Annotated in this window: 57 protein-coding genes and 1 tRNA gene (1 of these 58 running past the window's edge); 28 read left to right on the forward strand and 30 right to left on the reverse strand. The window is 59.3% G+C overall.

The window, feature by feature from the left end; translation table 11 throughout:
- From ACIY1O_RS04785 to ACIY1O_RS04810, 6 genes are all read right to left on the reverse strand, one after another.
- Positions 1 to 302: CobW family GTP-binding protein (locus ACIY1O_RS04785; RefSeq protein ID WP_397473946.1), on the reverse strand; the 302-nt coding region annotated here is incomplete at its 3' end.
- A gap of 86 nt (positions 303 to 388) precedes the next feature.
- Complete coding sequence (locus ACIY1O_RS04790) at positions 389 to 1,201, reverse strand: hypothetical protein (protein WP_397473947.1); 813 nt, start codon at positions 1,199 to 1,201, stop codon at positions 389 to 391.
- 27 nt (positions 1,202 to 1,228) lie between these two features.
- A complete protein-coding gene (locus ACIY1O_RS04795) occupies positions 1,229 to 3,283 on the reverse strand; it encodes a hydantoinase B/oxoprolinase family protein (RefSeq protein ID WP_397473948.1) in 2,055 nt (684 codons plus the stop codon).
- A 21-nt stretch (positions 3,284 to 3,304) separates the two neighbouring features.
- Positions 3,305 to 5,500: a hydantoinase/oxoprolinase family protein gene (locus ACIY1O_RS04800; RefSeq protein WP_397473949.1), complete on the reverse strand. Its 2,196-nt coding sequence runs from the start codon at positions 5,498 to 5,500 to the stop codon at positions 3,305 to 3,307.
- Entirely contained in the window at positions 5,497 to 5,901 is a 405-nt protein-coding gene (locus ACIY1O_RS04805) for an acetone carboxylase subunit gamma (protein ID WP_397473950.1), read from the reverse strand. The genes ACIY1O_RS04800 and ACIY1O_RS04805 overlap by 4 nt, the downstream gene beginning before the upstream one ends.
- Positions 5,902 to 5,928: 27 nt before the next feature.
- Positions 5,929 to 7,902: a hydantoinase/oxoprolinase family protein gene (locus tag ACIY1O_RS04810; protein WP_397473951.1), complete on the reverse strand. Its 1,974-nt coding sequence runs from the start codon at positions 7,900 to 7,902 to the stop codon at positions 5,929 to 5,931.
- 194 nt (positions 7,903 to 8,096) lie between these two features.
- Between ACIY1O_RS04810 and ACIY1O_RS04815 the strand changes: the two genes are divergently transcribed.
- A complete protein-coding gene (locus ACIY1O_RS04815) occupies positions 8,097 to 9,779 on the forward strand; it encodes a PAS domain-containing sensor histidine kinase (RefSeq protein ID WP_397473952.1) in 1,683 nt (560 codons plus the stop codon).
- Positions 9,780 to 9,793: 14 nt separating this feature from the next.
- Positions 9,794 to 10,447 carry a response regulator transcription factor gene (locus ACIY1O_RS04820; RefSeq protein WP_397473953.1) on the forward strand — a complete coding sequence of 218 codons (654 nt, stop codon included), beginning with the start codon at positions 9,794 to 9,796 and terminating at the stop codon, positions 10,445 to 10,447.
- 21 nt (positions 10,448 to 10,468) lie between these two features.
- On the opposite strand, the gene ACIY1O_RS04825 is transcribed toward ACIY1O_RS04820, so the two are convergent.
- Both ACIY1O_RS04825 and ACIY1O_RS04830 read right to left on the reverse strand, forming a co-directional pair.
- The gene (locus ACIY1O_RS04825) at positions 10,469 to 10,879 is read right to left on the reverse strand and encodes a VOC family protein (protein ID WP_397473954.1); all 411 of its coding nucleotides are present in this window, start codon (positions 10,877 to 10,879) and stop codon (positions 10,469 to 10,471) included.
- A gap of 50 nt (positions 10,880 to 10,929) precedes the next feature.
- Positions 10,930 to 11,544: a glutathione S-transferase family protein gene (locus tag ACIY1O_RS04830; RefSeq protein ID WP_397473955.1), complete on the reverse strand. Its 615-nt coding sequence runs from the start codon at positions 11,542 to 11,544 to the stop codon at positions 10,930 to 10,932.
- A gap of 120 nt (positions 11,545 to 11,664) precedes the next feature.
- On the opposite strand from ACIY1O_RS04830, the gene ACIY1O_RS04835 reads away from it, so the two are divergent.
- Together ACIY1O_RS04835 and ACIY1O_RS04840 are read left to right on the forward strand one after the other, a co-directional pair.
- Entirely contained in the window at positions 11,665 to 12,552 is an 888-nt protein-coding gene (locus ACIY1O_RS04835; protein WP_397473956.1) for a LysR family transcriptional regulator, read from the forward strand.
- 216 nt (positions 12,553 to 12,768) lie between these two features.
- Positions 12,769 to 13,401, forward strand: a complete 633-nt coding sequence (locus ACIY1O_RS04840; RefSeq protein ID WP_397473957.1) for a hypothetical protein — start codon at positions 12,769 to 12,771, stop codon at positions 13,399 to 13,401.
- A 41-nt stretch (positions 13,402 to 13,442) separates the two neighbouring features.
- Here ACIY1O_RS04840 and ACIY1O_RS04845 read toward each other — a convergent pair whose 3' ends face one another.
- The gene (locus ACIY1O_RS04845; RefSeq protein WP_397473958.1) at positions 13,443 to 14,054 is read right to left on the reverse strand and encodes an ABC transporter ATP-binding protein; all 612 of its coding nucleotides are present in this window, start codon (positions 14,052 to 14,054) and stop codon (positions 13,443 to 13,445) included.
- Between the two features lie 138 nt (positions 14,055 to 14,192).
- Between ACIY1O_RS04845 and ACIY1O_RS04850 the strand changes: the two genes are divergently transcribed.
- From ACIY1O_RS04850 to ACIY1O_RS04860, 3 genes are all read left to right on the forward strand, one after another.
- The gene (locus tag ACIY1O_RS04850) at positions 14,193 to 16,094 is read left to right on the forward strand and encodes an FAD-binding monooxygenase (RefSeq protein WP_397473959.1); all 1,902 of its coding nucleotides are present in this window, start codon (positions 14,193 to 14,195) and stop codon (positions 16,092 to 16,094) included.
- Positions 16,091 to 16,513: a MarR family winged helix-turn-helix transcriptional regulator gene (locus tag ACIY1O_RS04855; protein ID WP_397473960.1), complete on the forward strand. Its 423-nt coding sequence runs from the start codon at positions 16,091 to 16,093 to the stop codon at positions 16,511 to 16,513. Before ACIY1O_RS04850 ends, ACIY1O_RS04855 begins: the two co-directional genes overlap by 4 nt.
- Positions 16,514 to 16,620: 107 nt before the next feature.
- Complete coding sequence (locus ACIY1O_RS04860) at positions 16,621 to 17,289, forward strand: 7-cyano-7-deazaguanine/7-aminomethyl-7-deazaguanine transporter (protein ID WP_397473961.1); 669 nt, start codon at positions 16,621 to 16,623, stop codon at positions 17,287 to 17,289.
- Positions 17,290 to 17,300: 11 nt separating this feature from the next.
- Here ACIY1O_RS04860 and ACIY1O_RS04865 read toward each other — a convergent pair whose 3' ends face one another.
- Positions 17,301 to 17,789 carry an NADAR family protein gene (locus ACIY1O_RS04865; RefSeq protein WP_397473962.1) on the reverse strand — a complete coding sequence of 163 codons (489 nt, stop codon included), beginning with the start codon at positions 17,787 to 17,789 and terminating at the stop codon, positions 17,301 to 17,303.
- Positions 17,790 to 17,912: 123 nt separating this feature from the next.
- Here ACIY1O_RS04865 and ACIY1O_RS04870 point away from each other — a divergent pair.
- Positions 17,913 to 17,986 (forward strand) — tRNA-Cys (locus ACIY1O_RS04870).
- Between the two features lie 109 nt (positions 17,987 to 18,095).
- Positions 18,096 to 18,593, forward strand: a complete 498-nt coding sequence (locus tag ACIY1O_RS04875) for a DUF4188 domain-containing protein (protein ID WP_397473963.1) — start codon at positions 18,096 to 18,098, stop codon at positions 18,591 to 18,593.
- 227 nt (positions 18,594 to 18,820) lie between these two features.
- Here ACIY1O_RS04875 and ACIY1O_RS04880 read toward each other — a convergent pair whose 3' ends face one another.
- The gene (locus ACIY1O_RS04880; RefSeq protein WP_397473964.1) at positions 18,821 to 18,967 is read right to left on the reverse strand and encodes a lmo0937 family membrane protein; all 147 of its coding nucleotides are present in this window, start codon (positions 18,965 to 18,967) and stop codon (positions 18,821 to 18,823) included.
- A gap of 338 nt (positions 18,968 to 19,305) precedes the next feature.
- Here ACIY1O_RS04880 and ACIY1O_RS04885 point away from each other — a divergent pair, with 338 nt between their 5' ends.
- Entirely contained in the window at positions 19,306 to 19,962 is a 657-nt protein-coding gene (locus ACIY1O_RS04885; protein ID WP_397473965.1) for a PRC-barrel domain-containing protein, read from the forward strand.
- Positions 19,963 to 20,090: 128 nt separating this feature from the next.
- Entirely contained in the window at positions 20,091 to 20,297 is a 207-nt protein-coding gene (locus ACIY1O_RS04890; RefSeq protein WP_397473966.1) for a hypothetical protein, read from the forward strand.
- Between the two features lie 64 nt (positions 20,298 to 20,361).
- Here the strand turns inward: ACIY1O_RS04890 and ACIY1O_RS04895 are convergent, their stop codons facing one another.
- A complete protein-coding gene (locus ACIY1O_RS04895) occupies positions 20,362 to 20,505 on the reverse strand; it encodes a hypothetical protein (protein ID WP_397473967.1) in 144 nt (47 codons plus the stop codon).
- A 159-nt stretch (positions 20,506 to 20,664) separates the two neighbouring features.
- On the opposite strand from ACIY1O_RS04895, the gene ACIY1O_RS04900 reads away from it, so the two are divergent.
- The 5 genes from ACIY1O_RS04900 to ACIY1O_RS04920 are packed head-to-tail and all read left to right on the forward strand — an operon-like array spanning position 20,665 to position 24,531.
- On the forward strand, positions 20,665 to 21,351 hold the full coding sequence (locus tag ACIY1O_RS04900; RefSeq protein ID WP_397473968.1) for a DUF2946 family protein: 687 nt from the start codon (positions 20,665 to 20,667) through the stop codon (positions 21,349 to 21,351).
- A 32-nt stretch (positions 21,352 to 21,383) separates the two neighbouring features.
- Positions 21,384 to 21,971, forward strand: a complete 588-nt coding sequence (locus ACIY1O_RS04905) for an NUDIX hydrolase (protein ID WP_397473969.1) — start codon at positions 21,384 to 21,386, stop codon at positions 21,969 to 21,971.
- 11 nt (positions 21,972 to 21,982) lie between these two features.
- On the forward strand, positions 21,983 to 22,735 hold the full coding sequence (gene aat / locus ACIY1O_RS04910) for a leucyl/phenylalanyl-tRNA--protein transferase (RefSeq protein WP_397473970.1): 753 nt from the start codon (positions 21,983 to 21,985) through the stop codon (positions 22,733 to 22,735).
- 28 nt (positions 22,736 to 22,763) lie between these two features.
- The gene (locus tag ACIY1O_RS04915) at positions 22,764 to 23,483 is read left to right on the forward strand and encodes an arginyltransferase (protein WP_397473971.1); all 720 of its coding nucleotides are present in this window, start codon (positions 22,764 to 22,766) and stop codon (positions 23,481 to 23,483) included.
- A 4-nt stretch (positions 23,484 to 23,487) separates the two neighbouring features.
- Positions 23,488 to 24,531, forward strand: a complete 1,044-nt coding sequence (locus ACIY1O_RS04920) for a quinone-dependent dihydroorotate dehydrogenase (protein WP_397473972.1) — start codon at positions 23,488 to 23,490, stop codon at positions 24,529 to 24,531.
- 171 nt (positions 24,532 to 24,702) lie between these two features.
- Here the strand turns inward: ACIY1O_RS04920 and phaP are convergent, their stop codons facing one another.
- The 4 genes from phaP to ACIY1O_RS04940 form a co-directional block, all read right to left on the reverse strand.
- Positions 24,703 to 25,293 (reverse strand): TIGR01841 family phasin, encoded by a 591-nt coding sequence (gene phaP / locus ACIY1O_RS04925; protein WP_397473973.1) that lies wholly within the window; start codon positions 25,291 to 25,293, stop codon positions 24,703 to 24,705.
- Positions 25,294 to 25,463: 170 nt separating this feature from the next.
- Positions 25,464 to 26,285, reverse strand: a complete 822-nt coding sequence (locus ACIY1O_RS04930) for an IclR family transcriptional regulator (RefSeq protein WP_397474070.1) — start codon at positions 26,283 to 26,285, stop codon at positions 25,464 to 25,466.
- Between the two features lie 86 nt (positions 26,286 to 26,371).
- Complete coding sequence (locus tag ACIY1O_RS04935) at positions 26,372 to 27,181, reverse strand: competence/damage-inducible protein A (RefSeq protein WP_397473974.1); 810 nt, start codon at positions 27,179 to 27,181, stop codon at positions 26,372 to 26,374.
- Positions 27,178 to 27,987, reverse strand: coding sequence for an EI24 domain-containing protein (locus ACIY1O_RS04940; protein WP_397473975.1), 810 nt, complete (start codon positions 27,985 to 27,987; stop codon positions 27,178 to 27,180). Before ACIY1O_RS04940 ends, ACIY1O_RS04935 begins: the two co-directional genes overlap by 4 nt.
- Positions 27,988 to 28,047: 60 nt before the next feature.
- Here ACIY1O_RS04940 and ACIY1O_RS04945 point away from each other — a divergent pair, with 60 nt between their 5' ends.
- Positions 28,048 to 28,434 carry a thioredoxin family protein gene (locus ACIY1O_RS04945; protein ID WP_397473976.1) on the forward strand — a complete coding sequence of 129 codons (387 nt, stop codon included), beginning with the start codon at positions 28,048 to 28,050 and terminating at the stop codon, positions 28,432 to 28,434.
- Between the two features lie 63 nt (positions 28,435 to 28,497).
- Here ACIY1O_RS04945 and ACIY1O_RS04950 read toward each other — a convergent pair whose 3' ends face one another.
- On the reverse strand, positions 28,498 to 29,856 hold the full coding sequence (locus ACIY1O_RS04950) for a DEAD/DEAH box helicase (protein ID WP_397473977.1): 1,359 nt from the start codon (positions 29,854 to 29,856) through the stop codon (positions 28,498 to 28,500).
- Positions 29,857 to 30,071: 215 nt separating this feature from the next.
- On the opposite strand from ACIY1O_RS04950, the gene ACIY1O_RS04955 reads away from it, so the two are divergent.
- From ACIY1O_RS04955 to ACIY1O_RS04965, 3 genes are all read left to right on the forward strand, one after another.
- Positions 30,072 to 30,992, forward strand: coding sequence for a branched-chain amino acid transaminase (locus tag ACIY1O_RS04955; RefSeq protein ID WP_397473978.1), 921 nt, complete (start codon positions 30,072 to 30,074; stop codon positions 30,990 to 30,992).
- Positions 30,993 to 31,055: 63 nt separating this feature from the next.
- Positions 31,056 to 31,250 (forward strand): zinc-finger domain-containing protein, encoded by a 195-nt coding sequence (locus tag ACIY1O_RS04960; RefSeq protein WP_397473979.1) that lies wholly within the window; start codon positions 31,056 to 31,058, stop codon positions 31,248 to 31,250.
- A gap of 24 nt (positions 31,251 to 31,274) precedes the next feature.
- On the forward strand, positions 31,275 to 32,366 hold the full coding sequence (locus tag ACIY1O_RS04965) for a YheT family hydrolase (protein WP_397473980.1): 1,092 nt from the start codon (positions 31,275 to 31,277) through the stop codon (positions 32,364 to 32,366).
- A 139-nt stretch (positions 32,367 to 32,505) separates the two neighbouring features.
- Here ACIY1O_RS04965 and ACIY1O_RS04970 read toward each other — a convergent pair whose 3' ends face one another.
- The 4 genes from ACIY1O_RS04970 to ACIY1O_RS04985 form a co-directional block, all read right to left on the reverse strand.
- Complete coding sequence (locus ACIY1O_RS04970; RefSeq protein WP_397473981.1) at positions 32,506 to 34,008, reverse strand: M48 family metalloprotease; 1,503 nt, start codon at positions 34,006 to 34,008, stop codon at positions 32,506 to 32,508.
- On the reverse strand, positions 34,005 to 34,868 hold the full coding sequence (locus ACIY1O_RS04975) for a cytochrome c oxidase assembly protein (protein WP_397473982.1): 864 nt from the start codon (positions 34,866 to 34,868) through the stop codon (positions 34,005 to 34,007). Before ACIY1O_RS04975 ends, ACIY1O_RS04970 begins: the two co-directional genes overlap by 4 nt.
- A 139-nt stretch (positions 34,869 to 35,007) precedes the next feature.
- Positions 35,008 to 35,343, reverse strand: a complete 336-nt coding sequence (locus ACIY1O_RS04980; protein ID WP_397473983.1) for a hypothetical protein — start codon at positions 35,341 to 35,343, stop codon at positions 35,008 to 35,010.
- Between the two features lie 505 nt (positions 35,344 to 35,848).
- Entirely contained in the window at positions 35,849 to 36,301 is a 453-nt protein-coding gene (locus ACIY1O_RS04985) for an NINE protein (protein WP_397473984.1), read from the reverse strand.
- Positions 36,302 to 36,379: 78 nt separating this feature from the next.
- Between ACIY1O_RS04985 and ACIY1O_RS04990 the strand changes: the two genes are divergently transcribed.
- From ACIY1O_RS04990 to ruvB, 7 genes are all read left to right on the forward strand, one after another.
- Positions 36,380 to 37,531: an FAD-dependent monooxygenase gene (locus tag ACIY1O_RS04990; protein WP_397474071.1), complete on the forward strand. Its 1,152-nt coding sequence runs from the start codon at positions 36,380 to 36,382 to the stop codon at positions 37,529 to 37,531.
- Between the two features lie 42 nt (positions 37,532 to 37,573).
- Positions 37,574 to 38,590, forward strand: coding sequence for a tRNA dihydrouridine synthase DusB (gene dusB / locus ACIY1O_RS04995; RefSeq protein ID WP_397473985.1), 1,017 nt, complete (start codon positions 37,574 to 37,576; stop codon positions 38,588 to 38,590).
- A 29-nt stretch (positions 38,591 to 38,619) separates the two neighbouring features.
- Positions 38,620 to 38,859 carry a helix-turn-helix domain-containing protein gene (locus tag ACIY1O_RS05000; RefSeq protein ID WP_397473986.1) on the forward strand — a complete coding sequence of 80 codons (240 nt, stop codon included), beginning with the start codon at positions 38,620 to 38,622 and terminating at the stop codon, positions 38,857 to 38,859.
- Between the two features lie 27 nt (positions 38,860 to 38,886).
- Positions 38,887 to 40,482 (forward strand): bifunctional phosphoribosylaminoimidazolecarboxamide formyltransferase/IMP cyclohydrolase, encoded by a 1,596-nt coding sequence (gene purH, locus ACIY1O_RS05005; RefSeq protein WP_397473987.1) that lies wholly within the window; start codon positions 38,887 to 38,889, stop codon positions 40,480 to 40,482.
- A 13-nt stretch (positions 40,483 to 40,495) separates the two neighbouring features.
- Positions 40,496 to 41,041: a crossover junction endodeoxyribonuclease RuvC gene (ruvC, locus tag ACIY1O_RS05010; RefSeq protein ID WP_397473988.1), complete on the forward strand. Its 546-nt coding sequence runs from the start codon at positions 40,496 to 40,498 to the stop codon at positions 41,039 to 41,041.
- A gap of 49 nt (positions 41,042 to 41,090) precedes the next feature.
- Positions 41,091 to 41,663: a Holliday junction branch migration protein RuvA gene (ruvA, locus tag ACIY1O_RS05015; RefSeq protein ID WP_397473989.1), complete on the forward strand. Its 573-nt coding sequence runs from the start codon at positions 41,091 to 41,093 to the stop codon at positions 41,661 to 41,663.
- 108 nt (positions 41,664 to 41,771) lie between these two features.
- A complete protein-coding gene (gene ruvB, locus ACIY1O_RS05020; RefSeq protein ID WP_397473990.1) occupies positions 41,772 to 42,839 on the forward strand; it encodes a Holliday junction branch migration DNA helicase RuvB in 1,068 nt (355 codons plus the stop codon).
- Positions 42,840 to 42,891: 52 nt separating this feature from the next.
- On the opposite strand, the gene ACIY1O_RS05025 is transcribed toward ruvB, so the two are convergent.
- The 9 genes from ACIY1O_RS05025 to ACIY1O_RS05065 form a co-directional block, all read right to left on the reverse strand.
- Positions 42,892 to 44,064: an ABC transporter substrate-binding protein gene (locus tag ACIY1O_RS05025; protein WP_397474072.1), complete on the reverse strand. Its 1,173-nt coding sequence runs from the start codon at positions 44,062 to 44,064 to the stop codon at positions 42,892 to 42,894.
- A 117-nt stretch (positions 44,065 to 44,181) separates the two neighbouring features.
- The gene (locus tag ACIY1O_RS05030) at positions 44,182 to 45,672 is read right to left on the reverse strand and encodes an aldehyde dehydrogenase family protein (protein ID WP_397473991.1); all 1,491 of its coding nucleotides are present in this window, start codon (positions 45,670 to 45,672) and stop codon (positions 44,182 to 44,184) included.
- Positions 45,673 to 45,682: 10 nt separating this feature from the next.
- Positions 45,683 to 46,666, reverse strand: a complete 984-nt coding sequence (locus ACIY1O_RS05035; protein WP_397473992.1) for a substrate-binding domain-containing protein — start codon at positions 46,664 to 46,666, stop codon at positions 45,683 to 45,685.
- A gap of 7 nt (positions 46,667 to 46,673) precedes the next feature.
- Complete coding sequence (locus ACIY1O_RS05040; protein ID WP_397473993.1) at positions 46,674 to 47,444, reverse strand: SDR family NAD(P)-dependent oxidoreductase; 771 nt, start codon at positions 47,442 to 47,444, stop codon at positions 46,674 to 46,676.
- 2 nt (positions 47,445 to 47,446) lie between these two features.
- Positions 47,447 to 49,048 (reverse strand): phytoene desaturase family protein, encoded by a 1,602-nt coding sequence (locus ACIY1O_RS05045; protein ID WP_397473994.1) that lies wholly within the window; start codon positions 49,046 to 49,048, stop codon positions 47,447 to 47,449.
- 104 nt (positions 49,049 to 49,152) lie between these two features.
- Positions 49,153 to 50,079 (reverse strand): LysR family transcriptional regulator, encoded by a 927-nt coding sequence (locus ACIY1O_RS05050; RefSeq protein ID WP_397473995.1) that lies wholly within the window; start codon positions 50,077 to 50,079, stop codon positions 49,153 to 49,155.
- 93 nt (positions 50,080 to 50,172) lie between these two features.
- Entirely contained in the window at positions 50,173 to 52,014 is a 1,842-nt protein-coding gene (recQ, locus tag ACIY1O_RS05055) for a DNA helicase RecQ (RefSeq protein ID WP_397473996.1), read from the reverse strand.
- 116 nt (positions 52,015 to 52,130) lie between these two features.
- Positions 52,131 to 53,255 carry a fimbria/pilus outer membrane usher protein gene (locus tag ACIY1O_RS05060; RefSeq protein WP_397473997.1) on the reverse strand — a complete coding sequence of 375 codons (1,125 nt, stop codon included), beginning with the start codon at positions 53,253 to 53,255 and terminating at the stop codon, positions 52,131 to 52,133.
- Between the two features lie 108 nt (positions 53,256 to 53,363).
- Positions 53,364 to 55,145: a ClcB-like voltage-gated chloride channel protein gene (locus ACIY1O_RS05065; protein ID WP_397473998.1), complete on the reverse strand. Its 1,782-nt coding sequence runs from the start codon at positions 55,143 to 55,145 to the stop codon at positions 53,364 to 53,366.
- A 94-nt stretch (positions 55,146 to 55,239) separates the two neighbouring features.
- Here ACIY1O_RS05065 and ACIY1O_RS05070 point away from each other — a divergent pair, with 94 nt between their 5' ends.
- Positions 55,240 to 55,529, forward strand: partial view of a response regulator gene (locus ACIY1O_RS05070; RefSeq protein ID WP_397474073.1) — the 5' end (the start) only. The gene runs 412 nt beyond the window's last position; only the first 290 of its 702 coding nucleotides appear in the window; it begins with the start codon at positions 55,240 to 55,242; the stop codon falls past the right edge of the window.

The following is a 55,529-nucleotide window of genomic DNA, read 5'->3' on the forward strand; positions in this document are numbered from 1 at the left end:
AGACCGGTTGTTTCGATCAATACTCGATCAAACGCCAGGTTGCGCTGCGTTGCCTGCACAACCAGGTCGTGCAAAGCCTTTGCCAGATCGCCGCGGACGGTACAGCACAAACAACCATTCTCGAGCTGGATAATGGTTTCTTCACCGGTTCGGGATAAAAATTCAGCATCAACGCCCACGGCGCCATATTCGTTTTCGATGATGGCGACCCGTTCGCTGACAGCCTCCTGCAAAATACGGTTGATCAAAGTGGTTTTTCCGCTGCCCAGAAACCCGGTCAAGATCGTAACCGGCGTTGTCATGCGTACGCCCATTATCGCTGCCTCCTGTACTTCCGGCTATTCAGTGTCCGTCAATGGAAAAGTAGCCTGAGATTATCAACCCTTGGTCACAAGCGGCTGCCGGCACTGAGCAGGCTGTCGATACTTGTGTCGGCGGCAACTTCCGCTTTTGTAGTAATCAAGCGCGAAGATGCATGAGCCTCGGACAGCCTCCCCCATTGCTCTGGGTCGACGGGCCACGCCTGCCCGCACGGGCGTGGCGAAGCAGCCGGCATCTGGGCCGAGTCGGGACATGCAATGGCTTGTGCAGGCCAGGCCGGAACACTTGGGTTATCGAGTATAAGCAAGGGCGCCACGCGATGAAAACGCGCGATATTCCCCATGGTTCCCAAGGCGCCCTTCCATTCTTGAATATCCGCCTCTGTGTCAGGCATGGTGTCGTACCATTGCAATACATGAACCCCCGCCTCGGCGAAATGACGCACCAGGGCAGCCAGATTGGCACCGATATGTTCGTACCACGATGCGGTATCGTTTGGCGCCCCCTGCTGCTCGCTGACACTTAGAAGATGGCGGTGCGGACCAAAAAAAGCCGCCACGATGACCGGCTCGGAACTGTCGGCCTGCCATTGCCTGACCGCATCCAGCGATGCCTCGAAACGCGGCTGGCTTAGAAAGCTGCCATGGTCATCGCCTCCGAACGGGCTTAGCCCCGCGAATGTTTCAACACTTGGAGCGCAACTGAATACCGTATTGCCGCCCAAAGCGCCTCTGAGCTCTCCCACATTCTTGCGGATGCGGGTTCCATCAAGCGCCATTTCATCCGGCGATATTGATTCTATCTGTGCCGCAACCCCAAACAGCAGTGGCGCAAACAGCGGCTCATGCGGCTTGCCCATGCCCCGAGAAAAATCTTGCATTCGTTTGCGCCACATACCGGTACCCTCCTAGGCCCTTAACAAGGGGGTGATTTCACGCGCGTCGGGCCACGTTCCGTAGTAAGTGAGGATTTCGTCCCGGGGCTTTTGTTTCAGCCATTCCGGCTCAAACTCGTCATAGGGCTTTCCTCGCGCCTTGCGTGCGGCGCGTTCTTCGTTGCGCAAGGCTTCGGTGGCATGAACATCGATGCGGCGGCTGTCCTCGGACCAAACCGCCTTGTAAACGCGCTTCGCTATTTCAGGCGACAAGATATCCTTCAAGATATCGTATTCGATCGAGCCCGCATCACGATCAATGGGGTCACCGTACCCCGTGCCGCCACAACTGAACGCAAACGTGACCACATCACCTTCGTTGTATGGCCGCACCGAACGTCCCTGGAACTCGATCTCGTAATCGCCCTGGATGCTGCGCTCGGTCAGAACCTTGTGCAGATCCATATCAAGAACATCGCTGCCCTCTTCCATCAATTGAGTGATGTTGGCATTGCGAATTCCGATGCCTGGAACAGTGCAAGGCGCATACCCGCCGAACAAAGGCTGCGGCGTCTGTAGTTTCGAGTTGTCAGCAATGGCCATCATGTAGACCGCCGGTACATGATGAGCAACCCACATCTGCGCCGTTCCCGCTCCGCCGCGATACTTCCCGTGCCCGCACGAGTCTTTCCAGTGGTTTGAAAGCGGCACCAGCAGCGGGAACTCGTTCTCGACCTGCTCGGTGTTGGGAGCGCGGCCAAACACGCACCATGGAAAGCCGAATGCGTCCATGCCGTCCGCCGTCGGCCTGGCGCCCTGGCCTTCTGTGTTGATTGAGTACGCCAGCATGTCGGCGAAAGGCGCCCCCCACTGGGTTGCTCCCGCCAAGACAAGCGCATTCCCGCCATTGCCCATCGAGGCGCCGCTTTGCTCCCAGAGCACCGTCGAGAACATGGCTTTGGCGCAGGCATTGTGAACAGCGCTCATCACGCCGGAAGAAATCATGACCGAGCACGAAGTGGCCGCTCGATCACTCGGCGACAGGCAGGTGCGCTCTCCAAATTTGAAGTCGATGGGGGCAAACGTGCCGTTTGAAATGGGCAAGGCGTGGAACAGGTATTCGTAGATGTAATTGGAGAAATGGGCAATAGCGGCTTGCGCATGGGCGTTGTACGGAGAGGGCGTTTCAGGCCCTGTTTCAGACAGATCGACCAACATCCGCTCACCCTGCTTTTCGAGCGTCATGAAGCAACTGCGCACCAGCCCCTGCTTCAGCCCCACCGCATCACTGAACGTCACGCACCGGTACTTGCCATCCGGCCATTGATCGATCAAGCGACGCGCGCCGGCTTCGGCCTCTTGCAACATCTTGCGAAACAGGCCGACCAGGTAGTCGGGCCCTTCCCGATCGCACAATTCGAGCAAACGCACGCGGACGCGGTCGGCGGTTGTGCAACGCGCTTTCAGGTCAACCGCAATTGCGGCCGGGGCGCGGATTCCGAAAGCAACGAACATTGACACCACATCTTCATCGAGCTTGAAATCACGCCCGATTCTCATGGGTGGCACGTTCATGCCTTCTTCGAAGCGAGAGGTGGCCGACACCGGCATGCCGCCGGGCTCGATGGCGCCGGTTTCGGTCGTATGCACAAGCGCCGCCGTCCAGGCGATTAAATGCCCTTCATAAAACACCGGCATGCAAACCATTTGATCGGGATTATGCACACCGCCATATACCGCATCATTGGCAAACCATAAGTCGCCGTCCCGAATCTGGTCAGGATAGCGGTCAAGAATATACTTGATGATGAGGGGCGGGATAACCGCATGAAGATACGTGCCGCACGAACCATTGACGAGATCTCCGTCGGCGGTCATGATCGCCACCAGCGAATCGCCGGCAACGCCCATGGCGCTACGGCACGAACGCACAAACACGTCCATGCCCTCATCGAGAATATCATTGGTTCGCTGAAAACCGATCTCGTAGGTCGCCGCGTCAATTTGCTCGGCCAGGGCCAGTTCTTTCTCGGATGCGGGAGAAGGCTTAAGCCAGTCCAGCTTTTGTTCCAGCGTTGGGATAGTCATTTCTTGTCTCCTGCTTAACTGTTATGCCTCGGCAACAATCAAATTGGAACCAATTCGTCTGCGCGCAGGCGGAGGCGTAATAGGCTCCAGAATGCCGAGGCCATGGCGGTCGATTGACAGCTTTTCGCCAGGCGGCACCGGAATCGTTGTGAACTCGGCCTCTATGACCGCCGGGCCCACAACGACATTGCCGGGAAGCAGTTGTTCCCACTGATACGTCGGGGCATTTTTCCATTCTTTGATGTTTGGCCAGTAGGTCTGCCGCGACCCGGTCTGCGCCGCGGACGGGTCTGCTCCGGTAAGCTCGAACACCTCGAGAGGCGGCTTCCATGTCGGAACACTTGCCTTAAGCACAAAGTTATCCAGATAGACACCACCCGGCTTATTGATTACCAGGGGTGAAAAAGCCTGCGCAAATTCTGCTTCGAAGGCATCGTAAATAGTTAGCGCATCCGCATCTGATTCGATACGCAAAAGCGGGGATGCCGCCCGTTTCAAATTGACTTGCCCGCCATACATCATGTCAAGCTCAAGCTCAAAACGCGCGTCTTCAACATCAAGGCCCTCGCTGGCCAGCTCCAGGCAGGCTCTGTCGATCAACTCGTCGACAATCTCGTTGAAAGCCTTTTTATCAACGACCAGTTTTTGAGTAAGCGGCTCCATGAAAATCATTCGGCGCGATTGCTCGTACATATGCATCACGTCCATGATGGAGGCGCCCAAGGCACAAAATACGGGTGCAGCCGGAAACACCACGACCTTGGTCATATCGCCGCGAAACCCGGACATATGGGTGGGGCCGGCGCCACCGAAGGCGAACATGACGAAGTCTTCAGGGTGATAGCCGCGCATATGGACCTCGCGCTTGATGGCTCCGGCCGAGTTTTCATCCATGACCTGCTTGATCAGGGTGGCGGCTTCTATGACGTCAATGCCCAGCGGGTCGGCGATTTTTTCGCGAATGGCTCGCTCGGCCTTGCCTTTGTTCAAGGGCATGCGACCGCCGTAATACGCATCGGGGTTGATATAGCCCAGGACAACGTCGGCGTCGGTCACGGTGGGCTCGGTGCCCCCAAGGTCATAACATACCGGACCGGGAATCGAACCGGCGCTACGCGGCCCGACGGTCAGCCTGCCCTGCTCGACCGTTGCGATGGAACCACCGCCCGCACCTATGGAAAGCGTCTCCATCATCGTGACGTTCACCATCCATTTATCGATGATGGGCCGGAAGTTATAGTTGCGAACGTTGCTTTCCACCACCAGGGCCACATCAAAGCTGGTGCCGCCCGCATCAGCGGAAACCACATTCTTGAACCCCAACTGCTCTGCGTAGTAGGCCGAGCCCATCAAGCCCGCCACGGGGCCGCCATTGAAGGTGCGGCTGGCCGGAGTCTTGAAAATGTCGGCGGAGCCGCCTGAGTTGTGGATCATCAGGAAGGCGCCCTGATAACCCCGGTCTCGCAGTTTGTCCCATGTGGCGCCAATATCGTTTTGCATGGAGCGCTGCAAATAGGCGTCAAGAACAGCGGTCATGGTTCGCTCATACTCACCTATTTTGCTTACGACACTGGATGACAGGACGACCGGGACGAACCCGATGTGATATTCCTTGTATTCCTCGCGGATGATTTCCTTGATACGCTGCTCGTGGGTCGGATTCATGAAGCTCCACAGCAGCGACACGACGATGGCCCGAGCGCCCTGGTCTATCAGCAGGCGAAGCTTATGACGCAAGTCTTCTTCGTCAAGAGGCCTGATGATGCGGCCTGTCGAGTCGACTCTTTCCCGTACCCCCAGGATCATGTTGCGTTCGATCAATGGGTGAGGCTTGTTTTGCACCGCGATGTTTCGGCGTTCGGAAACCCGTTTCCCGTCTGTCCATTGCGCGCCCCGGCCAATTAAAATGGCGTCCTCATGGCCTTCGGTTGTCAGCAAACCGATGCGCGGCCCCTGCCGCTGCAACAGCCGGTTAAGCGCAACCGTAGTGCTATAGCGGATCATGTCGATCTTGGGCAAGAGCTCTTCGATCGTCAGCCCCAGCTTGTCGCCGCCGGCCTCTATCGCGTCGAGAAAACCAACGGACAAGTCGTGCGGAGTGGTGGCACACTTTGCTATGACCCGCTCCCCGTCAAGCGTAAGCACCAGGTCGGTGAATGTTCCGCCCACGTCGATGTCGATGGAATTTATTCCACCCGAGCTAGGCATCGTACTCATGGCTGAGCTCCTTCATGATGTGTTTCCCGGATCACGCGCCGCAGTTTCCCGGAATGGATGACAAAGTCGCCAAGCTCCAGCCTGCGCTTGAGGCTTTCCACATCCAGCTCGATATCGTGCGTGATGGGATGCCCGGGCGGCAGATACTCGGTTTCAATTTGCCGAGCGCACGAGGGGCAATAAAACTCCAAGATGCGAACCCAGTCTTTGTCGGGCGCGAATGTGTATTCGCCATCGATGATCGGATCGTGGATTTCTTCGGGCATGCGCTCGGCCACCAGGCAGCCCTTCTTGTAGTTTTCATGGGCGCTGATCAGTTGTGTGTTGCAATCGTGGCAGTACCAGTGCTCGTCGTTCAGATCAAGATCAAGATACTCGGTAAAACGGATGCGTTCGTACATGGATGTGTCTCCTGTCAGTTCTTATATTCATGCCCGCTGCAAAGCGGCATTGCCATACGTATCGACCCTGAACACCCAATCGGGAGGAACGGGGCAGGTGAATGTGGCGCCATTGACAATTGCCGAACCCTTGATTTCATCGTCGACATTAAGAGACTCCCACCGATAGGCATCCGCATCCACCGCCTGGCCGGCGGCATAACGCACGGCGCGCTTGACGGGTGGCTCGGGAGCCGCTTTTTCGGTGCGGGGCGAAGCGCCGTAAGACCCCACGACAAAGCGTGTGGATAAGCGCAAAGACAAGACAGGCTGCGTGCGCAGACCGGCTTGCTCGATTTGCTCACCGATGGCCGCAGCGACGGCCTTTTCATCCGAGTCGTCAAGGCGCACCCTGATTTCAGTAATGCTGTCCTCGTGGGTTCCGAGGCCCAGCTCCCAGGTGTAGTGCGCGGTGTGCGGATCGAAGCCCTCGCCGCGCAGGTCTCGCTCGGCCTGCCGCCTCATTTCGCGCAGAGCGGCGTGGAACTCATGGCTGTTTTCAGCGCTCCAGTGCAGCTCCATTCCACGCTCATATGTGTGAACCACATCCGAAATCGCCGATCCAAACGTACTGAACACCGGACTTAAATGAAACACGTGAGCCGAAGGCATGCCCAGCCGAGCGGCGACAAATGCGGCGAACATGGGGCCATTCCCGCCAAACGCGAACAAGGGCACATCGGCGGGCTGCAAACCGGCTTCCAGCAGAATGCTTTCGATCAGATCAGTCATCAGGGTGACGGCTTCATCACGTATGGCCAGCGCGGCGGCTTCCACTGACAGGGAAAGCGGCTGCGCCACATGACGCTCAATAGCCTGCCTGGACAGCTCGACGTTCAATTCGCGCCGACCGCCCATGAAATTCTTGGAATCGAGATAACCCAGTATGAATAAAGCGTCGGTCAGGGTTGCCTCCCGGCCTCCGAGCCCATAGCAAGCCGGCCCGGGCACCGCCCCCATGCTCTCGGGGCCAAGCACGAGCGCCCCGTCTTTTACCCGCGCGATCGAACCGCCGCCCACCACCGCGGATCGCAGCAGGGCAAAAGAAGTCTTGACGGGCACGCCCATCAGGTTTCCGCCACGCTGCAAAACAGGCTCTCCGTCTCTGACAATGGAGGCTTTCGTCGTGGTGCCGCCGACATCAAAACACACGGCATTTGAAAAGCCGTATAGCCCGGCCATATGGGCGCCGCCGAACGTGCCAAACGCCGGACCGGACTCGATCGTATCAACCGCTTTGGTTTTCCCGATTCGGGCGACCCCTCCGCTGGTATTGCCAATTAAAAGCGGGCCATCCCAACCCTGTTCTTCACGCAGCAAGTCTTCAGCCTTGAATAGAGAGTTGGCCAGCTGAGAATGCGTATACGCGTTCATGACGGAATAGTGAGCGCGTGTTTGGTCATGCCTTAAAGGCGCCATCTCGCTACCCAGCAGCACAGGCACCGAGCCGATGATGTGATCGGGATACTGGCTCTCGATGATGTTTTTTACTCTGCGCTCAGCCAGGCCGTCGGGGAAGGAATCGGCAAGGCATACACAAATGCGCCTTACCCCCTGTTCGAGCAACTGCTTGACGCCCGCCAGCACATCAGTTGGCGAAGGCTCAAGAGGAAGCCCGATAACCGCGCTTTCGTCCACCAGCTCGCCAAGAATGGCCGAGCGCGTACTACCGTAGAGCTTGCCTTCGTGCCCTTGCGACACCAGCACACCCACCTTGGAGCCCCGGCGTTCGGCAAGCACGTTTGTCGTGATCGTCGACGACCAGCGAATCAGCGCGACGTTGCGCAAGAACGCGGGAACATCCGGGTAATCAAGTGCTTGGGCTGCTTCTTTCAGACAGTTCAAAAACGACACCGTGTAGTCGTGCGGCGTGGTGTCAACCTTGAAGGTGTGGCGTTGTGACCCATCTGACACCAACGCGTCGGTCATCGTGCCGCCAGTGTCTATATCGACCGTAAACATGCTGTCTCCTTCTTGTCTTGTAAGCCAGGAGGCCAACTCCCAGTCATGACAGAATAGTTAACTGTCAGCGAAGCGGCTATTGGGATTGATTCCTTAGTAACTAAGGCAATTCCGTAGTGCGGCGCAACACAGGGAAATCCCTGATGACAACGGGCTGATACTTTGCAAACCTGATACGTGATACTGGACCGACAATGCATCAGCCCTGCCCCAATCTTGCATCTCTACCCGAGCTTCCTGACCCAAGTCACCCAGGCCTTTCGGGTGAGGCTTCACCTTGGCTGGTGCTCGAAAACACCATCGTCGGCATCGCCTACATGCGTCACCGCCGGTTCATCTGGGCCAACGCCCGCATGGCTGAAATCTTCGGGTACGAACCCGACGAGCTCCGAGGGCAAGCGGTACGACGCCTTTACGCACGGCAAGAGGACTACAACGAAGTGGGCCGGCTCATGCAAGGCCCCCTCACAGACGGTTTCCATACCCACGAACGGGCACTGGCAAAAAAAGACGGCTCATTGATCTGGTGCAAGGTGTCCGGTCGCCCCCTGGCGCCCGAAGATCCGCTTTCGCCCTCTATTTGGGTAGTGCAGGATCACAGCGAAAAGAAACAGGCCGAGGATGCGCTCCGAAGACTCAACCAGCAGCTTGAGCACGCAATACAAATGCGAACTCTCAATTTGCAGCGCATCAACCGCACCCTGACCACCGAAATCGAACGCCGCCGCGAACTCCAGGCGCTGGCGGTTGACACCCGCGAAAAATACCGCGCTCTGTTCCGGCATTTACCGTTGGGCGCCTTGGTCGCCAATGAAGACGGCGCCATCTCCGAAGTCAACCGGACGTTGCAAATCACTTTGGGCGCGCCGACGCCCCGCTTGATAAAGACACTGACCGAAGACAGAACGCGCGTGCTTCTGCCTTCCGGGCAACACACCTCCCTTGTCGAGCTGATCAAGTATCAAGCATTGCAGACAGGGCAAATGGTCAATCGTTTTTCTTTTGCATGGAACCATCCCCGAGAAGATCAACGCGAGCTGACCGCCATCGCCGCCCGCTTGGCCCACAACAAGAAGGGGGTGGTGTTTACCATCTCGGACGTCACAGACCTGAAACGGCAACAGCGGCGCGAGCACGAGCAGCAAACCACGATGGCCCACGCCGCGCGGCTATCGTTGATAGGACAAATGGCATCCTCTCTGGCTCACGAGCTCGGCCAGCCCCTGAATGCCTGCCAAAGCTATTTGGGTGGAATCCGCAACTATCTGGAACAGCATCAAGCGCTTGACCCGAAGATCCAGGCCGAACTGTTCCAGGCTCTGGATAAAACCCGGCTGCACCTGGAACAAGCCGATGAAATCGTCCGCAGCACACGCAACTTCATATCCCGCCAACAACCCGAGTTCAGTCCGGTTGCCATCGACGACCTGCTGGACCAGACGTTGCGGCTGCTTGAGCTTCAGATACATTCGGCGCAAGTCAAAATCGACGTGAAAATCGACACCAAAGAAAACCTGCAGCTTCCCCCGGCATACTGCCATCCGGTTGAAATCCAGCAGGTCATTGTCAATTTGATCATCAACGCCATCGAAGCCATGTCGGACACCGAGCCGAATGACAAAATCATTCATATCCGGGTGTTCTCGCAAAATTATAATAATCTGACAATTGACGTCATTGATCATGGCCCCGGTGTCGCCGCCTCTTTGATTCCTTCCCTGTTCGACCCCTACGTCACAACCAAAGCAACGGGCCTGGGAATGGGTTTGATGATCAGCCGGAACATCATAGAATGGCATGGGGGTACATTGCGTTTACAGTCCAATCCCGGCGGCACGTGTTTCAGGTTCACACTACCCGCCTACCGTGGGCCCTGACCAAGGAGCAACCCATGAACTCCGTAATGGTTTACTTGATAGACGATGAGCCCAGTGTCACTGACGCCATCTCGTGGCTCCTGGCTTCCGTCAAAATCAGCTCTGCCGCATTTTCGTCGGCCACAAGCTTTCTTTCCGCCATTGAGCAAGAATCAAGGCCTGCCTGTGCTGTCGTCGACCTACGCATGCCAGAAATGAGCGGGCTCGAGCTGCAACAGCAACTAAGCGGCTCCAGTCACCACCACATGCCCATCATATTCCTGACGGCGCACGGTGATGTGCCCGCCGCTGTCAGTGCATTGCAAGCAGGCGCGATCGACTTCATGCAGAAGCCGTTCAATCCCGATGTGTTTTTAGCCGGCGTCAGACGGGCCATGCGTTTGGCGAAAGAAACCCACGACAACAATTTAAGGCAGCAAGCCCTGAAAGGACGTCTCGAGGTGCTTTCCCCCCGAGAAACCCATGTGCTGAAAAAACTGCTGTGTGGCCTGACCAGCAAAGAAATAGCACGGCAACTCGAAATCAGCCCGAAAACCGTCGACGTGCATAGGGCCAATGTCATTCGTAAAATGGGCGTTACCACCAGCACGGAATTGGTGCGGCTGCTTAGCAAGCATTTTTACGACACAAACTCTGACAACGAACCCGTCGGTTTACACCTACGTTAGTGTGCTTAAGCGCGCAGGTCGCTAACCAGCCAGAATCTCGTTGAATTCCAATACATTCAGATCGGGGTCGCGAATGAAGCAGACGCTGCGGCGGCCTTGGCCCATTACTACCGGCCCCTCACTGATGCGGATGTTTTCGCGCCCCAGCCAGCTTACCAGGTCGTCCATGCTGTCAATAATAAAGGCGGCGTGCGTGTAGCCGGGACGCTTGACCGGCGCATCCAAAAGAACGTTCCCTTCGGAATCGGCTTCGCCGTTGTAGATCAGATGAATCCGCAGGCCAGCCGGGTGCACAAGGCCGCAAGCCTTGTCCTTCTCGGAGAACTCGTCGGGGTCGCGCATGAAACCCAGCTTGGCATAAAAAGCTTCGGCTGCGGAAAGATCGGTGACGCGGATTCCCACGTGATCCAGACGCAGTGTGTCAAATTGCATGGTGCTTGCTCCTGATTGAATAAGATAAATAGCGGCTGTCAAAAACCGGCTCAGGCTTCAAGCCCGACAGGGGTACGCTGAAAAGGAAGGAAGCCCGGCAGTTGCTCGACCTGGCTCAACCAGGCTTGAACCTTCGGATAAGCGCCCAGGTCTACGTTTCCTTCGGGGGCCCTGGCAACGTAGCTATAAAGAGCCACATCAGCGATGCTTGCCTCTTCAGTGCCCGCGATCCATCGTTTGCCTTCCAAGCTGCGCTCCATGACACCAAGCGTGGCATGGGCGCGGCCGATCACCTCTTCCGCGTCGAAAGGGGCGCCAAATATTGTGACAAGCCTGGCGGCGCACGCCCCGTACGCGATCTTGCCGGCGGCAACCGAAAGCCATCGCTGTATCTGCGCTTCCACCACCGGGTCGATGGGCAGCCAGTGGGACGGGCCCACTTTTCTGGCGACATAGACAAGGATGGCGAGTGAGTCCGGGATGATGATGCCGCCATCGTCCAGCACCGGCACCTCACCGAAGGCGTTCAAGGCCAGATACTCGGGTTGCCGATGGGCGCCGGCCGCCATATCGACTTCAATCAGTTCATAGGGAACACCAGCCAGTGAAAGAAAAAGCGCGGCGCGATGGGCATGGCCGGACAATGGGTGATAGTAAAGCTTCATGGTGAGCCTCCTCTTTTGAACCAGGCATTCATTATGTCTGGCATCGAATAATGAGAGAATCCATAGAAATCGCACTTCATTGTTGCGAGTTCTGCTCATAATCAAATAAAGGCGACGACCATGGACAAGCTGCGGACGCTAAAAACCTTTATCAGCGTGGCCGAACATGCAAGCTTTGCGGAAGCAGGAAGACGCCTGCACATGTCGCCAACCACAGTGTCGCGCGCCATTGCGGCGCTGGAGGCAGATCTGGGCGTTCAGTTATTGATGCGCACCACTCGCAGCGTGCGCCTTACCGACGAAGGAGCCGACTTCCTGGCCAGATGCCGGGCGGGCATCGCCGAAATTGAAGGGGCATTTGATACTGTCCGCAGCGGCCGCACGCTGCCCAGCGGCACACTGACAGTTACCGCGCCCGTCATTTTTGGACGTCAATACGTGTTGCCCATCGTGGTGGAGCTACTGCAGCGCTATCCCGACCTTCAAGTAAAGCTGCGCTTACTGGACCGGGTTGTCAGCCTGGTCGACGAGGGAATCGACGTCGCCGTCCGTATTGCAAACTTGCCGGACAGTTCGCTCCACATGCTGCGACTGGGTGAGGTTCGCCCTGTATTTAGCGCAAGCCCCGCCTATTTGAACGCGCGCGGCCGACCAATGTCGATGGCCGACCTTCGTGATCATGACTTGATCTGGCTTGAAGACGAGAGCGGACCGCATCGCGGCTGGGGCCAAGACGCATTCAGGCGCTCAACGCACCCCGCACGTTTATCTGTCAACAACATGGATTCGGCGGTTTCCGCAGCGGTCGCCGGGCTGGGGGTGGTTCGAACACTTTCGTATCAGATCACGGACGAAGTCGCGGCGGGACGACTCGAGCGCATCCTGGCCGACGATGCAGCACCGGCCTTGCCGATTTCTGTGTTGTTTCAAAGCGGGCGTAAAGATCATCCCAACGTTCGCGCCTTCGTGAATGTCGCGAAACGCCATTTACGAGGCGAGTCGTTATAGTGCGGCAACCGCTGTGGGAGTAATCTGGCTGTATGGCTACGACTTCAAGATCAAGGTGATTGCGAAGCTGCCCTAAGCCGCACACCCTGCCGACCAGTCTGCCGCGAAAACCAAAGCCCTATGTGGCCTGCCCGATACAAAGCAGGCTCATCTTGTATGATGGCGACACCCTTCTGCTGGATGCCCATCCGCTGGAAACTCTGGCTCTGATAATAAATGGATACGACAGTAATTCTCTTGACGGTTTTCGTGGCGTGGCTGATGCTTCGCACGCGCTACCAGCGCGCGCGCATTGCCTTGCTGGGAGGCCATCTTTCCAACCTGCAGCTCGAGCGCCATATGGAAACGCTGACACAAGGCTACACCCGCGCCATACGGGAAGAAAGCGAAACACGCCAGCTTCAGGTATTGGATAACTTCGCCCAAACCGAGCGAGCAGTGGCGGCACAAGCGCAATCGCTGGCTGAGGCCATGCAAAAAGAAGATAGGCAGGCGGCAAGCATTGGTGCTCTGTCGTTTTGCGTGCCGTATATCGAGCGCTTCCTTCCCGCAATGACCCGGGATTTCAGGAAACTGCTGCACATTCATGCGGACGGTTTGCGGCATCTTGTCGATAACGCAGACGAGCTCGACTCGAAAACCAGGGCCTACCATCTGTCTGCAGAGCTTTATTTGCTGCAACATAGCTGCCACTGGTTTTGCAAGTCTCGCGCCGTGGCCGATGCACGGCTGGTTCTGCGGCATCAGGTTGACCACAAAAAGGTCTTGAGCTCTGTTTCAACTGCGACTCGAACCGCCTATCTGAAATGGCTTGAAAACGCGCAGGCCACGAGTCGCAGCGAACAATAACGCCAAGTCGCCGCCTTATTGCCGGCAGCCGGCCTTTTGATTCAAGGCGCGGCGATATTGATTGTCCGTGCCTGGCAAGCCTGCACGAACTCAGCATCGTGACTGGCGAAGAGCACGACCCTGTCATGGGACCACGCCCTGAACTGTTCCGCCAAGGCCGTGCAGGCGCGCGAATCAACTCCATTGGTGGGGCCGTCCGCAATGACCACAGCCGGCTTTCCCAGAGCGGCCGCAGCCAGATAGACCTTGCGACGCGTGCCGGTGGACATCTGTTCGAAGCGCTTGTCCAAGTGCGGCTCCAGCTCGAGCTTGCCGGCAAGTTCAAATACTGCGTCGTCGAGCGATGCGTTCTTTTCAGCAGCTGTCTGCTCCAGCAGTTCGCGTCCCGTCAAAGCAGGAAATTGCAAGCAATTGTCGGGCACATAGGCGATACGCGGCTTGACCTGTTGCGGGCACTCCAGCAACGAGCGGCCTTCAATCCAGACTTCGCCCTCGCTGGGCGTGACAAGCCCGGCGATAATCGCCAGCAAGGTGGATTTGCCGGTGCTTTCCTCTTCGCATAGCGCCACGCATCCGGGCTGGAACGTATGTGTCAGCCCTTGGAATACGAGATGGTCGCCATGGCGCTTGCCGAGATTGTGTATGCGTAGCATGCCGCAAGTGTACCGATTTTAAAAAAACAAGGGTAAACCCCAGTATAAATTCGTTGGTACACGGAGTAAATTGGTTGGGGTACGTACTAACCTCGCAATGCTCCCCCTTTATCCACACTACTCTCCGGAGACCAGCCCATGCAGTTTTACCTCAACGGCTACCGATTCGGCGATCCCGAATTTCATGATCCAGCGCCGGGTTTCGAACAACCGTCCGAAAGCCTGCCTGACACCGTCGATGTTCTGATCGTCGGCTCGGGCCCGGCCGGAGCGGTGCTGGCTGCTCAGCTATCCTCCTTCCCCGACTTCACAACGCGCATCGTCGAGCGCCGCAACGGCCCGCTCGAACTTGGCCACGCCGACGGCGTGTCCAGCCGCACTGTCGAAATGCTCGATGCCTTCGGCTTGTCTTCACGTCTGGTGCGCGAGGCCTGCTGGATCAGCGAAACGGTCTTCTGGCGCCCTGATGATCAAAATCGCTCACACATCAAGCGCACCGGCCGGGTCGACGATGCCGCCACCGAACTATCTGAAATGCCGCATGTCATCGTCAATCAGGCCCGCTTGCAACAGTACCTGCTTGAATACATGAAGAACTCGCCAACGCGGCTCACCCCCGACTACGGCCTGGAAGCCGTGAAGGTGGTGGTGGCAGATTCCGGCGACTATCCAGTCACGGTAACTTTACGGCCAACCGAAGGCGGCGCCGAGCGTACTGTCCGCGCCAAGTACGTCGTTGGCACCGACGGCGCGCGAAGCGCTGTACGCACTTCAATCGGCCGCGAGCTGCACGGAGACATTGCCAATCACGCCTGGGGCGTCATGGACATTCTCGCCGTCACCGATTTCCCCGATATACGAATCAAGGCGGCCATTCAATCGGCCGACGAAGGCAACATCCTGCTCATCCCGCGCGAAGGCGGGTATATGGTGCGCTTGTACGTCGACATGGGCGTCGTCGACCCCGCCCGGCGCGAGGAAATTCGCAACACGTCGTCCGAGCAATTGATCGAAATCGCCCAGAAGGTGCTTCATCCCTATACGCTAGACGTGAAAAACATCGTCTGGAGCTCGGTGTACGAGGTGGGCCAGCGCGTTACCGACAAATTCGACGATGTCCCCGCCGACCGTGTCGACACACAGACCCCACGTGTCTTCATCGCCGGCGACGCCTGTCACACCCATAGCGCCAAGGCCGGCCAGGGCATGAACGTCTCCATGCAAGACACCTTCAACCTGGGCTGGAAACTGGCTGCCGTACTGCAAGGCCGCTCCGCGCCCACCCTTTTGCATACTTATTCCGGCGAGCGCCAACCCGTGGCAAAAGAGCTCATCGATTTCGACAAGGAATGGTCTGCAATAATGGGCTCGCCGCCAAAAGACCCGCAGTTCCCCGAACGTGGCGGCGTCGACCCGGCCGAGCTGCAAGACTACTTCGTAAAGTCGGGGCGCTATACCGCCGGCTTGGCAACCCACTACCCCGCCGGCCCCCTATTCGGCACAGACGAGCATCAGGCGTTGGCACAGGGCTATACCATCGGCATGCGTTTTCATTCGGCGCCGGTGCTTCAGGTGGCCGACGCCAAGCCTGTGCATCTGGGCCACGTTCACCGCGCCGACGGCGCATGGCGCCTGTACGCTTTTGCCGATGCCAATACCCGGCAGTTGAACGCCCTCATGACCTGGCTGGCAGAGTCAGCCGATTCGCCCCTCAAGCGGTTCACCCCCGCCAATGCCGACCCTGACAGCATTCTCGACGTGCGCGCAATTTATCAACAGTCTCATCGCGACATCGAAATCGACAAACTGCCCGCCGTATTGCTGCCGCGCAAGGGCCGCTTCGGCCTGATCGACTACGAAAAGACTTTCAGCCCCGACCCCGGCAAAGAGAATGTTTTCGATCTGCGCGGCATCGATCGTGCCCAAGGCGCTCTGGTCGTCGTACGACCCGACCAGTACGTCGCCCACGTACTGCCGTTGAATGCCCACGATACGCTTGCGGCCTTTTTCGACCGCTTCATGCTGGAGCCGCGCGGGTGAGCAAGCTTGCGCAAATCCTTCCGCACACCGGATCACTGATCCGGCGTGCGCAGCAACGCCACGCGGCCGAATGGCTGCGTCTCGTGCCGACCACGATCACCAGCGTGCAGTTTGCCGCCTTGGCGTTTCTGGCCGACACCCCGGGCGCCAGCCAGCGCGAACTGGGGGACGCGCTGGAAATAGACCGATCAACCGTCGCAGACCTGGCCGCCCGCCTGGAACGCCACGGCCTGGTCATACGCGAGCAAGATTCCACCGACCGGCGCCGCAACGTGTTGCGGCTTACACCAGAAGGCTTGGGCGAAATGAAGCGGCTACGGCCTCATGTGGACAGCGTCGAACAGGCGCTGACCCGGTCGTTGTCAAAGGCCGAAGTGGCCAAGCTGCGTCATCTGCTATCGGGGCTGCTTGACGCTTAGGCAAGGCCAACCTTGATGGCAGCGCATTCAAGCCGACAAGGCGATGGCGTATAATGCGTTCTTGCATTCCATGGGTTCCCTAACCCCATCCATCAAAAAGGCATGTCATGTCATCTGCTTCCCTCCCGCCGTCGCGGGAAAATTTTTACCTGTCCCTTCTAGTCGCGTTTCACATCCTGGTCATCATCGCCAGCAATTATCTGGTGCAACTGCCCATCGACCTGTTCGGATTCCACAGCACCTGGGGCGCCTTCAGTTTCCCTTTTATATTTCTGGCCACCGACCTTACCGTGCGCCTGATCGGTAAATCCGAAGCGCGCAGCGTCATTACCCGCGCAATGGTGCCGGCACTTATCGCCTCTTACATCATATCGGTCCTGTTTCATGAAGGCCGCTTCAATGGCGCCGAGGCCTTGGGCGAGTTCAACACCTTTGTGTTCCGCATCGCGTTTGCCAGTTTCGCCGCCTACGTACTGGGCCAATTGCTGGACGTGCAGGTCTTCGACCGCATGCGCCGCGGATACGTGCAATGGTGGGTTGCGCCCGCAGCCTCATCCGTGGTTGGACAGGCTCTGGATACGGCGGCGTTCTTCAGTATTGCCTTTTGGCGCAGCAGCAACCCCTTCATGGCCGAGCATTGGGTTGAGATCGCCGTGGTGGACTATGTCATCAAGCTGTCGGTAAGCCTGTTGCTGTTCGTACCGATGTACGGTATTGCCCTGAATGCAATCATCCGGCTCATGAAGCGGCGCGAGGCCCTGCCCAGCGCAGCTTGATTGCCTGCCACTCAGGTAGAGCGGACCTTGCCGTCGGCAAGAAGCTCGTCTCGCATCTGATTAAGAATACGGCAAAACACCACAGCAGGCAGTGAAGTTGTGGGAGACTCGGGCTCGTTGGTGACATGGATCAGGTTAGCCCCGTCGGTTGAAGCCAAGGTCTGCGCCAAGCCTGCATTTTGAGCAATACGAGCACGGATGGCGCGCTCAATAAGCTGGTGATGCTCGGGCGACCCATAAGCAAATTGCCGCCCTTGCCAGTAGGCGCCGCTACGGTCGGCCTGGCTTCCCAGGTTCTTGGCATCCCAGCCGCTGAGCACAAACGCCCGCTCGCGGCGAGGGTCGCCTTCGGGAAACTTGACCCCCTGGATGAAACCTTCGATCGATGCAAACAGGACGCCGTCCAAACTGAAGGGAGACAACTGAAAGTTGGACAAAGCAACCCCTCTCCAATCGGCGGAAGTGCTGGAAACATTCAACGTGTTTTCGGCCTGGCTCATAATCCTCTCGTGCTCGCGTTTGCCACAACCGAGGATTGTACCGGCCCCAACGCCATTGTGTATAATAGCGGACTTGGCTTGATACGCAAAAACACAAAAGACAAGCTTGCAGGTATAGGCTCGGGCGCAATGGCAGAGTGGTTATGCAGCGGATTGCAAATCCGTGTACATCGGTTCGATTCCGGTTTGCGCCTCCAGTATTCTTCTAATAAATAGAACCACCGCCTGCAACGGTAAAAAATTCCGCTGCCCCATTATGCGCAAGCCGTCCACGCGCCAAAGTTTGGCTTCGTAAGGGTTTGAATCATGAAACGGCATACGGTGGATTTGTCGCAGTACCCTGATCTGGTTGTCATCTACCTGGGCATGCGGGTAAATATGCTTCGCGGCGTGAAGACATTGCTTGGCTTTGGGCCGAAAATCAGCGAAGTGGGCAAAGACAAACCGGACGGCCTGCTTGCTCACGAGAACATACTCTATTCCTTGTTCCCGCTACACATCGGCATGCGCCAATATTGGCGAGATTTCGAAAGCCTGGAATGCTGGGCTCGTTCCGCCCCCCACCGAGACTGGTGGAAAGACTTTCTCAAAGATTCAAAAGGCACCGGATTCTGGCATGAAGCCTACTTCCGCAAAGGGGGCATGGAAGCCGTATATATTGATATCCCCGAGCGTTTCGGCTTGCGTGCTTTCGCCCCGGAACTCGAGGCGCGCGGGCCCATGTTTTCTTCTCGACAACGCGCCGGACGCAACGAGCAGAGCTCACCGCCACCGGTGGTGCCCGAAAACGAGTTCTACCAATAGCTCTCTTACTGAAAACCGTGCCACGACCCGTTCAGACCGACAATAAATTCGGCAAGCGCTTCACCGTTTCGTACTGCTGACCGCCGCACTGGCGCCATGCCTGGCTATTGCAATCCAGACCCCGCTGCGGCGCATCCGGGATGACATTGCGAGGCGCCTCGGAAAACAAAATTTTCCGGGGCGCCTCGCCGCAGCCGGATGCGCTGCGGGCAATGCCGGCTGTGCCGTCAGGGAGAGCGGCCGCTGATCAAGCGCACCAGCACCATGATGATGGCCACCACAATCAGGATATGGATGAATCCACCTATGGTGTACGAGGTGACCAGACCCAGAAGCCAGAGAACCAACAGAATGACCGCTATGGTGTAAAGCATGGCATTTTCCTTTCTTTGCGTTATGAAACCCGGACAGGAGATTTCTTTTGTCGTCCGCAATCGGTAATTTTTACCCTATTTGCGTTGTTTCCGAACCCTTTGGCTCGGCCCCGCCCACTTTCAGCCACCGTCCCCGTTAGTACTGCAGTAAGAAAAACGAGTAGGTGTCGTGCTCTAGTACTGCTACTTCCTCCGTTGTTGCCTAAGAATCGTCTGTTTCCGTGCAAGCGCTGTGCCTACATTACAGCATTTTCAGCGGCTCATACAGAGTCCGGGCGCGGCATGGTAATTGCTTTGTCCTAATCGACCTTCTTCGGTCTATCAAACAGGAGAATGCTATGACTATGAAGAAAAAGCTCGCAATCGCAATTTGCAGCACATTCGCGCTCGCGCCGGTTGCCTTCGCGCAAACAGGAGGAGCTGTCGAAGGTACATCTTCGCCTCAGTCGGGCAGTCAGACGGATATGGGCGCAGACGGTGCGTCCAATAGCAACGCCGGAAGTGGATCTTCAGATACAGGGGCATCCACGAACTCGCCAGCGAACGGCGACGCTTCGGGCGGCGCGGATGCGTCGACCAGCGGCGCTTCCACCACTCCGTCAACCAGCGACGCGCCCACGGATGACAGCGACACTGGCGCCGCAGCCGCGCCAACTCCAGACGCAGCCAGTGGTGACAGCTTCGATGCGACACTAAAAGGTAAATCGGTATACAACGAGAACGACGAGAAAGTCGGAGATGTAAAAGATCTTGTGATGTCGACGGACGGCAAGGTCACACACGTTATTCTCGGCGTGGGCGGCTTTGTCGGCGTGGGCGAACACCCAGTCGCCATTCCTTATGATGAAATCAATCAAAGCGGCGACAGGGTGACACTGCAGGGCTATACCAAGGATCAACTGAAGGAAATGCCCGCTTTTGAATATCCGAAGGACGAACGCATGCCGGCTTCGGCGCCGGCAACGTCCGGGGCTTCACCGATGGGACCGCGCTAATTCAGCGGCTCTGAACTGCAAAGGGCGGGCCCGGACAACTGGCCCGCCCCGGATCCATCCGGCACTTTCGTCGCCAAGGAAGGAAAAGCCGCCATCAATGGCCAGGCCATATATCAGGAGCCATCGCTATGAACGAACCAAGCAGCAAGCCGGACAACGACACGCCTTTTCCGACCAAAGACGATCATCCAGAAACGCCAAGTGAGGTGTCTGCGGAACCGCAACAGAAGAAACGCTCTGAAGAAGAGCTTTTGGATGAAGGGCTGGACGAGACCTTTCCCGCCAGCGACCCGGTTTCAATCGGCGCCGAAACGCCCAAAAAGAAACCAAGCTAAATATACGTATTAAATAAAACGGGCCCCGTTCTTTACTATATGGACGGGGCCCGTTGCAACCGGGTTACTTCTTTTCGTCTCGCTTTGCGGACGACTGCTCGTCGTCGTCGCGATTGCCTTCGCTCTTGCTGCGATTGGCATCGGGGGCCACCCAGTTCAGGGGTTCAATCACAAAAGGGGGTTTTTTTTGTGTCGGTTTTTTCGACATGCTTAGAACTCTCCTTGTATGCTTCGGCCAAGCGCAACATGCGCCGGCAACACCCTGCAGTATACCACGTTATGTCAACTAAAGCCAGCATTTCCAGCCATCTCACGTTATTTAGGCGCTATCATGGCCTATTCGTGATCTAGATTGTGGCGGCCCAACATGGACGAGAAAGTCGAGGCGGCGGTGGCGCGGTGGCCTGAGGTCCCCAGCGTCTATGGCTGGCTTTCTCTTTCGGAACGTGGCCAGTGGCGCCTGCACCAAGACGGAACCGGCTGGGCTCCGGGGTGCGCCGCAATACCCAGCGACGCGCCCGGCGAGTCAATAGAAAGCCCACAAATCCGCGCATTCATCGACCGTAACTATGCAAGCGATCCACATGGACGCTGGTATTTTCAGAATGGCCCCCAGCGCGTCTACATCCGACTTGATGCAGCGCCCTATATACTCCATGTCGACAACACCTTGCTGGCGTTGAAAACCCATAATGGCTTGGCGGTACGGCATATCGATAGTTGGTGGATCGATGATCACGGAAGGCTTTACGCCTGCACCGAACACGGACCCGGCCTGGTTTCCGGGCGAGATACACCCGCCGTTTTCGAGGCGCTGCATACAGCCGCCGGCACGCCCCTGCTTTCGGTCCTCGAGCCTGCCCTGCTGGATATCGGCTCTGCGGCGAATGACCGAATTGCGCCGATGAACGCCGATACGGCATCCGGTCACCAGGTCTGGCTGCGCGTCGAAGGGGCCGCCGACCAAAACACCGCCGAACCGGCGCCGCTGCACTTTTGCCCCGCCTCTGCGCTACCCGCCCTGCTCGGCTTCTCGCAGTGTCCCGCACCCTGAACGGGAACGCCAAATAACTATAGAATAGGGCCATGACGACCCCCGCCCCCGCATTCTATTTTCCAGCGCCGCGTACCCAGAAGTACTGCAGCCAATGCAGCGCCGCGATCACTTTGCGCGTGCCGCCAGACGACAACCGCATGCGCGCTGTCTGCGACAACTGCGGGGCCGTCCACTATCAAAATCCGCGTAACGTGGTTGGCGTGCTGGCAGTTTGGCAAGATAAAGTGCTGTTGTGCCGCCGCGCCATCGAGCCCCGCTACGACAAATGGACGCTACCCGCAGGCTTCATGGAACTGGGTGAAACCACCGCTCAGGGGGCCATGCGCGAAACCCAGGAAGAAGCCGGCGCCCAAATCGAACTGGGCGAGCTATACACCATTATCGACGTGCCCCACGCAGAACAGGTGCACTTCTTCTATCTTGCAAAGGCTTTGTCCGGCGAGCTATTCCCTGGTTTGGAAAGCCTCGAGGCGCGCTACTTTCCATTAGACGAAATCCCGTGGCCCGAGCTGGCTTTTCGCACCGTTATCACCACGCTCGAACACTACGTCGCCGATGCGAAGCAAAGAGAATTTCCCATGCGTCACTACGAGATTCCCCTGCCAGTACCCGACTAAGCAGTTTTACCGTGAACCCCCTTGCCTGGATCGATGAGCACTCTCCGTTTCCGCATCCCAGCAAAGCTTTGCCCGAAGGCTTGCTGGCCGTGGGGGGCGGGCTTTCCATCGAGCGCCTGACCGAAGCCTATTCCCAAGGCATATTTCCGTGGTTCAACGAGGGCGATCCCATACTATGGTGGAGCCCCGACCCCCGCATGGTGCTCAACTGCGCCGATTTTCGTGCATCGCATTCACTACGCAAAAAGCTGCGGCAAGTGGCGCGGGGCGACCACGACCCTATGGCGCCCACCCAAATACGCATCAACACGGCTTTTTCACGTGTGATTCAGGCTTGCGCCGAGCCGCGCGGAAGACTGTCGGGCACCTGGATTTCACCGCAGATTCAAGCGGCGTACCATGCTTGGCACAAGGCCGGCAAGGTGCATAGCATCGAAACCTGGCACGAAGGCCGGCTCGTCGGCGGCCTGTACGGCGTATGTCTGGGGCGAATGTTCTACGGAGAGTCGATGTTTGCCAAAACCAGCGATGCGTCCAAATTGGCACTGGCCTATCTCGTGGCCTTTTTACAGCGCCAGGGCATTTCGCATATCGATTGCCAGCAACAGACGGCTCATCTGACGCGGCTGGGCGCACGCCCGATAAGCCGCGAAAAATTCCTGCTTATGCTGGCCGACACGCGACGCCATCCTACACCTCAATGGCACAGAGGGCGCCTGACAGCCGCCGGTGAGCTTGCAGCCCTGCCAACTATGACGCCATAATGAAAGCCCCGGCCCGTCGAACTATGCCATGAGTCATCCCACCGAGCCGACGCTCAAGACCCTGCAATTCTATTCAACAGCGTCATACCCTTGCAGCTACATCGAAGGGCGCGAAGCACGTTCCCAGGTGGCGGCCCCCACCCACTTGATTGATGCAGCCACCTATTCGCAGTTGGTTCGGCAGGGCTTTCGCCGCAGCGGGCTCTTCACCTACCGGCCACATTGTGATGCTTGCCGCGCTTGCCAGCCCATACGCGTCTCGGTCGATCGTTTCGAGCCCAACCGCACTCAACGCAAAATATGGCGCAAACATCAGAACTTACAGGCAAGCAATGCGCCGCTGGAATTTCAGCTAGAGCATTTTGAACTGTATCGTCGCTACGTATCTACTCGGCACGCCGGGGCGGGCATGGACGACGACGACCAATCGCAGTACACGCAGTTTCTTCTTACCAGCAGGGTCGACACTACCTTGATCGAGTTCCGCGACGAGCAAGGTGTTTTGCAGATGGTGTCCATCATAGATATCCTCGACACAGGGCTATCGGCCGTCTACACCTTTTTTGATCCCCACGCGCCCGGCAGCCTGGGCACCTATGGCGTGTTGTGGCAGATCGATCGCTGTCGGGCCATGGGCCTGCCTTGGCTATATCTGGGATACTGGATCAAGGAAAGCCGTAAAATGGCGTACAAAACACAATATCAGCCGTGCGAAATACTGCGCGACAGCCACTGGACCCTTATCTAATCCGATGTCCCTGCTTTTTAATTCCTACTCGCTGGCGCGTCCGGCGCTCTTTTCCCTGGACGCAGAAACTGCCCACGAACTAACTCTTTCTTCGCTGCAAAAAGCCTACGACTGCCGCCTGACGCGGCAGCTTCTAGCCAGCCGCCCGAGTCTTCCCGCCCAGCTCATGGGCATGTCCTTGCGTAATCCGGTGGGGCTTGCCGCGGGCCTGGATAAAAATGGCGCCCACATCGATGCGCTGGGGCAACTGGGTTTTGGTTTTATCGAGGTTGGCACGGTCACGCCACGCGCGCAGCCTGGCAACCCCAAACCGCGCATGTATCGCCTGCCCGAGGCCCACGCACTGATCAATCGCCTGGGTTTCAACAACGACGGGCTGAACAACTTCATCGACAACGTCAAGAAAAGCGCCTGGCGTACACAGGGCGGCATCCTGGGCCTGAACATCGGGAAAAACGCCGACACGCCCATCGAAAACGCGATCGACGACTACCTCATCGGCCTCGAAGGCGTCTACCCGCATGCCGACTACGTTACCGTAAACATTTCATCGCCGAACACCCAAAACCTGCGCAGCTTGCAAGATGGAAACGAATTTTCCGCCTTGCTGCAGTCGCTGCAGGAAAAGCGCAAGGAATTAGCAGACAGGCACCAAAAGAACGTGCCGCTGGTCGTAAAGATTGCCCCCGATCTCTCTGCAGAGCAGATCGACCTCATTGCCGACACCCTGCCTCGGTACGGTGTCGACGGCGTCATTGCGACCAACACCACCATCACGCGCGACGCCGTCTCGGGCCACCCTCACGCGGGCCAGGCCGGCGGGCTTTCAGGCCCGCCCGTGCATGCTTTGTCGTTGGCTGTCATACATCGGCTGCGACAACGCCTGGGCGCCGAGCTTGCGATCATCGGTGTTGGCGGAATACACGAAGGTCGACACGCGCGCGAGAAAATCGAAGCAGGCGCCGACGCCGTCCAGCTGTATACCGGCCTGATCTACCGCGGCCCCTTGCTGGTCAAAGACTGCGTGCGTGCCTTAAGCCGCAAGTAAGCCCTCAAAGCGCCTTCATGCGCATGCCCGCTCTTTGTCGCCCAACCCGCAAGTAAAAAACCTCGGCAAGTCGGGTAGACTATACCGAGGTTTTTTGCCTGGCCGTCAACCCGTTTGAGGTCGACGGACAAGCTCGCTTCTATCGGCCCGCCTGTTGGCGGGCCGCTTGCATTAAGCGGTGGCGCGACGCGAACGCGATGCCGGCTTGGCGGCTGCTTCCGCTGCTTCGGCTGCGGATGACGCGGCCTGGAAGGTCGCATTGGCAGCTGCGGTCATGTTGGATTCAGCGGTTTGCGAAGCCTGCTTGGCGGCCTTGCTGACCGACTCGTAGGCGTTATTGACCGAGGCAAGCGTAGACTTCATCAAGGCAACAGCACTTTCAGAGCCAGTGGGAGCCGACTTGGAAAATTGCTCGATGGCATCGGAAATCTGCGTCTGGGCCTGGGCGACCTGATCTTCGGTCAGGCGGTTCAGGTTGCCTTGCAACGAAGAGACAATGTCATAAACATGCTTGCTGTAAGCGAGCGTTTTTTCTGCGCTGGGCTGTACCAGCGAACTGGTGAACGTAACGGCTTCCTGCGCATCCTTGACTTCAATCGCTTCTTGCGACTTCTGGGCGGCTTCGTCCAGCGTGGCTTTCATAACCTTCAGGTTCAGGTCGACAAGCTTTTCGAATCCGTCGAAAAATGCGCCTTGAAACGCAAGCAGGTTGTCCAGCGAGGCTTTCTGCGTAGCGAAAACGTTTTGGGGGATAGTGCTCATGGTGGGTTCCTCAAAGTGGGGCGCCCGGCATTCAGAGCTGGGCTGTTGGCAACTGATTATGTTGCATTGCACAAATCCTATTTTACGGAGTTTCGCAGCCACGTCAAGTGTTTTTGTTGCGCCGCAACAAAATAATGGCATTATTTTTGGAAATAAGGGGAATTGGGTGCTTAGACGCCCAGGGCGGTACGCTCGTACCCCAGCGCCTCGGAAATCCGGGCGGCTGTATCTTGCAATAAACCGATCCACTCATCCCGCAGACGATCTGCGGGAGCCGAGATCGACAGCCCCGCCTGCAACTTCCCGCTATCGTCGTAAACTCCAGCGGCTATGCATCGCACCCCCAGCTCAAGCTCTTCGTTGTCGCGTGAATAGCCGTGGCGGCGGATCAAAGCCAGATCTCGTTCCAGTTGATCAGCCTTCGTCAAGCTGTTCCGGGTCGTACCCGCCAGACCGGTGCGCATGATGTACGCCTTCACCTGACGTGGGTCGCTCACAGAAAGAAACAGCTTGCCGGTGGAGGTAAGGTGCAAAGGCGCCCGCCCCCCGATGGCGCGCACCACCTGCATGCCCGAACGCTCGCTCCAGGCACGTTCGACATAAATGATCTCATCGCCCTGCTGGACCGAAAGGTTGATGGTTTGACCGGTGATGGTGTGCAGCTCGCGCATATAGTCGATGGCCACTTCGCGCACGTTGAGACGGCCCTTGACGAGCGACCCAAGCTCGAGCAGCCGCATGCCCAATTGATACATGCCGCTGTCGACGCGCTCGACATAGCGTCCCACCACCAGATCATTAAGAATTCGATGAGCAGTGGAGGCGTGCAAGCCCGTGGCGGCCGCTATATTCTTTAGTGCGACCGGCTCAGCATGCCTAGCCAACACGTCGAGCAGCAGCATGGCGCGCTCGAGTACCTGGATGGCAATTTGGGACCCTTCGGCGGAGATGGGCTCGAGGGGTTTAGAGGCTGTTGTGGTCTGGATCGGCATGGTGAAAGAGATATGTCGCAACGCAACAATCCCATATTATGAAAAAAACCTTGTTGCTGGCAAGTGTTTTTTGCTGATACCGGCCCTTATGGCGGCGTCAGTCTGCCGCCTGCGCGCTCAACCTCGGCACGCAGGTAAGCCAAAGCCTCAGCTGCGGCCTGGGGTTCGCCCTTGACGCCCAGATCGATGTGCGGATGACCTTTGTCGCCCATGCTGGGCAGGCTGAAAGCCTTGACGCCGGGCCACTGCAGCTCGAGTGCTTCAAGCGCGGGCGTGATGCGCGACTCTGGCAGATTGAAGGCCAGGAAGGAATGCTCGATACGGGTCGTACGGTGATGAAAATGGCGATAGCGCGTATCCAGCGTCCATTCCATCATCGGCCATGCGATTACGGGGAACCCAGGCATGAAGGTGTGGTTGCGAATGAAATAGCCGGGAATCTTGTTGTATGGGTTGGGCACGATCTGGGCGCCTTGCGGAAACACGCCCATCTGCAATCGCTGTTGATTTTCCGGGGTCGACATATCGGCGCTGCCGCTGCCCCGGCGCGACATCTCGGCGCATCGCTCTGTGATCAGGCGTTCGGCCTCCGGGTGCAAGGCCAGCGCCACGCCCAAGGCCTGGGCCGTCGCCTGGCGCGTCTGGTCATCCGGTGTCGCCCCGATTCCGCCACAGCAAAATACAATGTCAGAACTGGCAAAACTGCGTTCGAGGGTGGTTGCAATGGTGTCGCGATCATCTGAAATGAACTCGGCGCCCGCCAGCTGCATGCCTCGCTGGGACAACAAATCGATGAGTTTGGGCATGTGTTTGTCTTGGCGTCGACCTGAAAGAATTTCATCGCCGATAATGATAAGCCGCACAAGACTGGTGGGCCCGGAAGCGTTCACTGTCATGATTGCTCCTGATCAAGATTGACACCTACCTGCAGGGCCTCGCGCTGGCGCAGCTGGCGCAGGGCCTCGAGGCTGAAATGCGCAAAAACCAGTGCTGAAAATACCGGCAACACCAGCCAGGCAGGTGGAAACAAGTTGACCAGCGCCAGCACGAAGCCGATCAGCCAATACTGCCGGCTGTGCCTGCGCCAGATTTGCTTGCGCTCGTTGGCGGTAGCGTGTTCGATAATGGCATCGACGCGCAACATGCGGGTAAAAGCGAATGCCCACCAGACAATGGGCAAGACCACCGGTAAAGGGGGGATCAGCCACAACGGCATGGTTACCAGCCAGCCAAGCGAAAACAAGACCCCCACCCAGATGGCGTTCCAGGCACTATATGTATTGGAGAATTGCCCGTGGCGCACAACGCCCAGATATTCGCGCCTCTCGAGGTGGCGCAACACGATGGGCATGACGAAGATGGCGGCGATTATCAGGCCCAATATGCCGGAAAGCGGCAGCAGTATGGCCACCGCCAACAGCGGAACCAGATACAGCTTCAAAGAAAACAGGCCGATGGCCAACAGCCATTGATCAAACTCGTTCAAATAATGCCAATTGAGTGCGTGGGCGTCCAACCAATTGGTCAACGGAGCCCAAAAGGCCCACAGCAACACCACGGCGCCCACCAAAGCAATGAAAAAAGGCAGGAGCAACGTCAATAGCATTTTGGGATGGCACTGGGTGACAAGCGCCCGCTTGAATGCCACCCCTACCGCGGCAAGGCCGGTCGCGGGCCTGACTGCAATGTCATAATCGGTCATGGGCAATGCTTTCTGATGAACACCCGGCTATCATAATCAAACACCATTCGGTTTGTCTTTATGCCAATTTACGATCCGCAACACGACCTTGCAGCTCTGAAGCAACGCGCCGAAGGCAACGACGACATGCTTGTCGTATGTTATTGCGCGCAATGGTGCGATACCTGCGGGCAGTACCAGCACGACTTCTCTGCTTTGGCGGAACGCCATCCGCAGCACATTTTCATTTGGGTCGATATCGAAGAACAGCCCGAGCTGCTCGGGGATGAAGATGTCGAGAACTTCCCGACACTGCTGCTGCAAAGCGGCGGGACGAACCTTTTTTTCGGGACGCAGCTGCCGTATATCAGCCATCTCGAAAAACTGCTGGATCGAGCCGACGACTTGCGAACCGCGCAGCGCGACGGCGGCCCGCCGCCTTTGCGCCCCTTGCTGGCGCAAAGCTAGAAAGCCGGAAGCCAGGCAAGCCGAGCAGCGTACGCCGCATACAGCGAAACAGGTACAGTTTGCTTAGCGTCCGCCGCCCAGCAGCACGCCCACCGACCTTTTTGAAGTTGCCGCCGCCGTATTGCCGCGGACGTCTGCAGCCGCATTTCCGGCACTCGACGATGGGACGTAGGGACGATGGAAAAAATCATCGACGGGCTTGCGCGTAATGCCACCGCCCGAATAGCTTGAGCGGCTGCGATCACTAACGCGCGATCGCGGCGGCAGGCTTAAATGGCCGCGTGGAATCTTGGCCTTGATGAGCTTTTCGATATCGAGCAGGTAACGCTCTTCATCGGGCGCGTACAAGGCAATCGCCTCGCCCTTTGCGCCCGCTCGACCGGTACGCCCGATGCGGTGCACGTAGTCTTCGGCGTTGTACGGCAGGTCGTAATTGATGACGCACGGCACACCGGCCACATCCAGGCCTCGCGCCGCCACGTCGGTGGCAACGAGAACCTCGAGTTCGCCCGCCTTGAACGCCTCAAGCGCCTTCATGCGATCGAGCTGGCTTTTGTCGCCATGGATGGACTCTGCCTTGACGCCGTCGCGTTCAAGCTGGCGGGCCAGACGGCTGGTGCCTATCTTGGTATTGGAAAACACGATCACCTGGTTGAAACCGCGCGACTTGACCAAGTGCACCACTGCGGCGCGCTTGTCGTCGCCCGAAAACGGATAGGCGATCTGGCTGACCGTATCGGCGGTGGCGTTACGTGCCGCCACTTCAATCTCGACCGGGGTGTTGAGGCTGGCGCGCGCCAGCTTGCGGATCTCGCTGCTGAACGTGGCCGAGAAAAGCAGCGTCTGCCGCTTTACGGGCAACAGCCTGACGATGCGTTCGAGGTCGGGCAAAAAGCCCATGTCAAGCATGCGGTCGGCTTCATCCAGCACCAGAATGCCCACCTGCCCAAGATTGACGTTGCGTTGCTCAACGTGGTCGAGCAGACGGCCGGGCGTGGCGATAAGTATCTCGCAGCCGCGCCGCAGAGCTTCCCGCTGCGGGTTTATATCGACCCCGCCAAAGACTACGGCCGAGCGTAATGGCGTACCCTTGCAGTATTTGGCGACGCTCTCGGCCACTTGGTCGGCCAGTTCGCGCGTGGGAGCAAGAATGAGAGCCCGCACTGGATGGCGCGCCGGCGATGCACTGGTATTGGCCAGCGCCATCAGGCGGTGCAATATGGGCAGAGTGAAGGCGGCTGTCTTGCCAGTGCCGGTTTGGGCCGCCCCCATAACGTCGCGCCCGTCCAGGACGACTGGGATGGCTTGGCTCTGTATCGGCGTTGGCGTGGTGTATCCGGTGGATGCAATCGCCTGCAAGATGCTGGGATGCAGACCGAAGTCCGAGAAAGTGGGTGTGTCTGGTTTGCTGGTATCTGTCATTGAAATGGTAAATGCCGGTCCGGGCGAATGCCTAGTCCGGCGTTGGTAACTGACCTATTTTAGCGCAGGGCCGTCTTCCGCGCCGGGAATCCGGACAATATCAGTCACAAGTGTCGTGAAATGTCAACGATCAGGGCGTGCCGGAACCACCCCGGCGCGGCACGATGACGGTGTCGCCCCTTGGTACAATGATGCCTCTTTTCATGGAGAGCATTATGTCGATGTCCGATCGTGACGGCCTTATCTGGTATGACGGGAAACTGGTGCCGTGGCGCGACGCCACCACACACGTCCTGACCCATTCGCTGCATTACGGACTGGCCGTCTTCGAGGGCGAGCGCGCCTACAACACCGAAATCGGAACCGCTGTGTTTCGCCTGCGCGAGCATACCGACAGGCTCTTCAATTCAGCCCACATCTACCAGATGGAAATCCCCTTCGACCGCGAGACCATCATACAGGCTACGCTCGAAGTCGTTCGCCGCAACGAGCTCGAATCCTGCTACATCCGACCGCTGCTGTTTTACGGCTCCGAAAAAATGGGCGTCTCGCCCAAAGGCGCCACCGTGCATGTCGCCATCGCCGCTTGGCCATGGGGCGCGTATTTGGGCGAAGAAGCCCTGGCACAGGGCATACGCGTCAAAATTTCGTCGTTCGCTCGCCAACACGTGAACGTGACCATGCCTCGCGCCAAGGTCGCCAGCACCTATGCCAACTCCATCCTGGCCAACACCGAAGCCATCGAACAAGGCTACGACGAGGCCATCTTGCTGGATACCGACGGTTTCGTCGCAGAGGGCTCGGGCGAGAATATCTTCATCGTCAAGAACGGCATACTGTACGAGCCCGAAATTGCTTCCGCCCTTACCGGCATCACGCGCGACTCAATCCACGCGATCGCAGCCGATTTGGGGCTAACCATACATACCCGCCGCCTCACCCGCGACGATCTCTACATCGCCGACGAAGCTTTTTTTACCGGCACAGCCGCCGAAGTAACGCCCATACGCGAAATCGACAACCGCCGCATCGGCCAAGGCAGTCGCGGCCCGGTCACCGAGAAACTGCAAAAAGCTTTCTTCGACGTGGTCAACGGCCGAAACCCCAAGTACCTGCACTGGCTGACCAAGGTCTAGAGGCCGACGCGGCCCTTTCCCGCCAACTGATCATTCTTATCGCAATTGAACCCAGGAAACGTCATGAGCGCAGAACCGCAGACCGCACAAAGCCTGCAACCCATTCTCGTCACGCCCGACGAGCTGCCTGTCTACTGCCCCGGCCCCAAGGCGCCGCTATGGTCGATGCACCCCCGCATCTATATCGAGCTGGCCAAATCGGGCACCGCTACCTGCCCTTATTGCAGCGCAATCTATCAACTTCAAGACAAACTTTGACATAGGGCTGTTCACGCTAAGCTTGTGGCCGCGCAGATCGATTCCTCTCCCTGCCCGCAACCTTTCTGGTTGCCCGGCGGGCATCTCCAAACCATTCACGGCGCGCTGGCGGCGCGCTACCACCGTATCGCCTTCGTCCGCGACCGTGTCGACACGCCCGACGGCGATTTCATCGACTTCGACTGGGTCGGGCCGCATCTGTTTCCCAACAAGACGGCCGACAACGTCCATGTGAAGGCCGACCCGAGGCTGGCCGCCACCGCCGCGCGTCGCTGGATGCATGAAAGCGACTGGGCCTCTTTACCCTCGTCACCCGACACTTCCGCGCTGGTCTTGTTTCATGGCCTTGAGGGCAGCAGCTCGAGCCACTACGCCCAGTCCATAGCGCAACACTTCCGCGCGCGCGGTTGGGTGGTGGTCATCGCCCATTTGCGCGGCTGCTCGGGTTTTACGAACCGGATGGCGCGAGCCTACTACTCGGGCGACAGCGACGACCTTCGCTTCATGCTCGACACCGCCCTTGCCCGGCTGCCGCATGCCAAATGGCACGCGGCGGGGGTCTCACTGGGCGGCAACGCCATGCTCAAGTTCCTGGGCGAGCACCCCGAACTTGCACAGCGGCTCGAGGCGGCCGCCGCAGTTTCGGTTCCACTCGATCTGGTGGCCTGCGGAGCGGCCCTATCCGACACCATTTCGGGCAGACGGCTGTACGGACCCTATTTTTTACGCACCATGAAACGGAAGGTGCTCGAAAAGCTCAAGCGATTTCCGGGCAACATCGACGTGTTGCGCTTTAGTCAGGCGCGTACGCTGCGCGAATTCGACGACATATACACGGCGCCCATGCACGGTTACAAGAACGCACTCGATTACTGGACCCGCGCCTCCAGCAAACCCTGGCTGAAAGAGCTGACAGTGCCCACGCTGGTGCTGAACGCGCGCAATGACCCTTTCGTTCCAGCGCCCTCGCTGCCCGATTCGCACGAATGCTCGGATACTGTGCTGCTTCACCAGCCGGCCGAAGGGGGACACATGGGTTTTGTCACCGGGGCATTCCCGGGCCACCTGAACTGGCTGCCCCAGCGCATCGCTCGATATTTCGAAACCCGCATGTAAGAAGGCCCCCACGCCGCTCAGCCTGACGGCTGATTGCTGCCCCCCAAGGGGGCGCCTTTCGCCTTGGGGCGGCCCGGCGGCGAAAGAGGCCCCCACGCCGCTCAGCCCGACGGCTGATTGCTGCCCCCCAAGGGGGCGACTATTGCCTGAATCGCTCGAGCAGGGCGCGGTCGGAGCGGACTTTTTCTTGCAGGCGGCGGATTTCGACGTCGAGCTGGGACTGCACGTAGAAATCAGAGGACATGCCCCGGGCCTGCTGCAGATGTTCGACCGCGGTTGGCAGCGCGCCCACTTTTTCATAGTAGACCGCCATGGCGCGCCGTGCGTCGACGCCCTTGCCCAGACGCTCGTGGCTTTGGGCCAGCAATTGATACAGCCTGGGCTCATCAGGCCACTGCTTGATGCGCTGTTCGAGGAATTGCACCGCTTTTTGATCTTGCCGCGCAACCTTCAGCGCCTCGACCATGGCCAAGGCGACGCCAAGGCTTTGAGGCCAGCGCGACCACGCTGTCTCGGCCTGACCCAGAGCTTGCTCGTGACGACCTTGCTTGATTGACAACGCAATGCTGAGGCCCGCAATTTCGGGCGAGTTGGCGCCGCCTTCGCGAGACGCCTCCAGCGCCTGGCTGGTGGCCGCAAGGTCGCCCTGGCGCCAAGCGGAGTATGCCAGACCATACCAGGCCGCGGAGCGGCGTACGCCCTGGAAGTTTTCCGCTTCGCGCCGCAACGCGGATTCGGCGCTGCGCTGGCCGCTGCGCTCTTGCAAGATACGCAACTTGGCCCGTACATACCAGTAGGTATCGCTGTCGTGGTGCCTGTTCGACGGCGCCTCACGCACACGGTTCTGTATGTCGGACATGCGCTGGATCGATAGCGGGTGGGTACTGGCATACGAGCCGCCCCCCATGCCCTCATTGAGACGCGAAGCATTCATGAGTTGGCCGAACATCTGCGTCATGCCGTTGGGATCGAATCCGCCACGGCGCAGCATGTCCAGACCAACACGATCGGCTTCCTGTTCGGCTTGGCGTGAGAAGCCCAACTGCCGATCGACAGCCGCCGCCTGGCCGAATGCCGCCACTCCCATGGCCAGGTCTCCGCTGCCCGCCAGGGCGGCCAGCAAGGCCCCCGCCACCGACGCCATCATAAGATGACTGGACTGTTCTTGCTGGGTCATGCCCCGGGCGACGTGACGCTGCAAGACGTGACCGATTTCGTGGGCCACCACCGATGCAAGCTGGGATTCGTTATCCGACGCCACCACCAAGCCGCTATGGATGCCCACATACCCGCCGGGCAGGGCGAAAGCATTGATCTGGGGATCACGTATGGCGAAGACCTGGATGGACTGTGCCGGATTGGAGGAGCCGGCCACAAGCCGCCGGCCCAGACTGGCAAGATACTGGCTGACGTCGGGGTCTTGGATATAGGTGGGATCGCGGCGGCCCTGCTCCATAATTGCGTCGCCCAGGGTCTGCTCGAGCACAGGCGATAACTCGGCCGACGAGGCAGGGCCCATGCTGGGCAGGCCCACCGGCTGGCCATGCGCAACAAAACCCATGGCCGTGCAACACAATAGCGCAGCCAGCCGCCATGCTGCCCGGCGCCTGAGGCGGCGAAAGGAAAACGGTCGCACCATCATGCGCTTATCGCAGCCGGCCGCCGGTTCTTGGCCGAAAAGCGATTGTTTTTGTCTGGCAGCCGGTTTTTCCCCGATAGCCGCATCAGCGTCGCCAGGGCAAACAGCAAGCCGAAAACCTCGATGAAGCCGGCCAGCACCCACATGGTGAGGCCTCCGATGGCTTGATCGGTAACCGCCGACAAGCCTGGAATGGCACGCCCGCAAAGATCAAACACCGGATAAAGATCGTATTCAGTGAAAGTGATGACGGCGCCTACGATCATTTGCGGCACCATGGTGATTACGGGAGACAGAATGCGCGCACCAGGCGACATGACGGCCGGCGGACTGGGGCGACGATCAAGAATGAGGTTCCAGTACATGAAGCCGCTGATAACCACAGACCAGTTCATGAAGCGGTACAGGCGCCAGTCGAGCATGGAATAAAACTGGATGGTGGGGATTAACCACACCACCACCAGGAACACGAACAGGAACGGCACCCAGTATTTATTGGTGAATACAGCCTTAACCACCCGGCCGCCGGGGGTGCGCCGGAAATCGCGCAGCCAGATGCGGGCGCGCATGGGCAAACCGGCCCGCAGGACCTGGCCGGCGTATGCTCCCATGATAAGAAGCGGCCCCAAGTGGTGCAAAACCAAATGCTGGAGGCGATGCGCAAAGAACAAGCGCTCGGCGTAATAATCGATGCGTGTATGCAGCGAGAGATACAACAGTACAAAGCCGCACCAGAAGAGGAGCTGGCGCGCGGCGCCAACCCGGCGCACCCGGGTGCCGCGTATATACAATGCGCCGGATACGATGAAGGCAATGATTAGGGTTGGGGAAAATTCCCAGGGTATGAGCCAGCCAAGATCCATGGATGATCCAGATTCAAACCACCAAACGGCCGCAGCATGGTCGGCGCGCGCAACCACTGCATGGCGGTAGCAAAACTATTAGGGGGCCCTGCACAAGCGGCGTAGCTTGCGTAAGCCGCGCAGCTTGTGCAGCGATGCCCTAGTTTAAAGCAATATGCCGATGGTCGCCCCATTGCAGGCCCCGAACCGAGGGGTTGGAGCGCAAGTGCCGGGCGCGGTCCATCAGCACGCTGCGTAGTTCGGGCGGACAATTTACGGTGACGCAGGCCGTGGCCAGGTCGGCGTGCTTGCCATGGTCGATTTGCATGCCGGCCACAGAAAGCCCCGCCGCGCCAAAATCGGCGTAGATCTGTTTACGTAACTGAGCCAGATCGGCGCGTGGACACATGATGGTAAGCCGCGAAAGCGGTTTGCGCACAGGCATCGCGGTTGGGCGCACGCCGGCGCGACGCAGGAAGAGGTTGAAGAGCCGCATAAGAGACCTCCCGTAAACACACGGCCGGCGCGACAGCGCTCGGCACAAGCAGGCCGCTTGCCTGCGGCCCGCAATGATTGAAAACATTCGTGTGGGAGACTTTCACGGCAAAAGAACTTTGCCATGTACTGCCGCCCACGCCCATAAGTTGTGACTGAAATCACCAGGGCGTGGACAATAGGGCTACAAAGGGAATTTTCCTTGCCCGCTAACGCTAACCTGCCGGATTACCTTGCAGCTTGCCTAGTGGGTTGCCTTGTCATACATCTTGCGCCTGGCTTTCAGTCTTTGGCTTTGTTTGTGCATAATCGATCACTGCTCAATGGATCGCTGCACAATCGACCGCTACACAATCGACTATTGCCATCGTCTGAGTCGGAATTCACCGCTTCTAGCTCCGTAAAATTCAACAGCCTTATATTCTAGCGTGGCGACGTGGACATAACAACCCTTGGTAATTTCGAAATGTTGGCGCAGGGATACAAAGCCGCCTTGCCGGCCGGCTTCACAAAACGTAGCCATCCAGCCAGCCCAGAGCCCTGTATACATGCATCACGATCAGCGCAATGCCAAACAGCAACGCCGAACTGCCCACTAAAGTGGCAAAGATGGCAATGAGCACCGGCCCCCATCCGGTACGCGTTGTGCGGCCGGAGCCGGCGTTGTACCGCGCGTCGAACCAGGCGTCGGTCTTTAACGAAAAGATCAGCGACTCGATAAAACCGGCCGTGATCGGCACGACCAAGAAGAGGAATGGAGGGCTATCCCACCAAACAGGATAAAACTGCGCCAGCACTATCATCAGGCACGACGCCAAGGTCACCATCCAGGCGCGCGGGCGGCCCAGATACCACCAATGGGCTCCAAACACCCCCAAGACCGCCGCCAGCAGGGCTACAATGACCTTGCTTCGGTGTCGATTCAGCCCGCCATCCACGGCGGTATGGTTCTGCTCCATACTATCCTCTATCACTTTCACGGCCCAAGCCTCACAACGCTCATTACGGCCTGCATTGTAGTAAACCCGACCATGACCATGGAAACGCCCGAATTCGACATCGTCATCTCCGGAGCGGGCCCGGTGGGTTCCGCCTTGGCACTGCTGTTGGCGCGTACGGCGCGCGTACCCGAACGCATTGCCTTGCTCGAGAGGTCGCCCACGAGCCAGGCCACCCCTGTTGCGGCCGACCCCCGCACCCTGGCCATGAACCACGGCAGTCGCATGCTTCTCGAACCTCTGGGCGCCTGGCCGGCTCAATCCGCCGAAATCACCACCGTCCATGTTTCGCAGCGCGGCCGCCTGGGCCGCACCCTGATCACCCACGAAGAACTCGGCGTACCCAGACTGGGCAGCGTGGTTGCCTATCCGGCCTTGCAGCAATCAATGTTGCAGGCGTTGACTCAAAGCGGTGTCTCACTGCTGGAAGCCGGCCGCGAGGAACCCGGCGCGCACAAATCCCAGTGGCGAACTGCCGATGGCCGGCCCATCGATGGGCGCCTGCGCGTAAGGTCAGACGGCTCGCCCCCCGGTGGCATCCAGCGCAGTTACGACCAATATGCGGTGCTAACCAGCATTGAAGCTGGTCGGCCCAGGGCAGGATGGGCTTACGAACGATTCACCCGTCAGGGCCCGCTGGCGATTCTGCCCCACCCTGCTGGTGGAGCGCGGTACGCATTGGTATGGTGCTGCGCGCCCGAGCGGGCGACGCTTCTGCTGCAACTTGACGACACGCAATTCGCCCGCGAATTACAAGACGCTTTCGGCGACCGCCTGGGAAGCCTTGAACCCGTCGGCGAGCGCCATGTGTTTCCACTGGCTCTTAATGCCGGCCCCCTGCTGCTCGACTCACGCACGGTGGCGGTGGGCAACGCCGCCCAGACTTTGCACCCCGTGGCAGGCCAGGGCCTGAATCTCGGCCTGCGCGACGCCGCCCAACTAGCTCAGGCACTTAGCGGCTGGCTCAATCACCCCACAAGCGACCCGGCGCCGCTACTGCAAAAATTCACGCGCCGGCGCCGGCCCGACCGGTGGATCACCTCGGCGCTAACCGATTTCCTGCCGCGCGTATTCGCCACCGGCAACCCGCTCGTCGAACACGGCTGCGGCCTCAGCCTGCTGGCCCTGGATTCCTGCCGCGCACTGCGCACTCCTCTGGCGCGACACCTGCTCGAAGGGCTTCGCACCTAAACCACGCACCAGGCGTCCAGACCGGTAGGGTAAAATCACCCCATGCGCATCGGCCCCTGGCAACTTCCCAACCCCGTCTTCGTCGCCCCCATGGCGGGTGTTACCGACCGACCCTACCGCCAATTGTGCAAGCGGCTGGGCGCGGGATACGCCGTGTCCGAAATGGCTGCGAGCAATCCGCGCCTATGGAACAGCGTCAAAACGTCGCGGCGTCTGAACCATCAGGGCGAGGCCGATCCCATAGCCGTTCAGATCGCGGGTTCCGACCCCGGCATGATGGCCGAGGCGGCAGTATTCAACATCACCAAGGGCGCCCGCATCATCGACATCAACATGGGCTGTCCGGTAAAAAAGGTGTGCAACGTGGCATCGGGCTCGGCCTTGCTGCGCGACGAAGCCCTCATCGTTAAAATTCTGCAAAGCGTGGTGGAAGCGTGCCGGCCGCACGGTGTGCCCGTCACGCTTAAAACACGCACAGGCTGGGATAGTTCCTCACGCAACGCCCTGCGCATCGCCACGCTGGCGCAAAACATAGGCATCGCCGCCTTGACCCTGCACGGACGCACACGTGCCGATATGTACAAGGGCCAAGCCGAATACGACACTATCAGGCAAGTGAAGCAGGCTCTGGAAATACCCGTGATCGCCAATGGCGACATCGATTCGCCCGAAAAGGCCAAATACGTATTACAGTATACGGGGGCCGATGCCGTGATGATCGGCCGGGCCGCGCAGGGTCGCCCATGGATATTCCGCGAAATTGCGCATTTTCTGGCGACAGGAAGCCATCTTCCGCCTCCCTGTTTCGGCGAACTGCGTGAATGCCTGCTCGAGCACCTTGAAGACCACTACCGTTTTTACGGCGAGTTCACCGGCGTGCGCTCGGCCCGCAAGCATATCGGCTGGTATCTAGCACATATGCCGGGGGCGCAAACTTTGATAACCTGCATCAACCAGGCGGAACACACCGCCGAACAGGTACGGGCGCTCGAGCACTGGTTTGACCAATACCCATCCAACGAGCCGATTTGCACCACGCCTGCTGCCCTGGCGGCCTAAGCAGCGCCAAGAACAGTCAACTAATTACTATGAGCGTCATTAATCCTTTAGAGCAATGCGTGCGCGAAAGCCTTGAGCGCTATTTCTCCGACCTGGGCGGTTCTGAACCTCACGACATGCTGGCCATGGTCGTGCGATGCGTCGAGCGCCCCGTGCTTCAGGTAGCCCTCGAAAAAGCCAACGGAAACCAATCGCGCGCCGCCGAAATGCTGGGCATTACCCGCAGCACTCTGCGAAAGAAACTCCAGGCCCACGATATCCATCCCTGATTCTTCTTATCTACTTTCATTTTTCGCATGAACATCCAGACCGCCCTGCTTTCGGTTTCAGATAAAACCGGCATCGTTGAATTTGCCCAGGCTCTCGTCCAGCGCGGCATACGCCTGCTTTCCACCGGAGGCACGGCCAAACTGCTGTCGCAATCGGGCTTGGCGGTCATCGAGGTTGCCGAGCACACTGGCTCACCCGAGATTCTCGACGGGCGTGTCAAAACCCTGCATCCCAAGATTCATGGCGGCCTGCTGGCCCGCCGCGACAGCACCGACCACCTCACCACCATTGAAGAGCACGGCATCGACCGGATCGATCTGCTGGTCGTTAACCTGTATCCCTTTCGCGAGACCATCGCCAAACCTGATTGCAGCTTTGCCGACGCGGTCGAAAACATCGACATCGGCGGCCCCGCCATGCTGCGCGCCGCCGCCAAGAACCACGGCACCACCGAAGGCGGGGTCACGGTCGTGATCGACCCGCTCGATTACCCCCGCGTGCTGGCGGAAATCGACGGCCCCGCCGGCGAGCCCTCTTACGGCCTGCGCCTGGAACTGGCTGCCAAGGTGTACGCCCACACCGCCGCTTATGACGGCGCGATCGCGGCCTACCTCAGCAGTCTGGCCGAAGCCGAACCGGTCCAGCAAGCCAGCCCTGCGCGCGACGAATGGCCCGGTGTGCTCACGCTTCAAGTTCGACGCGAGCAAAGCCTGCGCTATGGCGAGAACCCCCATCAAACAGCCGCCTTCTATGTCGATGAGCCTCTGCACGCGGGGCTGCTTGGCAGCATGCGCCAACTGCAAGGCAAAGAGCTCTCGTACAACAACATCGCCGACGCAGACGCTGCCTGGGAGTGCGTACGCACCCTGCATGAGTGCGGCTGCGTCATCGTCAAGCACGCCAACCCTTGCGGCGTAGCGGTTGCCGACACGCCCGAACAAGCCTACCAAAAAGCCTATAAAACCGATCCCACCTCGGCTTTCGGCGGCATTATCGCCTTCAATCGGCCGGTCGACGTCGCCACGGCGCAGGCCATTACCTCGCAGCAATTCGTGGAAGTGCTGCTGGCGCCGGCCTACGATGCTGAAGCGCTCGAGGTCCTGGCCGCCAAGAAAAACGTACGCGTGCTTCAGATTCCCGCCGGCCAGGGCGGCAACGCCTTTGACATCAAGCGCGTGGGCGGCGGCTGGCTGGTGCAAACACCCGATGACCACCAGCTTACGCCCGCGGGCCTGAAGGTGGTCACCACCACAACTCCCACCGAACAACAAATTCAAGACCTCCTGTTCGCCTGGCATGTGGCAAAGTACGTCAAGTCAAACGCCATCGTATTTGCTGCTCAAGGCATGACGGTCGGCGTGGGCGCGGGGCAAATGAGCCGCATCGACTCCGCCCGCATCGCCTCGATCAAGGCCGACAACGCCGGCCTCAGCCTGGCCGGCACTGCGGTGGCGTCGGATGCCTTCTTCCCTTTCCGAGACGGCCTGGACGTAGTAGCCGAAGCCGGCGCCACCTGCGTCATCCAGCCTGGCGGCAGTGTGCGCGACGACGAAGTCATCGCGGCAGCCAACGAACGCGGCATCGCCATGGTGCTGACCGGCGTTCGGCACTTCCGCCACTAGGCGCGTGACACTGATGCGTATCCTTGGCATCGACCCCGGCCTGCGACGCACCGGCTTCGGTGTCATCGATGTCCACGGATCGCAATTGCACTATGTGGCCAGCGGAACCATCGTCGTTCCCAACGACGAGCCGCTGGCGCAGCGCCTGAAGGTCATACTGGACAACATCCGGGAGGTCGTGCGCGACACCTCGCCCACCGTCTCGGCGCTGGAAAAGGTCTTCGTCAACACCAACCCCACGTCGACGCTGTTGCTGGGCCAGGCCCGAGGCGCGGCCATGTGCGCACTGGCCGACCACGGGCTGCTGGTGCACGAATACACCGCGCTGCAGATAAAAAAATCAGTGGTCGGCAACGGGCATGCAGCCAAGGAGCAGGTTCAAGCCATGGTCCAGCACCTGCTGAAGCTTAACGGTGTACCATCAGCCGATTCAGCTGACGCCCTGGCTTGCGCCATCTGCCACGCTCACATCGGCCCGCTGGCCGACCGGCTTGCCCAGACGGCGGGCCTGCCCGCTAAAAGAGGGCTAAGACTACGCGCCGGCCGCTTGATCGGCTAGGCTATCAAACCAGTACGGTCGAGCCTCTCGGCCTTGCAAGGATGTATCAATGATAGGACGCATCTCCGGCACACTGCTGGAAAAAACCCCTCCCACCGTTTGCATAGACGTCGCCGGCGTCGGCTACGAGATCGACGTGCCCATGAGCACGCTCTACGACCTGCCCGAGAACGGCGCCCGCGTTTCGCTGTACACGCACTTGGCCGTGCGCGAAGACGCCCACGTTCTTTTTGGATTTCTAACCGCCCAGGAACGCTCTGCCTTTCGTTCACTCATCAAGGTAACCGGCATTGGCGCACGCACCGCGTTGGCAGTGCTATCCGGCATGTCGGTGCAAGACCTGGCCAACGCCATCACGCGCCAGGAAACCGCCCTGCTCACACGCGTGCCCGGCATCGGCAAAAAAACCGCGGAACGCCTGCTGCTGGAACTGCGCGGCAAGCTGGGCGCCGATCTGGATGTCGACGTCTCCCGCCCCGCCTCGGGCCGCGACGATATCCTGAATGCCTTGCTATCGCTGGGCTACTCGAGCAACGAATCGCAAGCGGCGCTCAAGGCCCTTCCCGAAGGCGTCGAAGTTGCCGAGGGTATTCGCCTTGCCCTGAAGTCTTTGTCGCGCTGACGCGATCTGCGCACCCGGAACTGAGCGCAACGCGGCCGATCAAGACACGGGCCGGCCGCCGCCCTGGTGTACGATTGCCATTGACTCCCCTTCTTTTCCATAACGCCCATGGCCATCCATTCCGATTCGCTTTCAGGCGAAGCGCCTTCCGAACGTATTGTTACGCCACGCAGCGCCTCACCCAACGAAGAATCCATCGAGCGCGCGCTGCGTCCGCGCCTGCTGGATGAATACGTGGGGCAGCAGCGCGTGCGCGAACAACTTGAAATTTTCATCGCCGCCTCGAGAAAGCGCAACGAGTCGCTTGATCATGTGTTGCTGTTCGGGCCGCCGGGCTTGGGCAAGACCACCCTGGCCCACATCATCGCGCACGAAATGGGAGTGCAATTACGTCAGACATCCGGCCCTGTTCTGGAACGCCCCGGCGACCTGGCCGCGCTACTGACCAATCTCGAACGCAACGATGTGCTGTTCATCGACGAAATCCACCGGCTGTCGCCCGTCGTTGAAGAAATCCTGTACCCGGCCTTAGAAGATTTCCAGATAGATATCCTGATCGGCGAAGGCCCCGCCGCACGCAGCGTCAAGCTTGACCTGCAGCCGTTCACCCTGGTGGGCGCAACAACCCGCGCAGGCATGCTGACCAATCCCTTGCGAGACCGCTTCGGCATTGTGTCGCGCCTGGAGTTCTATAGTTCCGAAGAATTGGCGCGCATTGTCACGCGCAGCGCACACCTGCTCAACGTGGCCATCACGCCTGAGGGCGCCCAGGAAATCGCCCGCCGTTCACGCGGCACGCCACGCATCGCAAACCGCCTGCTGCGGCGGGTGCGCGACTATGCCGAGGTGAAAGCCGACGGGCGCATCGACACACCAACCGCCGGCGCTGCGCTTGCCATGCTTGATGTCGACCCTCAAGGTCTCGATGTCATGGACCGCAAGCTTCTTGAAGCCATTGTGCACAAATTTGACGGAGGCCCGGTGGGCGTCGACAGCCTGGCGGCCGCCATTGGCGAAGAGCGGGACACGATCGAGGATGTCATCGAGCCTTACTTGATTCAACACGGGTACCTGCAGCGCACCCCGCGCGGGCGCATCGCGACGCAGACCACGTGGCGGCATCTTGGGCTAACGGCTCCCACCGGCGGCTCCGGCACGCCCGAGCTGTTCGATTGAACAGCAAAACTCACGCGGGCGAACCGAAGCTTATAAGACCGTAACAGCAGGATTAATCCATCTTGCACTCGGTGTGGTAGGGGTCGGTAAGATCTTCCACAATCCTGCCTACCGGCGCGTAGTCAAGTTTGCCCGCGTCGTTGCGTTCGACCTTGACCAAATACCAATCCTGGATAGGGTACTGGTTGGTGTTGAACTTGAACTTGCCTCGGACACTTTCAAAGTCGGCCTTGCGCAAGGCATCGCGGAATGCATCCGCTTGCCCCTTGATGTCGCCGTTCACGACCTTGAGTGCGGATGCGATCAGGCGTGCAGTATCGTATGAAGTGGCCGCATATACCGTCGGACGCCGGCCATACTCCTCTTCGAAAGCCTTGACGAAAGCTCGGCTTGCGTCGTTGTCCTGCTCGGCCGTCCACTGTGTACTGAGATAAAAGCCTTCGCCGGCATCACCCGTGGCGGCCAGCATGCGGTCGTCCATCGAGTACAAGGTGGTAACCATCTTGATGGTGTCCTTCATGCCTGAATTGGCGAGCTGTTTGGCGAAGTTGATCCCCGCACCGCCCGGCATGAACTCAAAGATCGCATCGGGTTGCAACGACCGGATGCGCGCCAACTCGACGGAAAAATCCGACTGATCGAGCTTGGTATAGATCTCGGCGACGATCTCACCCTCGTAGGAACGCTTGAACGCAGTGAGCGCATCGCGTCCCGCCTGATAGCCGGGGGCCAGGATCACTACTTTCTTGATGCCCATATCGTTTGCCGCCAAGGCGGCGGCATCGCCGAAGGCGTCGTTCTGCATGGCCACCGAGAAAAAGTTGCGGTGACATCCCTTGCCGGCAAAATTGGACGGCCCGGCATTCAAGCTGACATAGAAAGCATCTTCTTTGACAACCGACGGCACGACCGCAATGAGCACGTTGGAGAAGTTGACCCCCGTGAACAGGCGTACACCTTCCTGCAGCATTTTCTCGGCTGACTGCTTGCCGGTGGCCGGTTTAAGGCCATCGTCCTCTATCAGCAGGCGCACTGGTACGCCACCGAGCTTACCGCCTTCTTGCTTGACTGCCAGGCTGAAGCCATCGCGTTCGTCTTCGCCGATGTAGCCGGCGGGCGTCGACAGTGTGGTGATGAAGCCGATCTCGACCGGCTCTTGCGCATGCGCCATCGCCGCCGCCGCCGCAAATGCCAACCCCGCGCCCATTTTTTTCAGGTGTTGCATATACATATACGTCTCCTATTATGTTTTAGACGGCATGCGTGGCAGCCTACCCCCAAGATGGGACTATCGCCGCAGCATGCCGGGTCCATCCACACACTTGCATACACCGCCCTGCCATCACGCTAAGTTGATGTTTACATTCTTCAGGCGGGTATGTTCCAACAACTCCTCCAATGATTCTTCTTTACCGAAGCCGGATTGCTTGAAGCCGCCAAAGGGCGCCCCCAAAAAGTGCCGGGACACATCGTTTATCCATACGTAGCCGGCATCGACACGCTGGCTTGCCCGCATTGCGGTTTTCAGATCGTTGCTCCAGATCGAAGCAGTCAACCCATACTCGACGCCATTCACGGCTCTGAACAGATCTTCTTCGTCCGACCACGACAGCACGGACATGACCGGCCCGAAGACCTCTTCGCGGGCGACCCGCATCTTGCTGTGCACATTGGCCAAGATGGTCGGCAGATAAAAATATCCGCCCGCAAGCGCCTCGTCGTCGGGAATGCGGCCCCCCGCGATTACTTCGGCGCCCTCACCCACGGCTTCAGTGACGAAACCCGCCACCGCATCCAGATGCGGGCGGCTGATCAGCGCGCCCATGCGCGTATCCCAATCGAGGGACAAGCCCGGCGCCGTGCCTTCGACGAGCCGGCTCATGCGTTGAATGACTTCGTCGTGGATGCGCTCGTGCAGGAACACGCGGCTGGTCGAGCCGCAAGACTGCCCTGCCCAGGTGAAGTTCATACCCGCAATCGCCGCCTGTGCCACCTTGTCTGCATCCACATCCGGCCAGGCCATCAGCGCGTTCTTGCCGCCCAGCTCGAGGCCCACGGGTGTCAATCGCTTCGACGCCGTTTCCATGACCTTTCGGCCGGTTTGGACAGAGCCTACAAGCCCCACCTTGGAAATGAGCGGATGCCCCACGAGGGCGGCGCCGACCTCTGGACCGCCGGTCATGATATTGAAGACGCCGGCCGGCAACAGGCCATGCCACAGCTCGGCAAGCTTCAGGCAGGACAAGGGCGCCTGGTCGGGCGCCTTGATGACCAGGGCATTTCCGGCTGCAAGCGGCGCCGCGGCCCGCATCGCGGCGAACATAAGCGGATGGTTGTAAGGGATGATGCGCAAGCACACCCCCAAGGGTTCGCGCACCGTCATGTTGATGCGCCCGGGCCCCATGGGAATCGTGTCACCCTTGGTTTCTTGCACGAGGCCGCTGAAGTACTCGAGCCCGGAAGCGGCGAGCTCGACGTCGCCAACCATGGCGCTGACGGGGTTGCCGCAATCAGCCGCGTCTATCATGGCCAGTTCAAGCGCGTTGTCACGCAGGATGCGGGCGGCTTCGCGCAGCACACGCCCACGCTCAAAAGGAGGTACATCCTTCCAGACAGAAAAGCCGGCATGGGCGGCGTTCACGGCCGCGTCGACATCCCCCACGCCGGCAAGCGCCACATGCCCGAGGCCGCGGCCGTCGGAAGGCGAAGCAAGAGCCATTTCGCCCCGCTCGCCATCATGCCAGTCGCCGCCATAATAAAGGCGGCGTCGACTGGGCAAAACGGCCTCAAGCGACATTCCGACATAGCGCTCGCGCAAATCGGCCTTCGGCATTGCTTTACTCCTAGATCTTGAACTGCTGCAGCGAACCCCGATGGAAAACCTCTTCCAGGGCAAGCTTGCGTTGCGACAAGCCTTGCTCATGATGATAGGTCAACATGGCTTCGAGCGTCTTGATGTTTTTTTCGACACCATACGGCCAAGGTTCTTCACCCATTACGGATCGCGTGAATTCAGCCTCTTGATTCAGCCAAGGCAGGCTGGTCGCCAAAGCAGTCGTGTCGTCCAGGCTCGGTAGCGCCAAGGCCCGCGCCTGCATGAATGCCTTCATGGTACTGGCCGCCAGCCAGGGGTGCTTCTGCACCAGGGATTTCCGGATGCCCACCACGTGCATGATGGGAAAAATGCCGGTCTTCTTGAAATACTCTGCTTCAACCGAACGAGAGTCCGGAAACAGGCGACCCACATGCTGGCATTTACTCTGGAAGCAGGACGGCGCACGCGGCGCCAGGATGGCATCGATCGCGCCCATCGCAAGTTGGCCCGACAAGGGCAGGTTTTCGGCAGGCGTTATTTCCACCCCCGGCGGACAGTCCAGATGCACTTTTTCGTGCCGCCCAAGCTCCTCGACTCCACCGACCACCCAACTGATGTCGGAAGGTGGAATGCCATATTCGTGTTGCAGTATCCCCCTTCCCCAGACCGCTGCCGTCACCTGATATTCAGGCACACCCACACGTTTGCCGCGCAAATCGCCGGGTTGTGCCACTCGATCTGTACGCACATAGAACCCCGAATGGCGAAACGCGCGCGACACGAACGCCGGGATGGCGACATATTCGCATTCTCCCCGGGCAGTCTGCATCAAATAGGTGGAGAACGACAGCTCCGCCACGTCGAACTCATGCTGGGTGAACACACGAAAAAAGGTTTCTTCCGGCGTGAGAGGCACGGCAGTGACCTGACACCCCTCGATACCCACCCTTCCGTCCAGCAGTGCAGCCGTCCTGTCATAACGGCCGCAAACCAAAGACACATTGATCATCATCGCTCTCTTAAGAATGGGTCGCACCGCCGTCCACCGTAATGGACTGGCCAGTGATGAAACCGGACGAATCGGACGCCAGAAACAGCATCACGCCCACCAGGTCTTGCGGCACTTGTCCTCGCGGTATGCACTGCATGGCCACGATGCGCGACTTGGCTTCGGGCGTCACGGTTTCGCGCTCAATACCTGTATCCACCGAGCCCGGCAACACGGCATTGACGGTGACTGAGTGCGGCCCAAGCTCTCGCGCCATGGAGCGGCTCATGCCGACCAGCCCTGCTTTGGACGCGATGTAGTGAAGATAGTTGGGGCGGCCGAGAGTCACCGCACCCGACGCTATGTTGATAATTCTTCCGCCGCCCTTCTCGCGCATGATGGGCGCGAAGTGCTTCGCGCATAAAAACGGGCCGGTCAGGTTGACCTTGAGCACTTTGTCCCAGACTTCCAGCTCGATTTCATCGAAGGGCTGCATCTTCAGGGTTGAAAACAAGGCGGCATTATTGACCAGAACATCCACCCCGCCATGGCTTTGCTGAAGGTCTCGCGATAGTTCCAGAACCTGTCTTTCTTGGGTTACGTCAAGTGCGGCCCCGCTCACTTCCAGCCCCTGTCCGGACAGCCTCGCCGCCAGGGCGGACACGGCTGGTTCCTGTATGTCTGCGGCCACGACGCGCGCACCGGCCAGAGCAAACGCTTCAACCAGGGTCGCCCCTATTCCTTGGCCGCCCCCCGTCACCAGTACCGTCTTGCCTTGCAGATTTGTCGGCTCGAAATCCATGCTTAACCTCCCAGTGACGCCAGACGCGCCCGCAGATCATCGGTTTCCCACCACTTCTTGATGCCCAACTCGTCTGCGACAAGGCCGGCGACGATATAACCGGCGCCTCCCGAGATCGCACCGCCGGGATGGGTGGCGGAGCCCGCCATGTAAAGGCCTTCAATAGGGGTTCTGTAGCCGAAATGCCTGTCCATGACTTGGTCGCCTGACAAGGCGCCCATGAAGATATCGCCGTTACGCATATTGGGCAGTTCCTGCACATACTCGTGCGAAGTGTAGGTGTACTTGCCCAGAATATTGTCGCGCGTCATATTGGGGCAGTACTCGGCCCATCGATCGATGATCTTCTCGGTGAACTCGCGTTTGAAATCGTCAAAACCCTGTCCGCCCAGATCGGGCTGGTGCGGCATGACATGCCACGCGTAGGTGACATGCTTGCCCTTGGGAGCCAAGGTCGGATCCAGCACACTGAGCGGCCCGGCGCCGAACTGGATGACTTCAGGCACTTTGTTGAGCTTCACGTCTTCGTGAGCGGAGTTCAATTCCTCCATGGTGTCCGCCCCGATGCTCCATTTCTGGGTCAGGCGGATGTTGGGATCAAAGCTTTCGGCGGCAAAGCGCGGCATCTCGTTCAATGCCAGATGCAGGCCGAACAGCGTCCAAGTCGTGTACTTGAAACCCTCTACCTTTTGTCGCATGGCTTCGGGCAACTGGTCGCGCCCTATGAATTTCTCGAAAGTCTGATGAACGTCCACCGTCGAGGCGACAAAGCTCGACGCCTTGGCCTTGCGGCCATCGGCGCATTCGATCCCCGTGGCTCGCCCGTTCTCGATCACGATGCGCTCTATCTCGCATTGGTTCCAGTATGTGCCGCCGGCTTCGAGGAAGCGCTCCATGAGGCCGCGGGCCAGGTTGTAGCTTCCGCCCTTGCACAATTGGTAGCCGGTCGTCAGGTCGAACGCGCGGATCACCGACCCCATCGGAGACGTCTTGTTCAAGGTGTCCGTCAGCCATGTGCCGAACAAGGAAACCTTGAACAGGAACAGCAGGCGCACATGTTCGTTCTCGAACAGTTCCTCGACCACTTCCAGAGGCTGGCGGCCGCATACATCCAGGAATTCGCGTCCCAGTGCGTGACGCCCGAGCAGCGCTTCGCGCTCAGCGGCCGGCAAAGGCTCGGCATAGCGCTCTGGCAGAAAGACTTCCGTCGTGATTCGTTCGGCCTTCTCGTTCCACTCGCGGAAAGTGGCGGCGTCTTTCTTGGAGAAGCGGGCGATGTTGGCTACTGTTTCTTCGAGATCACGCCCGAAAACCAGGGCGGAACCATCCCGGTGCGCCTGACCCAGCTCGTACCGGGGCGTTATATAGGGCACTTTCTCGCTCAATTGCAGGTCGCGGTACCAGGGCGTGTGCTCTATATGAAAATGATTGATCGAATGCAAGTTGTGATAGAAGCCCGGCAGGGTCGCCTCTACCGTGCTTAAGCCACCACCATAATGCAGCCGCCGTTCGGTCAGCAGGGTCTTCAGCCCCGCCTTTGCCATATAGGTCGCGAGTATAAGGCCATGGTGTCCGGCCCCGATCACAATTGCATCGTAGGTCATGCTGTCCCCCTTTATGAATGATCTTTGCTACACCATCATAGGAACGGCGACCCGCCGGAGCAATGCCCTTTTACCTTTAAGAGATATAGCTTTTTCCTATATCTTCATTTGGGCAACGCCCAATTGCTCAAGCCCGTTTCTATCCTGTCCGCGACAATCCGCCTGATGATGCGCGCCACCTCCAGCTCCGCCGCGGCGAGGCTGCGTCGTGAGGAATAAATCAAGCACATCTGGCGCGCAAGCTCGGGATCAGAGATAGGCCTGGCGGCGATACGTCCGGCCTTCACGCCATCGGCCACTGCGGAATACGGCAAGATCGACACGCCAAGTCCCGCCTCCACCAGGCTGCTGATGACATTGACCGATTCCACCACGTGTGACCAGATTGGCTTGAGGCCAATGCGCAATCCGCAACTGACCAATCGTTGGGAAAGCTCGTGGTTGACCGGCGGCAGCAATAGAGGCAAATGCAGGAAGCTTTCGGCGCCGATCGGCTCATCTGCCGCCAAGGGATGTCCTGGCGCTGTGCATAAGTAGAACCGTTCCGTGGCCAGCGTCTCGCCTCGTACGCCTTCCGTAAAAGCCGGGCTGAAAGACAGCGCCAGATCAAGCTCTTCATGCCTCACGCGGTCCATGAGTTTGCTGCTCAGCGCTTCGACGATCACAAAGCTGATCCGAGGATAAGCCTTGACGGTTTCGCCCAGAATAGGTGCGGCCAGGGGATAAGCCGCCGAAACCGTCAGCCCCAACCGCACTGTGCCGAAGACTTCCCCGGCCATCGAGCGGGTGGTTCGCGCAAGGTCCTCTGATTCGGCCATGAGTGCGCGCGCCCTCTGCAAAAAGCGAGCCCCCGCCGGGGTAGGACGAGTTCCCCGGGCTGTGCGCTCGAGCAGCCTGACGCCCAGTTCGGTCTCCAGTGATTTTATCTGTGCGCTCAGGGAAGGTTGGGCAATAAGCAGGCGTTGGGAAGCGGCGCTAAAGCTTCCTGAATCGGCAATGGCAATGAAGTATCTGAGTTGACGCAGTTCCATCGGGCCCATCCGGTTGAACGGTCGCGCCATGCCTGAAACCAGCGCGACAACTCCGCCAGCTTAGCAAAATACGGGCAACGCCACGGACCGCTGCTAGGCAGCCCCGACGCAGCGCAGCAGGTCTTCGCCATAGGCCTCGCGCTTGCGCACGCCCACACCGCTGATCTGCGCGAGCTCTTCGAGGCTTTGAGGACAGTTCAAAGCCACCTCGCGCAGGGTCGAGTCATGGAAAATCACATACGCCGGCACCCCGTGGCTGCGCGCCGTCTCGGCCCGCCAGCTGCGCAGAGCCTCAAAGCGCTCCTGCGCCTCGGGCGGCAACACGATGTCGGCGCTGCGGCTGCGTGAAGCGCCGGATTTGGATCCCGAGCGGGACGACCGCGCCTTCTTTTCCGGCTCGCGGCGAAACATCAGCGTCGTTTCGCCCTTCAAGACCGCCCTGCTGCCGTCCGTCAAGGCCAGCGTGCCGTAGCCCTCGCTGTCCACCGCCAGCAAGCTCTGTGCGAGCAACTGCCGCAGCACCCCTCGCCAGGCTTGCTCGGACAAGTCGGCCCCTACACCAAACACCGATAAACTTTGATGATCGTACTGCTGGACGCGATCGGTTTGCTTGCCTCTCAGAATGTCGATCAAATGGCCCGCGCCAAACCGCTGGCCGCGCTCTCGCCACAGCCGATACACCGCAGACAAGATTTTTTGCGCCGCCACCGTTCCGTCCCAGGCCTCGGGCGGTTCAAGACAGGTATCGCAATTGCCGCAAGGCGCTATCGCCTGGTCGAAATAAGCCAGCAGGCGCTGGCGGCGGCAGGTTACGGTTTCGCACAACCCCAGCATCGCATCCAGTTGCGCTCCAAGCCGGCGCCGAAAGACATCTTCTCCGGGAGACTCCTCGATCATGCGTCGCTGCTGCACGACGTCTTGCAGGCCGTAAGCCAGCCATGCCGTGGCCGGCTGACCATCGCGCCCCGCACGGCCTGTTTCCTGGTAATAGCCCTCGACGGACTTGGGCAGGTCGATATGCGCGACGAAACGTACGTCTGGCTTGTCGATTCCCATGCCGAAGGCAATCGTGGCCACCATGACCTGGCCTTCTTCGCGCAGAAAACGGGATTGATTATCGGCCCGCACGGCGGCGCTCAGGCCGGCGTGATAAGGCAGCGCCTCGATGCCGTTCTTGCACAAGAACTCGGCCGTCTCATCGACCCGCGCACGCGACAGGCAGTAGACAATGCCGCAGTCGCCCATGTGTTCGGCTTGTATGAAGGCCAGCAACTGCCGGCGCACTTCGTTTTTCTCGACGATGCGATACCGTATGTTGGGCCTGTCGAAGCTGGAGACGAAATGGCGGGCATCCGTCAGCCTGAGCCGCTGTGCGATTTCGCGCCGGGTCTCTGTGGTGGCCGTGGCGGTCAGCGCAATGCGCGGTACCGTGGGCCAGCGCTCGGCCAAGATCGACAGTTGCAAATATTCAGGGCGAAAGTCGTGTCCCCATTGCGAAACGCAATGCGCCTCGTCGATGGCAAACAAGGCCACTTGGCCTTCCGACAGCAACTCGAGGCAGCGATCGGTCAACAGGCGCTCTGGGGCGATATACAGCAGGTCAAGCTCACCTGATAGAAATGCTTGCTCCACCTCGCGCGCCTCGCGCCAATCTTGGGTGGAATTGAGAAAAGCCGCCTTGACGCCAAGCTCGAGCAGGGCGTCCACCTGGTTCTGCATCAACGCGATCAAGGGAGAGATGACAACACCCACCCCCGCGCGCATCAGGGCGGGAATCTGGTAGCACAACGATTTTCCGCCGCCCGTGGGCATCAGGACGAGGGCGTCGCCCCCGCCATGGACGTGCTCGATGACGTCCTGCTGGTCTCCTCGGAACGAGTCGTAGCCAAAAACCTGCTGAAGGACGTCTAGGGAACCGGAAAGAAGAGAAGACATGCGATGGGGATTGGCGTATCGATACCAGAAAAGCGATGACACCGATGCATGACCAATTGGTTGCGCACCGGACGGACAAGGCATTTTAGCCCTTTGGGCCTGTACTCGCGGGCAGCCTACTGAATAGGCAAGGACAGCTCGAGGCCCAAGCCGTAATCCCCCGTGAGGTGCTCGCGCTGGGCGCTGACGGACACTCGCAGGTTGGGGCTGTACCAAAACTGCTGACCCACCACGAACTGCTGCTTCAAGGGCGCAGCCGGCGAAGCAACGCGCTCGTAGCTTCCGCGCAAGGTGCCCCAGCGCCCTAAAGCTATGCTGGTTGAGACAAGATTGCGGCTCTGCCCCGAGTCGGCCTGGAAACCCGTGTAGTTGCCAAGGTCGGAAAAACCGCCGCTACGCTGCTCGTTAAGCCATGACAACTTGACATCGTCCAGCAGGCTAACGTCATACCCTACACGATAACGCCACCCGTCGTTAAGATCATGGGTCGCTTTTGCCACACCGCCCCGCCACGCGCCCCATGGCGTCGAATACAGGCCTCCTATACCTGCCGTTACCATATCGGGAGCCCACTGCATCTGCGTCTCGAGGGTCAGGTCGGAATCGATGCCGTAACGGACCACAACGTCGCTGGCGCCGGCGCCGTATGTCAGTGCGCCCGAAGAAGCTGCGGCGTCGGTGTAATTGAGGGCGCCCAACACCACCCCATACTGCCAATTGTTTTCAGGGACCGCGGCATCGGTCAGCGAGCGCGTCAGAGCCACACCACCCAATCGCGCACCGCCGCCCCATATGAATCCACGCGGCGCGTAACTGCCTAATGTGAGATCGGCGCCGTCGCCGCCCGTATAACGCCAGTTTTCGGCGCCCAATACCCAAGTGTCGGACGATGTCAGCGAGGATAGTGTCAAGGGATCACGGCCCGAGGAACCGGCAATGCCGTAGCCGCGATAGGGCTTGAGGCCCTGGCTATAGGACCAGTCAGCCAAACGAGCGCCGGCCTCGTCGGGCGCCGGGGCAAACAGCGACGCGCGCAGCCCCTCGCCGGCATCCACACCCTGCTCGACGTCGGGGGGCGGCAGAGGCAGCGGCACGGGAGCGGCGACAGTGCCGGTCTCGACAGGGAATACACGAGCCGGCGCCAAATCGCGAAACTCGGCTGCCAAGGCGGCTCCGAAACCCAGAAGGCAGCCCGGCAACACGACCGTCACCGCTGTTGTCAGCCATTTGCCACAAAACATCACGCGCCCGCTCACCCCTTACATATGGCTTTGCCCCCCGCACAGCCGCCAGGCGCTGGAAGCAATGCCAGGAAAGCAGCGCCCCCCGCCCGGTGTGTGGCGCCAGCCTTACCGGCGCCCGTGCGTGACTTCAGCCAGAACATCCGCGCTTGCATCCAGCGAACGTTTGAGCGCCGAGTACTTTTCGAGCAGGGCGGACTTGTAGACGACCCCTTGCAACCGGGGCTGTTCGTCGCGGCTGACCACGGGCAGGCGCTCGCCTTTGAACTGGACAAAGACATCTTGTGCCTCGTCCAGGCCCATATCCGGATGAAGAGGCGTAAGAAAATCATAACGAACAACGTCGCCCGCCACCCGGCTTTGCATATCGGCCTGCGTCATCAGCAAGCTGGTCAGATCCCGCTGGGCAACAACACCCTGATAGATGTTGTCTTGGTCGACCACATAAAGGTATCTGACCGGATATTCCATGAACATCTGCAGAGCTTCCTTGACGGGAGTGTCTACGGTAACGACTGTTTCCGCGGGCCTGACCAGTTCGTTCAGACGCAGGTGGCGCAACCCCCGTCTAAGGACAAGGTCGCGCTCACGAGTGAGCGTAACATCGTACATGGCCACCTGGGCCACCGCTCTGGAAACAAAATATGCCAAAACGCAAGCCACCATCAGCGGCAGGACCAGCTGATAACTGACTGTCATCTCGAAAATCATGACGATGGCCATCAACGGCGCGCCAGTGGCGGCGCCCAGGAAAGCGCCCATGCCCACCAGTATGAACAGATAGAGCGACACGCCCACCTCGGGCCAGATGCCCAAGACCATTTTCCCGAAGCAGGCGCCAAACGCCGCCCCCACCAGCAATGCTGGGGTGAACACCCCGCCGACCGCGCCCGAACCGACGGTAAAGGCGGTGGCCACCACTTTCAATAACAAAATCGCCAGCAGCGCCTGCCAGGTCCAGGCCTCGTGGAGCATGGATGTCACGACACTGAAACCATTGCCGGCCACCTGTGGATAAGAAATAAGCAAGAGACCGACCAGCAACCCGCCGATTCCGAGACGCACAGGCATAGGCAGGCCGGTTTGCTGGAACATGGCGCGCGCAAGCCCAAGAAAGCGCAGGAACTGCGGCGCCAGCACGCCGGCAAGCAGGCCCAGCACCACGAAAGGCAGTATTTGGCCCGCCCCTATTTGCATCAAGCCCTCGATGGGATAAACAACATGATAGTGGCCCACTGCCCGCATGGTCAGGTTGGCGAAGGCTGCGGAAATCAACAAAGGGCCCACGCTTTGTATTGCCATGGCTCCCAGGACGATCTCGGCGACAAACAGCGCACCCGCCACTGGCGCGCCATACGCCGCCGAGACACCGCCCGCCGCCCCGCATGCGACCAGCAGCCGCAAGCGCGCAGTGTCCATTTTTACGGTTCGGCCCACGATGGACGCCCCCATGGCGCCCAGGTGCACCATGGCGCCCTCGCGGCCGATGGAACCGCCTGACGTCACCGTGAACAAAGAAGAGAGGGAACGAAGCAAGCCTTGACCAATGGCCAGGCGGCCATCGCCAATAGCCACCGCCTCCATATAGTCGGAACTGGCATGGGAACCTCGTTTCTCGGACCAATAAAGCAGGCAGCCCGCCAATACCCCGCCCGCCGCCGGAAGAAGCAGTCGCCCATACCATGGCAAGCCCTGCATGGTTTGAACCACCGAGCCGCTATGCCCGCCGGCCAATGAAAGAATGAAGTGCATGGCCCGGTAGAAGGCCAGGGTAGCCAAAGCCGCCAGCACGCCGGCCAACGCCGCCCAGAACAGCATGGCCGGCAGATCAGACAGCCAGGCACGGCCCCTGAAGCGGCTGAAAGGCGAGTCGACAGGAGAAAGGCTCATGAATGGTATCGAACGGGACCAGAGATACGTGGGTTATTTCAATCAGTTTCGGATGCTTGCCAGCGGCCCTTCCTGTGGGCAAACTGGCGGCACCATGGAAAAAACTCACACCAAAGTGCTGGTGGTGGACGATGACCCGGCCTTACGGCAATTGCTGGCCGACTATCTCAACCGCCACGGCTATGATACCTTGCTTGCACCCGACGGCGCCGACCTCGAAAGCCGCATCGAGCGCTACAACCCCGACCTCATCGTACTTGACCGCATGATGCCCGACGGAGACGGCGCCGAGGCCTGCCGACGCCTGCGCCGGCAAGGCGAAGACATCCCTGTCATCCTGCTTACAGGTCGCGATGAAACTGTCGATCGAGTCATTGGCCTCGA

It is taken from the genome of Pusillimonas sp. (assembly GCF_044464525.1).
In the GTDB taxonomy this organism is placed as follows: domain Bacteria; phylum Pseudomonadota; class Gammaproteobacteria; order Burkholderiales; family Burkholderiaceae_B; genus Pusillimonas.

Excerpts from the sequence above, each read along its gene's own strand:
- ACIY1O_RS04920 (WP_397473972.1), top strand. The coding sequence starts at position 23,488 with ATGTCCCTGCTTTTTAATTCCTACTCGCTGGCGCGTCCGGCGCTCTTT.
- ACIY1O_RS05000 (WP_397473986.1), top strand. The coding sequence starts at position 38,620 with ATGAGCGTCATTAATCCTTTAGAGCAATGCGTGCGCGAAAGCCTTGAG.
- ACIY1O_RS04930 (WP_397474070.1), bottom strand. The coding sequence starts at position 26,285 with ATGCCGATCCAGACCACAACAGCCTCTAAACCCCTCGAGCCCATCTCC.
- ACIY1O_RS04840 (WP_397473957.1), top strand. The coding sequence starts at position 12,769 with ATGGATACGACAGTAATTCTCTTGACGGTTTTCGTGGCGTGGCTGATG.
- ACIY1O_RS04955 (WP_397473978.1), top strand. The coding sequence starts at position 30,072 with ATGTCGATGTCCGATCGTGACGGCCTTATCTGGTATGACGGGAAACTG.
- ACIY1O_RS04810 (WP_397473951.1), bottom strand. The coding sequence starts at position 7,902 with ATGTTTACGGTCGATATAGACACTGGCGGCACGATGACCGACGCGTTG.
- ACIY1O_RS05025 (WP_397474072.1), bottom strand. The coding sequence starts at position 44,064 with ATGCAACACCTGAAAAAAATGGGCGCGGGGTTGGCATTTGCGGCGGCG.
- ACIY1O_RS04970 (WP_397473981.1), bottom strand. The coding sequence starts at position 34,008 with ATGATGGTGCGACCGTTTTCCTTTCGCCGCCTCAGGCGCCGGGCAGCA.
- ACIY1O_RS04890 (WP_397473966.1), top strand. The coding sequence starts at position 20,091 with ATGAACGAACCAAGCAGCAAGCCGGACAACGACACGCCTTTTCCGACC.
- ACIY1O_RS04805 (WP_397473950.1), bottom strand. The coding sequence starts at position 5,901 with ATGTACGAACGCATCCGTTTTACCGAGTATCTTGATCTTGATCTGAAC.
- ACIY1O_RS04865 (WP_397473962.1), bottom strand. The coding sequence starts at position 17,789 with ATGAGCCAGGCCGAAAACACGTTGAATGTTTCCAGCACTTCCGCCGAT.
- ACIY1O_RS05065 (WP_397473998.1), bottom strand. The coding sequence starts at position 55,145 with ATGAGCCTTTCTCCTGTCGACTCGCCTTTCAGCCGCTTCAGGGGCCGT.
- ruvA (WP_397473989.1), top strand. The coding sequence starts at position 41,091 with ATGATAGGACGCATCTCCGGCACACTGCTGGAAAAAACCCCTCCCACC.
- ACIY1O_RS05050 (WP_397473995.1), bottom strand. The coding sequence starts at position 50,079 with ATGGAACTGCGTCAACTCAGATACTTCATTGCCATTGCCGATTCAGGA.
- ACIY1O_RS04895 (WP_397473967.1), bottom strand. The coding sequence starts at position 20,505 with ATGTCGAAAAAACCGACACAAAAAAAACCCCCTTTTGTGATTGAACCC.
- ACIY1O_RS04800 (WP_397473949.1), bottom strand. The coding sequence starts at position 5,500 with ATGAGTACGATGCCTAGCTCGGGTGGAATAAATTCCATCGACATCGAC.
- phaP (WP_397473973.1), bottom strand. The coding sequence starts at position 25,293 with ATGAGCACTATCCCCCAAAACGTTTTCGCTACGCAGAAAGCCTCGCTG.
- ACIY1O_RS04940 (WP_397473975.1), bottom strand. The coding sequence starts at position 27,987 with ATGACCGATTATGACATTGCAGTCAGGCCCGCGACCGGCCTTGCCGCG.
- ACIY1O_RS04905 (WP_397473969.1), top strand. The coding sequence starts at position 21,384 with ATGACGACCCCCGCCCCCGCATTCTATTTTCCAGCGCCGCGTACCCAG.
- ACIY1O_RS05060 (WP_397473997.1), bottom strand. The coding sequence starts at position 53,255 with ATGTTTTGTGGCAAATGGCTGACAACAGCGGTGACGGTCGTGTTGCCG.
- ACIY1O_RS05045 (WP_397473994.1), bottom strand. The coding sequence starts at position 49,048 with ATGACCTACGATGCAATTGTGATCGGGGCCGGACACCATGGCCTTATA.
- ACIY1O_RS05035 (WP_397473992.1), bottom strand. The coding sequence starts at position 46,666 with ATGATGATCAATGTGTCTTTGGTTTGCGGCCGTTATGACAGGACGGCT.
- ACIY1O_RS04880 (WP_397473964.1), bottom strand. The coding sequence starts at position 18,967 with ATGCTTTACACCATAGCGGTCATTCTGTTGGTTCTCTGGCTTCTGGGT.
- ACIY1O_RS04850 (WP_397473959.1), top strand. The coding sequence starts at position 14,193 with ATGCAGTTTTACCTCAACGGCTACCGATTCGGCGATCCCGAATTTCAT.
- dusB (WP_397473985.1), top strand. The coding sequence starts at position 37,574 with ATGCGCATCGGCCCCTGGCAACTTCCCAACCCCGTCTTCGTCGCCCCC.
- ACIY1O_RS04885 (WP_397473965.1), top strand. The coding sequence starts at position 19,306 with ATGACTATGAAGAAAAAGCTCGCAATCGCAATTTGCAGCACATTCGCG.
- ACIY1O_RS04860 (WP_397473961.1), top strand. The coding sequence starts at position 16,621 with ATGTCATCTGCTTCCCTCCCGCCGTCGCGGGAAAATTTTTACCTGTCC.
- recQ (WP_397473996.1), bottom strand. The coding sequence starts at position 52,014 with ATGTCTTCTCTTCTTTCCGGTTCCCTAGACGTCCTTCAGCAGGTTTTT.
- ACIY1O_RS04915 (WP_397473971.1), top strand. The coding sequence starts at position 22,764 with ATGAGTCATCCCACCGAGCCGACGCTCAAGACCCTGCAATTCTATTCA.
- ACIY1O_RS04990 (WP_397474071.1), top strand. The coding sequence starts at position 36,380 with ATGGAAACGCCCGAATTCGACATCGTCATCTCCGGAGCGGGCCCGGTG.
- ACIY1O_RS04945 (WP_397473976.1), top strand. The coding sequence starts at position 28,048 with ATGCCAATTTACGATCCGCAACACGACCTTGCAGCTCTGAAGCAACGC.
- ACIY1O_RS05040 (WP_397473993.1), bottom strand. The coding sequence starts at position 47,444 with ATGGATTTCGAGCCGACAAATCTGCAAGGCAAGACGGTACTGGTGACG.
- ACIY1O_RS04950 (WP_397473977.1), bottom strand. The coding sequence starts at position 29,856 with ATGACAGATACCAGCAAACCAGACACACCCACTTTCTCGGACTTCGGT.
- ACIY1O_RS04820 (WP_397473953.1), top strand. The coding sequence starts at position 9,794 with ATGAACTCCGTAATGGTTTACTTGATAGACGATGAGCCCAGTGTCACT.
- ACIY1O_RS04845 (WP_397473958.1), bottom strand. The coding sequence starts at position 14,054 with ATGCTACGCATACACAATCTCGGCAAGCGCCATGGCGACCATCTCGTA.
- ACIY1O_RS04980 (WP_397473983.1), bottom strand. The coding sequence starts at position 35,343 with ATGCGGCTCTTCAACCTCTTCCTGCGTCGCGCCGGCGTGCGCCCAACC.
- ACIY1O_RS04830 (WP_397473955.1), bottom strand. The coding sequence starts at position 11,544 with ATGAAGCTTTACTATCACCCATTGTCCGGCCATGCCCATCGCGCCGCG.
- ACIY1O_RS05030 (WP_397473991.1), bottom strand. The coding sequence starts at position 45,672 with ATGCCGAAGGCCGATTTGCGCGAGCGCTATGTCGGAATGTCGCTTGAG.
- purH (WP_397473987.1), top strand. The coding sequence starts at position 38,887 with ATGAACATCCAGACCGCCCTGCTTTCGGTTTCAGATAAAACCGGCATC.
- ruvC (WP_397473988.1), top strand. The coding sequence starts at position 40,496 with ATGCGTATCCTTGGCATCGACCCCGGCCTGCGACGCACCGGCTTCGGT.
- ACIY1O_RS04835 (WP_397473956.1), top strand. The coding sequence starts at position 11,665 with ATGGACAAGCTGCGGACGCTAAAAACCTTTATCAGCGTGGCCGAACAT.
- ruvB (WP_397473990.1), top strand. The coding sequence starts at position 41,772 with ATGGCCATCCATTCCGATTCGCTTTCAGGCGAAGCGCCTTCCGAACGT.
- ACIY1O_RS04960 (WP_397473979.1), top strand. The coding sequence starts at position 31,056 with ATGAGCGCAGAACCGCAGACCGCACAAAGCCTGCAACCCATTCTCGTC.
- ACIY1O_RS04875 (WP_397473963.1), top strand. The coding sequence starts at position 18,096 with ATGAAACGGCATACGGTGGATTTGTCGCAGTACCCTGATCTGGTTGTC.
- ACIY1O_RS04815 (WP_397473952.1), top strand. The coding sequence starts at position 8,097 with ATGCATCAGCCCTGCCCCAATCTTGCATCTCTACCCGAGCTTCCTGAC.
- ACIY1O_RS04935 (WP_397473974.1), bottom strand. The coding sequence starts at position 27,181 with ATGACAGTGAACGCTTCCGGGCCCACCAGTCTTGTGCGGCTTATCATT.
- ACIY1O_RS04900 (WP_397473968.1), top strand. The coding sequence starts at position 20,665 with ATGGACGAGAAAGTCGAGGCGGCGGTGGCGCGGTGGCCTGAGGTCCCC.
- ACIY1O_RS04975 (WP_397473982.1), bottom strand. The coding sequence starts at position 34,868 with ATGGATCTTGGCTGGCTCATACCCTGGGAATTTTCCCCAACCCTAATC.
- ACIY1O_RS04825 (WP_397473954.1), bottom strand. The coding sequence starts at position 10,879 with ATGCAATTTGACACACTGCGTCTGGATCACGTGGGAATCCGCGTCACC.
- ACIY1O_RS04790 (WP_397473947.1), bottom strand. The coding sequence starts at position 1,201 with ATGCAAGATTTTTCTCGGGGCATGGGCAAGCCGCATGAGCCGCTGTTT.
- ACIY1O_RS04985 (WP_397473984.1), bottom strand. The coding sequence starts at position 36,301 with ATGGAGCAGAACCATACCGCCGTGGATGGCGGGCTGAATCGACACCGA.
- ACIY1O_RS04795 (WP_397473948.1), bottom strand. The coding sequence starts at position 3,283 with ATGACTATCCCAACGCTGGAACAAAAGCTGGACTGGCTTAAGCCTTCT.